The organism is Pseudomonas lactucae (assembly GCF_036688725.1).
GTDB lineage: Bacteria > Pseudomonadota > Gammaproteobacteria > Pseudomonadales > Pseudomonadaceae > Aquipseudomonas > Aquipseudomonas lactucae.
On record NZ_JAQQPT010000007.1, the window covers coordinates 1 to 53,101 of the forward strand.

Genomic DNA, 53,101 nt, shown 5'->3' on the forward strand with positions numbered 1-53,101 from the left:
GTGAGCACAAACGCAAACGCCCCGAACAAGTCGGGGCGTTTGCTGGAACCACCATCAGTGTGTTTTCACACAGCCTGATCAGGTCGGTTTTTTTGTGCATCCCCGTCAAGAAAATCAAGACGCGAAAGCGAAATGGAGTGGAGCGGGTAGAGGGAATCGAACCCTCAACTAAAGCTTGGGAAGCTTTCGTTTTGCCACTAAACTATACCCGCTCAGAGCGGCTGACTTTGTACCAGATGTTCGCCAGGATTTGAAGTTTTTCTTTGAAAATGTGCAGGTTGCGGCGAAGGCGCTCGCGCCGTTGCTCCCTCGCCACATCCCCTTTCACATCGCAAACGCATGCTGCGTCTGGCCTTGGCTGTAGCGCAATCGGCTGACCTGCCGCTCTGACTTCAAGAAGCCCACCACCGCGTCCCGACTGTCCCGACACGCCGCCTTGTGCTCCATATCCAGAAAATGCCCCGTCGCCGCTATGGTGCTGAAGCTGCTGTTGGCCACATGCTGGCCAAACAACTTGGCGTCCTGAGCGCTGGTGTATTCGTCCCATTCGCCGTTAAGGAACAGCACCGGAATGTCGATGGCCTTGGCCGCCTTCAGATAGCACAGCCGATCGCTGTTGAGCACTTGGCTGATATGGAAGTGCATCTGCCCGTATTCGTGCTCGGCCAGGCTGCTCACATGCTTGTAATTGAAGCGCTTGAACAGCGAAGGCAGGTGCTTGCCGATGGTGCTGTTGACCAAGTGGCCGACGCGGTCGCGGTCGAGGTTGCCGAGGTAATCGACGCCCCGCTCCAAGTAGTCGCGCATGGGCGCATTGATCACTGGCGAGAACGAGCTGATCACGGCCTTCTCTACACGTCGCGGGCGCTGGGCGAGTGCGATCAGGGTGGCGGCGCCGCCCCAGGAGAACGACAGCACGTGTTCGGCGGCGAAGTGGTCGATCAGCTCCAGGAGGACCTGGCCTTCGACTTCTTTCGTCAGCATGTGCTCGTGACGGTTGTGGATTTTGGAGCGACCGGCGTAGGGCTGGTCATACAAAACCACATTGAACTGCGGGTGCAGGCTTTTCACGGTTTGGGCGAAGGAGGCCGTGGTGGCCATCGAGCCGTTGACCAGGATGATGGTCTTGGCCGCTGCGTCCGCGCGATAGAACTCCGTGTAAACCCGATACTGACCCTGTATATCCAACACAGCGATTTCTGGCCTCATGTCGTAAGACTCCTGGCAAGCGGGTAGGGCGCGCAGAACACTCTGCACGAGCTTTGTGACAGGTAGGCATACGCCTGGAAGATGAGGGCCCATGTCGGTCCGATGAGGGCTGGCCGACGGGTGTTGTTATGGCGGGCTGTTTGCCTGGAAGGCCCGTGGATCAAGCGCGGGCGAGGGCAAGGTGTTTCTTGGAGGTTATAGGTGACTCGCCAGTCATGTCATGGCGGCTGATTGGGAGTCAAGCACAGGCTCGGGATGTCGCAAGTCGCACAAATGGTTTTTTTGCCATCGGCGGCCGAACGGTCGTCAGATCCGTCGGATTTCCTCAAGGCTCAACGCTCGATATTCACCCGGCGCAAGCGCACTGTCCAACTCAAGCGGCCCCATGCGCTCGCGATGCAGGCCGATCACTTTGTTGTTGAAGTGTCCGAACATGCGCTTTACCTGGTGATAGCGACCTTCGATGATGCTCAAGCGCGCGGTCGTCGGCCCCAGCAATGCCAGTTCGGCGGGTTGGGTGGTGAGGTCTTCAAACGCAAAGTACAGGCCGGCGGCAAACGTCGGCGCGTATTCGGGGCCGATAGTGTCCTCAGTGTGCACCCGGTAAACCTTGGGCAGTTTCGTCGTCGGTTGCGTGAGGCGCCGCGACCACTGGCCGTCGTTGGTGATCAGCATCAGGCCGGTGGTGTTGAAGTCCAGACGGCCGGCGATATGCAGCTCGTCTTTATCCGGCTCATCCAGCAAGTCCAACACGGTCGGGTGCTGCGGATCCGACGTCGCACTCACGCAACCCTGCGGCTTATGCAGCATGAAGTAACGCGCCGGTTTGCCCGCCTGAATGACCTCATCGTCCACGCACACACAACTGAAATCACGAACGTCATGGTGCGGGTCGCTGACCGCCACGCCATCGACGCTCACCCGCCGTTCAACCAACAGGAGGCGCACTTGCCGACGATTGAGCCGGGGCAAGTTGCTCAGGAAGCGATCAATCCGCATTGCGGCCACGCAGCTGTTCGTCCACCTGGGCGCAGCGCGGGCACAGGCAGGCGCTGTTGCGCAACTCATCGGGCAGCGCCTGGAGCACCGCCGGGTCGATAGTGACGCTGTAGCACCAGCAGGCCTGGTCGGCGGTGCGCGGGTCGGCCAGGGTGCAGTCGTTGCGGGCACCGCAGGCGGGGCAAAGGCTTGGCGTGGTCATGGGGCGGGCGGCATCGGGCAAGGTTCACTCGGACCTGCACGATACAGCGCCAACCCACGACAGGCTACTTACAGCTGGAACTTGCTGACCAGCACGTTGAACGAGGTGGCCAGGCGCGACAGGTCCTGGCTGGAGGCGTTGGTCTGGTGGGCGCCGGCGGCAGTCTGGGTGGACAGGTCCTGAATGTTCAGTAGGTTACGGTCCACTTCACGGGCGACCTGGGCCTGTTCCTCGGAGGCGGACGCGATCACCAGGTTACGCTCGTTGATCTTCGCCACGCTGGCGGTGATGCGCTGCAACGCCTCGCCGGCATTTTGCGCCAGGCTCTGGGTATTGTTGGCCCAGCTCAGGCTTTTGTTCATCGCCGCCACGGCGCCATCTGCACCGACCTGGACGGCACCGATCATTTTCTCGATGTCGACCGTAGACACCTGGGTGCGATGGGCCAATGCCCGCACTTCGTCGGCGACCACCGCAAAACCGCGACCTTGCTCACCGGCGCGGGCCGCTTCAATCGCCGCGTTGAGCGCCAGCAGGTTGGTCTGGTCGGCGATGGCGCGGATCACATCGATGACGTTGCCGATCTCGCGTACCTGGTTGGCGAGGCTCTCGACCGATTGCGTCGATTCATTGATCTCCACCACCATCGAACGCATGCCGGACACGGCCTGTGCCACTTGCTCGCGGCCGTCCTCGGCTTCGGTGGTGGCCTGACGCGAGGCTTCGGAAGTAGACACCGCGTTGCTCGCCACTTCGTCGACCGCCGCAGTCATCTGGTTCACCGCGGTCGCTGCTTGCTGAATTTCATCATTCTGGCGGGTCAGGCCACGGCTGCTCTCGTCGGTGACCGCGCTGAGTTCTTCGGCGGCCGATGCCAACTGGTCGGAGGCATTGGCGATTTCCATCAGGGTGCTTTTCAATCCGCTCTGCATGTCGGACAGCGCCATCAGCAGTTGCCCGGCTTCGTCGGTGCGCTCGGTGATGATCGCTTGGGTGAGATCGCCCTTGGCAATGCGCTGTGCGCTCTGCACCGCCTGAGCGATAGGGCGGGTGATCAGCCGCGTAATCAGCACACCAATGATGATCGCGATAATGAACGCCAGCACGATACCGCTGATCATCCAGGTCAATGCGCTGTTGCGCAGTTCATCGGCGGCGATGGCCCCTTCCTTGATCTGCCGGTTGTTGGACTCGATCATCACGCGGATCAGCTCGCGCGCCTGGCGGAACAGTTCATTGTTGGTGGTATTGAGCTGTGTGCGTGCCTGTTCGAGCTGACCGCTTTCCAGCATTGACATGATGCGATCCGAGCTGCTGATGTAGGCCGGCCAGATCTGGTCGAGCGTGTCGCCCGCTGCCCGTTCGTCAGCTTCCAGTGGGGTGGCGCGATAGGTGGCAAAGGCCGCCTGGCTGCGTTTGAGTTCGTTGGCGATGTCCTGGCGTACGCGGTCGCGGTCCTGCTGGGGCACATCGCCCTTGCTGGCATCCATCAATCGGTACAAACCACGGTTATGGGCGACCAGGCCGTTGAGGGTCGCGGCGGTATTGCTGACCGACAGTAAATTGTTCGAAAACGTCTTTTCCAGGGCGTTGGCGAGGCGCACGACGCCCTTGATACCCAAAAGACCGACCCCGAGGGTAACCAGGGCGCACAGCAGAAATGAAAGCAGCAGTTTGGTTGAGATTTTCATGAATCGAATCCGGCGAGGTTAGCGAAGGGCTTACGCTAGAGCCTCCCTGATCTTGCGTAGTGTCATAGTGACATCATCTCAATCCGAATAGTTTCGAGCCAGAAAAATTTACTTAATCGTTAAAGCAGCAGGTCAGTTGGGCGCTATATGCTGCGTACGCTTCATGCGGGGACATCAACGTTCTGCATTGATGTATCAAGTTGTTACCAGAACGCACCAGATTCGCTTTTTGATGTCAGATATTTCGTCATTCAGTGAAAGCTGAATGCCGCCCTCCCGCGTCGCTGGAGGTGCTCTTCCGCGGTCCAGGAGGCCGCCATGTATCGACGACTGCTGCTCAGCGCTTTACTCGGTCTAACCCTTTCGGCCTGTGTGCCCTATTACGATGGAGGTCGCAGTTACTACCGTTCCGAGGTCTACACGTCGCCGGCACCGGCCTATTACTACGGCGGTGGCTCAGCGTATCAATACCGCCGGGACTATTACCCGTCGCCGCGCTATTACGCACCCGCGCCACGTTACTATTCGGCGCCGCGTTATTACCAGCCGGCACCACGCTACTATCCGTCGGGACCCAGAGCCGGTTATCGGCCTTATCCGAACCAGGGCTGGGGGGATCGCTGGGGCAACGGCGGGCATGGACGCGGCGGGGATCGCGGGGATCGCGGTGATCATGGACATGGCCGGGGCGGCCATCGTTGACAGGTCTTGAATGCAAAGCGGCGCATGAAGCGCCGCTTTTTTATGCGCCAAGGTTTCAGTAGTCGGACAGATCCGCCAGCGGGTGCCGGCCCTCCCAGGCTTTGTTGAAGTGCGCCTGCACCACCGCATCCGGGAGCGTATGCACATCCGGCCAATGCCAACGGGGCGTCTGGTCCTTGTCGATCAACCGCGCACGCACCCCTTCGCTGAACTCCGGGTGACGGCAGCAATTGAGGCTCAGGGTGTATTCCATCTGGAATACCTGGGCCAGCGACAAATGACGGGCGCGCTGGATCTGTTCCCACACCAGGTGCGCGGTCAGCGGGCAGCCTTCGCTGAGTGTCTTGCCGGCGCGGCTGAACAGCGGGTCGGCGTGATCGCGCAATTGGCTCAAGGCGCGCCAGGCGGAGCGCACGTCACCCACGTCCAGCCACTCGTCGATCTGTGCCCGGCGCGGCAGCCATTGGGCCTCGGGTAGTTGATCGACAGCTTCCTGGGCCAGGGCCTTGAACAGGCTGTTGAGCTGCATCGCGGTCTGTTCCTGCCAGTTCAATTGCAGCAAGCCTTCGATCAGTTCGTCTTGTTGGTCGTCGCGCAGGAAGCGGTCGGCCAGGCCCAGGTCCAGGGCGTCACGGCCGTTGACATGGGCTCCGGTGAGGCCCAGGAACAAGCCGAGTTTGCCCGGCAGGCGTGAGAGGAACCAACTGGCACCCACGTCCGGGTAGAGGCCGATGCTGATCTCGGGCATGGCCAAGCGGCTGCTCGGCGTGACGATCCGCACCGCTGCGCTTTGCAGCAGGCCCATGCCGCCGCCCAATACGTAACCGTGGCCCCAGCAGATCAGCGGTTTGGGGAAGGTATGCAGGCGATAATCGAGACGGTATTCCGCCGCGAAGAACTGCGCGGCCAGGGCGGGCACCTCGCCGGGTTGTTCGCGGCAGGCCAGGGCCAGGCTGCGCACTTCGCCACCAGCGCAAAAGGCCTTGGGGCCGTTGCCGCGCAATAGCACGCAGACGATGTTCGGGTCTTTGGCCCAGGCATCCAGACGGTCGCCCAGCGCCAGGATCATCGGCAGGGACAGGGCATTGAGGGACTTTTCAGCGTCGAGGCTGGCGATGCCGATGCGGGCACCGTCGCTGCCGGTCAGCTCTTCGAAGTGCAGGTTCATCGTGACCTCAATCGGGAAGGTGAAGGATGAGTATGATCGCTCGGCAGGAAAGTGCCGGTGGTGTGTCAGATCAATTGACAACCGGGGCCGGCTTTCCTAGGGTTCGCCTCATTATTTTTTACAAGACAACTCGATCATGACCGAAGGCGACCGTATCAAACTCGAACCCAGCTGGAAACACGCCCTGCGCGATGAGTTCGACAAGCCCTACATGAGTGAGCTGCGCGAATTCCTGCGCCAGGAACATGCCGCCGGCAAAGAGATCTATCCGCCGGGCCCGCTGATCTTCAACGCGCTCAATTCCACCCCGCTGGACAAGGTCAAGGTGGTGATCCTCGGCCAGGACCCTTACCACGGTCCCGGCCAGGCCCATGGCCTGTGTTTCTCGGTACAACCGGGTGTGCCGGCGCCGCCGTCGCTGGTCAATATCTATAAAGAACTCAAGCGCGACCTGAATATCGACATTCCCAACCACGGCTACCTGCAAAGCTGGGCCGACCAGGGCGTGTTGATGCTCAACACCACCATGACCGTGGAACGCGCCAACGCCAATGCCCATGCGGGCAAGGGCTGGCAGTTCTTTACCGATCGGATTATCGAAGTGGTCAGCGCGCATCAGCCGCACCTGGTGTTCCTGCTCTGGGGTGCCCATGCGCAGAGCAAGCAGAAGCTGATCGATGCCACCAAGCACCTGGTACTGACGTCGGTGCACCCGTCGCCATTGTCGGCGTATCGCGGGTTTTTGGGCTGCGGGCATTTCAGCCGCACCAACAAGTTTCTTGAGCAGAATGGCGAGACGCCGATTGAGTGGCGGTTGCCGCCGCTCTAGGCCAAGCACATTCAAATGTGGGAAGGGCGGCTTGCCCCCGATAGCGATGAATCAGGCACGGATGCTTTAACTGAGCCACTGCTATCGGGGCGCAGGCATCTACACAACTCCCGGTGAGCGAAAAATCTACGGTGAATGGGCTGTTGTGGTGAGCGGGCGGATTTTCAGCTTTTAAAAATGGTGTAGATGCTCATGCTGCGATAGCCATTGGTATCTACAGAACTTGAGCGCCCCCTGCTACGCATCATTCTATTAAAGTTGTGTAGATACCTATGGCCATCGGGGGCAAGCCCTCCCACATTTGAACTGCCTTGAAGGTTTAGATTTTTTCCGGCTGACGGTTCCAATGCCTGAACAACGGCTCCGCCAGAAACAACACAAACAACAACCTCATCACCTGCATCGCCGTCACCAATGGCACCGACAGTTGCAGGGTCTCGGCCGTAAGGCTCATCTCGGCAATGCCGCCGGGCATCATGCCCAAGGTCAACGAGCGCAGGTCCAGGTGGGTGAGGGCGCTCAAGCCCACCGCCGCCAGCGTCGCCAGCGCCATGGTCAAGGCCGTGCCGATCAAGGTACGCCCCAGAAACGACGGCGCACTGCGAAAGAACTGACGATTGAAGTGGCAACCCAGGCCGCTGCCGATCAGCCATTGGCCGATCTGGCTGCCGCCGTCGGGCAGGCCGATGTGCAGGTCCCACACGACACTGGCGGTGGCGCTGACCAACAACGGTCCGAACAACCACGGGTTTGGCTGACGCAAACGCTGCCAGCCCCACGCCACCAGCGCGCCGACGGGAAACAGCAAGGCCAGCCACGCCCAGCTCACCGGCGCGGGATGAAACTGCGGCGCACCGCCCCCCAGCAAATACTTGAAGATCGCCGGCACACACAGCACCACCACCAGCACCCGCAAACTCTGGCCCGCCGCGACACGGCTGAGCACCGCGCCATTGCGGGCGCCGAGGTTGACCATCTCGCCGGAGCCGCCCGGCATGCTGGAGAAAAACGCGGTGGCGCGGTCTTCACCGCTGCGGCGCATCAGCCACACGCCGACCACGCTCGACAGGCTGGTGACCAGCGCGCCGAAGAAGATCAGGCCGAAGTGGCTCATCACCTGCTCGATCACCAACGGCGTGAAATGCAGGCCGATGCCGATGCCCACTACCCATTGGCCGCATTTGCGCCCGCCGGGGATCTCGGCCAACTGCCACGGCGTGAGGCAACGCACCAGGATGATCGCCAGCAGCGAGCCGACCATATACGGCAACGGCCAGCCGACGAGGCTGGCCAGGTAACCGCCGGCCAAGCCGACCAGCGGTGTTGCCCACCAATGTTTAAAGGTGACCTCAGACATCGGCCAAGGCACGACGCTGGAGCGCACGTTTACGCCAGATACGCAGCAGCGGTACAAGCAGCATGATCGCGGTCAGCACCCAGACGCCAAAGGTGATCGGGCTCGACCACAGAATTTCCAGTGCCCCGTTGGAAATCGACAGCGCCCGGCGCAGGTTCTGTTCCATCAGGCCGCCGAGGATAAAGCCCAGCAGGACCGGCGACAGTGGGAAGTCCAGCTTGCGCAGGATGTAGCCGAAGATACCGATGCCGACCATCAGGAACAGGTCGAAGGTGGTGGCGTGCACTGCGTACACACCGATCGCGGTGATGATGGCGATCACCGGCACCAGCGCCCAGTTTGGTACGGCGAGGATGCGTGTGAAGATGCGGATCATCGGAATGTTGAGGATCACCAGCATGATGTTGGCGATAAACAACGACGCGATCAGGCCCCAGACGATGTCCGGTTGCTGTTGGAACAGCAGCGGGCCGGGGGTGATGTTGTACAGCGACAGCGCGCCGATCATCACCGCCGTGGTACCCGAACCTGGAACACCCAGGGTCAGCATCGGCACCAGGGCGCCACAGGCCGAAGCACCGATGGCGGTTTCCGGTGCCGCCAGGCCACGCATATCGCCCTGGCCGAATTTGCCGCTGGCACCGGCCAGGCGTTTCTCGGTCATATAGGCAACGGCTGAAGCCAGCGTCGCGCCGGCACCCGGCAGTACGCCCATGATGAAGCCCAACACGCCGCAACGGATGTTAACCACGAATACCGAAGAAGCTTCCTTCAGGTTGAACATCATGCGTCCGGTGGCTTTTACCGCTTCCTGGCCACGGTGGGTTTTTTCCAACAGCAACAGAATCTCGCTGATGGAGAACAGGCCCAATACCAGCACGACAAACTGGATACCGTCGGTGAGGTGGATGTTGTCGCCGGTAAAACGGTACACACCGCTGTTGGCGTCGATGCCGACCGCCGAGAGGAACAGGCCGATCAGCGCTGCTACGAAGGTCTTCAGCGGCTTGTCACCGGCCATGCCACCGAGGCAGACAATCGCGAACACCATGAGTACGAAATATTCCGCCGGACCAAAGGCAATCGCCCATTTGGCCAGCAACGGGGCAAACAGCACCATGCCGCAGGTGGCGATAAACGCGCCGATGAACGAACTCCACGCCGATAACGACAACGCCACGCCGGCCAGGCCTTTACGGGCCATCGGGTAACCGTCGAGGGTGGTCATCACGGTGGACGCTTCGCCTGGGATGTTCAGCAGGATCGAGCTGATACGACCGCCGTATTCACAGCCCAGGTACACGGCCGCCAACAGAATCAGCGCCGACTCCGGCGGCAGGCCCAGGGCGAACGCGATGGGGATCAACAGCGCCACGCCGTTGATCGGGCCCAGCCCCGGCAACAGGCCGACCACGGTGCCGATCAGGGTGCCGCACAACGCGGTGATCAGGTTGTAAGGGGACAGCGCAACGCCGAAGCCCTGGCCCAAATAGCCGAAAGTATCCATATCAGTTCTCCAGAACGTCTAGCAGGCCGAGGGGCAGCGGAACATCCATGACCTTATCGAACAGCAGATAAAGACCGATGGCCATCAGGCTGATGATCACTACGCTGGGCACCCAGCGACCGCCATACAGGCGCGCCATGGGAATACCGATCAACATGCTGCTGAGGATGAAACCGAGCGGTTCGAAGCAGGCGGCAAACACGATCAGCAGGCCAACGCAGATGCCGATCTTGACCAGGGTGTCGCGGTCCAGCGCCGGTTCCTCTTCGGTGTGCCTGGTCGGTTGCGGGCGAATCAGCATGTAGATCAACGCCAGGCTCATCAGCCCGAGCATCAACAGCGGGTAGGCACGAGGCCCTACCGGCTCGTAGGAAAACGCCGCCTGATACGGCCAGGCCATCAGTGCCAGGCCGGCACAGGCCAGCAACAGCACAGCGGCAAAAATGCGTTGTAAGAGCATGTCGAAATCCTGGGCCACGCCTCTTGTGGAAGAGGACGTGGCCGCGCAAGAAAGGAGGGGCGTTTACTGGATCAGGCCGAACTCTTTGGCCAGCACTTTGTAGTCAGCCACCTGTTTCTTCACGTAGGTGTCCAGTTCCGGGCCGGTCATGGCGAACGGGAACAGCTCGCGCTGGTCACGCAGCTTGGCGAACTCGTCGGAGGCCAGCAGTTTGTCGAAGGTGTCCTTCCACCAGGCGTAGTCGGCATCGCTGACTTTTGGCCCCAGGTAGAAACCGCGCACCACCGGCCATACGATGTCGTAGCCTTGCTCTTTGGCGGTCGGGATGTCCTTCATTTCCGGCTCGTCCAGGCGCTTCTCGGAGAACACTGCCAGCAGGCGCATGTCACCGCTGAGAATGTGCGGCATGGAGTCGGAGATGTCGGTACTGCCGACCTGGATGTGACCACCGAGCAGGGCCGTGGCGATTTCGCCGCCGCCTTCAAGGGCCACGTAACGCAACTCGCGCGGGTTGATCCCGGCGGCCTTGGCGATCAGCGCGGTTTGCATCCAGTCCTGGCTGCCGACAGTGCCGCCGGAACCAATCACCACGCTGCCTGGATCTTTCTTCAAGGCTTTTACGAGATCGTCGAGGGTCTTGTAGGGCGAATCGCTTTTCACCGCGATGGCGCCGTAGCTGGTGCCGACCGCCGCCAACCAGCGCACGGCGCTTTCGTCGAAACGTCCGAATTTGCCCTGGGCCAGGTTCAACAGCGAACCGCTGGACCACGCCACCAGGGTGCCGCCATCCGCAGGGCGCTGCGCGACCACCGCGTTGTAGGCCACCGCACCCACGCCGCCGGGCATGTAGGTCACGCGCATCGGTTTGCTCAGCAACTTCTCGTTGACCAGCGCGCTTTGCGCCAGTTTGCAGGTCAGGTCAAAACCACCGCCGGGGGAGGCCGGGGCGATGCATTCCGGACGCTTGGGCTCATCGGCGGCCAGCAGTTGGCCAGCGAACAGCACGCAGCCGGCGGCGAGGGCCAATTTACGCAGTGAAGGGGTCATGGTGATCTCCATCGTTGTTGTTATGGGGTTCTACTTACCAGAGGGCGACGCTGTAGCTGACCAGCACACGCATTTCGTCCGCGTCACGGGCCGAATAGTTGGAGCGGTACGTGGCATTGCGCAGGCGCACGGCCACGTCCTTGAACGTACCGGTTTGCACCACGTACTTGATCTCGGTGTTGCGCTCCCACTCTTTGCCGGTGTCGCCGTTCTTGAGCTTGATGTTGTCACCCGACAGGTAACGGCTCATGAAGCTCAGGCCTGGAATGCCCAGCTTGGCGAAGTCGTAGTCGTAGCGCGCCTGCCAGGAACGCTCCTCGGCGCCGGCAAAGTCGTTGATCTGCACGAAGTTGACCAGGTACGGGTCGCTGCCATCCACATACGGGAAGGCGCTGTCGCCGGACATGTGCTGGTAGCCGGCGCTGAGCTTGTGGCCATTGAGGGCATAACTGAACAGGCCGTTGAGGGAGGTGTTGTCGATCTTGCCGCCACGGGCCGCGCCGGTGTCATCGCTGATGGCCAGGCGCAGGTCGGCGGCGAAGGTGCCGGGGCCCATCGGGCGCGCGGCGACCAGGCCGAGGAAGTGCTGGCGGTACACGTCGTCGAGCTGGGCGAAGTGGTAGCTGCCGGTAATCTTGTCGGCGAACTTGTAGTCCACGCCACCGAAGTTGAAGTGTTTGCCAGTGGCACCGCTGAGAAACCGGCTGTTCTTGTTATTGAGCGCGATGTCTTCGTAATTGCTGTCGTCGCGGTCCTTGGCCTTGTCCAGGCGGCCGCCGGTGAACGTCAGGTTCTTGAACTCCTTGGAGGTCAGCAGGCCACCATTGAACGTCTGCGGCAGAATGCGCCCGTCGTTGGGCTTGAGAATCGGCAGTTCAGGCATCAGCGAGCCGATTTTCAGCTCGGTGGCGGAAATTTTCACTTTGCCGGTCAACCCCAGCTTGGAATACTCGTCGGCGGCGCGGCCATCGTCGTGGGTGGGCAGCAGGCCGGTGCCGGTGCGGTCGGGGCTGGAGTCGAGCTTGACGCCGAGCATGCCCAGCGCATCCACGCCAAAACCGACGGTGCCGTCGGTGTAGCCCGATTGCAGGTTGAGCATGAAGCCCTGAGCCCATTCGTCGCGCTTGGATTGCTGGGCACTGGTGCCATCGCGAAAGTCGCGGTTGAAGTACATGTTGCGGGTTTCCAGGGTCGCGCTACTGTCTTCGAAGAAGGCAGCCTGGCTAAGCGGCGAAAAGCCGGCAAGGGCAGCGGCACTGGCGAAGGCGGTCTGGGTCAGGCGGGAAAAACGAACAGGCGGACAAGCCTGGGGCTGTGTCGACAGCATCGTGGTGCACTCCGTTATTGTTCTTATTTTGACGAAAACGCATCGAGGCGTTTTTCGGGCGCTACGGTTGAGGTAGCTGGGCAGGCAGGGCCTACCGTGTCTGGATGCTAAAGGGCGAAGCTTTCACTAACCTTTCAATCGCCTTTCAATGTTTTCGGGCTTCACAGGCCAGGCGGCGCCTGTAAACTGCCCGGCAAAGCGTGGCGCCGACCACCCCTGAACGAGGTAGAAATCCATGCGTGTCCTCTTGGTTGAAGACCACCTGCAGCTCGCCGAAAGTGTCGCCCAGGCGCTCAAGAGCACGGGTTTGACCGTTGACGTGCTGCACGATGGCGTGGCCGCGGACCTGGCCTTGAGCAGTGAGGATTACGCGGTCGCCATCCTCGACGTGGGCCTGCCGCGCATGGATGGTTTCGAGGTGCTGGCGCGCTTACGGGCGCGTGGGAAAAATCTGCCGGTGTTGATGCTGACCGCGCGCAGTGACGTGAAAGACCGCGTGCATGGCCTGAACCTGGGCGCCGATGACTACCTGGCCAAGCCGTTCGAGTTGACGGAACTGGAGGCGCGGGTCAAGGCGCTGCTGCGCCGCAGCGTACTGGGCGGCGAGCGCCAACAGACCTGCGGTGTGCTGGTATACGACCTCGACACGCGACGGTTCACCGTGGGCGGCGAGTTGATGACGCTGACCTCCCGCGAGCAAGCCGTGCTGGAAGCCTTGATTGCCCGCCCAGGCCGGGTGATGAGCAAGGAGCAGCTCGCCTCTCAGGTGTTCGGCCTGGACGAAGAGGCCAGCGCGGACGCCATCGAAATCTACGTGCACCGCCTGCGTAAGAAACTCGACGGCCAGCCCATCGCCATCGTGACCTTCCGCGGCCTCGGCTACCTGCTGGAAGCCCGCGATGCATAAGCCCAGCAGCCTGCGCTGGCGCCTGCTGTGGAACCTGGCGCTGCTGCTGGTGTTGTTGATGCTGGCCAGCGGCATGAGTGCCTATTGGAACGGGCGCGAAGCCGCCGACACCGCCTATGACCGCACCTTGCTGGCCTCGGCGCGGACCATCGCCGCGGGCCTGACCCAGGTGGACGGTACCCTCAGCGCCAACGTGCCCTATGTGGCCCTGGACACCTTCGCCTACGACAGTGCCGGGCGCATCTATTACCAGGTCAATGACATCCACCAGAAGCTGATCTCTGGCTACGAGAACCTGCCTGGGCCGCCGCCCGGCACGCCGCGAACCGATGACTATCCGGCGCTGGCGCGGTTTTACAACGCCAAGTATCAGGGTCAGCAAGTGCGGGTAGTAAGCTTGCTGAAGGCCGTTTCCGAACCGAACATGAACGGCATGGCGGAAATCCGCGTGGCCGAAACCGATGAAGCGCGGGTGAGCATGGCCCGCAGCCTGATGGCTGACACCTTGCTGCGCCTGGGCATGCTCGCCATCGGCGCGTTGCTGCTGGTGTGGTTTGCCGTGAGTGCTGCGCTGCGCCCGCTGGAGCGCCTGCGCACGGCGGTGGAAGAGCGTCAGCCCGACGACCTGCGGCCGTTGCCGCTGGTGGAGGTGCAGCATGAATTCGGGCCGTTGGTGCGCTCCCTCAATCACTTCACCGAACGCCTGCGCGGCCAGTTCGAACGCCAGGCGCAGTTTATTGCCGATGCCGCCCATGAGCTGCGCACGCCATTGGCCGCGCTCAAGGCTCGGCTGGAGCTGGGCTTGCGCGCTGAAGACCCCGTCACGTGGCGCAGCACTCTGGAAACTGCCGCCCAAGGCACTGATCGGCTGACCCACCTGGCCAACCAATTGCTGTCCCTGGCCCGCATCGAAAACGGCGCCCGGGCCATTGCCGAGGGTGGCGCGCAGTTGCTGGATTTGAGTCAATTGGCCCGCGAGCTGGGCATGGCCATGGCGCCCCTGGCGCATGCGCGCGGTGTGGCGTTGGCGCTGGAGGCTGACGAGCCGGTGTGGCTGCGCGGCGAGCCGACGCTGCTTAACGAGTTGCTGAGTAACCTGGTGGACAACGCTCTGGCGCACACGCCGCCCGGCGGCAACGTGATTCTGCGAGTAACGGCGCCGGCGGTGCTGGAAGTGGAGGATGACGGGCCGGGGATTCCGGCGGACGAACGCGACCGGGTGTTCGAGCGCTTCTATCGGCGCAGCCAGCAAGGCATGGGTACTGGCCTGGGGCTGGCGATTGTCGGTGAAATCTGTCGGGCGCACCTGGCGCAGATCAGCCTGCACGATGGCGAGCGGGCGGGGTTGAAGGTGCGGGTGAGTTTTATCGCCGGTTGATCAATAAAACATCGAGCGTGCTTCATCCAGCTCGATGCGCAGCTTCTCGCTGTAGGGATCAATTTTCAGTTTCTTCATCGCCGGCACGCTTGAGACATCCACTCTTGCCAGCGGGTGCTCTGTACCGCGATGGCAATACAGCATGGCGATCTGTACCAGGTCGATATAGTCGAGGCTGGCGGAGTCGCGCTCCAGGTTCAGGTACTGGCCCGGCAGTTTGGCCAGCATTTCCGGAAAGTCCCAGCCACTGAGCAGTTTGTCACCCAGCACCGGGTGGATGCTGTCGATCACATGGTTGAGGCTGACCGGGTCTGAAAGCAGTTCGTAATGGTCTTCGGCGTAGGTGAGGATCGGCAGCACGCCGATCTGGTGCACCAGGCCGCCCAACGCTGCCTGGTCCGGCTTGAGCTGGCTGTGGCTGCGGCACAGGGCGTAACTGACGCCCGCCACCTCCAGGCTGCGGCGCCACACATCGCGCATCTTTTGTTCAACGGTTTCGGAGCGGGCGTGGAAGATCTGTTCCATCACCAGGCCGATGGCCAGGTTGCTGCTGTAGTTGGTGCCCAGCCGCGTGATCGCGGTGTGCAGGTCGGTGACTTCCTGGGTCGCACGCAGCAGTGGGCTGTTGACCACTTTGATCAGGCGCGCCGACAGCGCGGTGTCGCGACCGATCACTTTGCTCAAATGGTTGATGCTGATTTCCGGGTCTTCGGCGGCCTGACGGATGTTCAGGGCCACTTCCGGCAATGTCGGCAGAACCAGGTCATCGTTGTCGATGGCCTTGATCAAAGCCTGTTGGACTCTTTCCTCCAGCTTGTTCATTCATGTTCTCTAGGGTGTTGCAAAAAAGGTACGGCGATTAACGCTGGATCTCTCGATCGCGGTCGAGTGTGTAAGGCAGTTCGAGCAGATGCAGGCCGGGACCTTCGAGTGTGCCTAGGTGCACATCGCCACTATCGGCTGCTTCGGCCTGCAAGACTGCCAGAAGTTCAATCGACAGGTCAGCTTTTGCGGCAATCACCACTTCGCCGATTGCACTGTTATGGCTGGGGGAAAACAACGGTGTACCTGGCTCGGGCATCTGGGCTGCATCGAGTTTCAAGCGATACAGGCGGCGCTTGAGTTTGCCCAGGTACTGCATGCGCGCGACGATTTCCTGGCCTGTGTAGCAGCCCTTCTTGAAGCTGACGCCGCCCACGGCTTGCAGGTTGAGCATCTGCGGGATGAACAGTTCGCGGGTCTGCGGCATGACCTGGCCGATGCCGGCGCGGATCTGGCCCAGCAGCCAGTCATTCAGAGGGGCTTCGTCCAAGTGTGCGGCCAACTGGCTGCGCACGGTGTCGGCGCTTTCGGCAGGCACCCAGAGTTCGGCGCGGTCGGGGGAAACACGAATGGCGATCAGGTGTTCGGCGCGGGCGACGCTGTCGGTCTCGGCGGGTAGCCCAAGGCCAAGCCCGGTGAGCAGGTGATCGCCGTTGGCTACACCGAAACGCACCCAGGCGGCGCTTTCGTCGGTGAGTTTGGATTTGGAGAACACGGCATACTTTTTCAGGTCAGCCAGTTGGGGTTCCAGCAGCTCGCTGGCCATGGCCAGCAACACACCATCACCTTGCAATACGATGCGAAAGCTCGACTGCATGCGACCTTTTTGCGTGCAGCGCGCACCGAGGCTGGCCTGGGTATCGCTCAGGTAATTGAGGTTGCAGGTCAGTTGGCCCTGCAGGAACTTGGCAGCGTCGGCGCCGCGGACGGCGAGAACGCCTTCGTGGGACAGGGGACAGAAGAAAGCAGAGTCGGCCATGGGTCATCGCAGGTCAAAAAGTCATGGGTGCATCATAGAGGGGCGCCCGGCAAATGGATAGTTTCCAGATGGGGCGACCAAAGCCGAGTGTTCCCTCGCAGTCGGGCCTGTATACTGGCGCGCTATTTGAGGAGCGTTCCATGGTCGAAGAAGTAGAAATCAATCGCCTCTACTGGCACAGCCGTCGTGGCATGCTGGAGCTGGACGTGTTGTTGGTGCCTTTCACCAAAGAGGTGTACGCGACGCTCAATGAGGTGGATCGCGACCTTTATGTTCGGCTGCTGGAATGTGAAGACCAGGACATGTTCGGCTGGTTCATGGAGCGTGCCGAGTCTGAAGACCCGGAGCTGCAGCGCATGGTTCGGATGATCCTGGATCGTGTCCAGCCCAAGTAATCATTTTGAATGCCGCTGGCAGGCCTCGCGGCTGCTGCTGGTGGCGTATCTGCTTGCCCAGTTGTTCGCGCTGGGTGCGTGGTTGTTTATCGATGTGCCGTTCTCAAGCCTGGGTGTGCTGGTGTGCCTGGCGCATGCCGCTTGGGTGTTGCCACGGCATGTCCTGCTGACGCATCGTTCATCGATTCGAGGCCTGCGCCGTGATGAGGCGGGCTGGCAACTGTTCAGCGCTGAGCGCGGCTGGCACGGCGTGCAGTTGCGCCCTGACAGCCTGGCGTTGCCGCTGATGGTGGTGCTGCGCTATCGAGTGCCGGGTGAATGGCGCGTGCGCTCGATCTGCGTACCTTGCGACGCACAGGTCGCCGATCTGCACCGGCGCCTGCGGATACGCCTGAAGTTCAGCCGGCGTAGGTGGTTGGCACCAGAATAGTGTCGCGTGCTTCGGGCAGCATCTGCGGGTAGTCGAGGGTGTAATGCAGACCCCGGCTTTCCTTGCGTTCCATGGCCGAACGGATCATCAGCTCGGCCACCTGGGCCAGGTTGCGCAGCTCGATCAGGTCGCGGCTGACTTTGTAGTTGCTGTAGAACTCGTCGATTTCATCCAGCAGCAAGCGTACCCGGTGCTGGGCGCGCTGCAGGCGCTTGTTGGTACGCACGATCCCGACGTAGTCCCACATGAAGCGTCGCAGCTCATCCCAGTTGTGGGCGATGATCACGTCTTCGTCCGAGTCGGTCACTTGGCTGGCGTCCCAGCGGGGCAGGGCGGCCGGCACCGGGATGTGCGGCAGTTGTTCGAGAATATCCGACGCGGCCGAGCGGGCGTAGACGAAACATTCAAGCAGCGAGTTGCTGGCCATGCGATTGGCACCGTGCAGACCGGTGAAGCTGGTTTCGCCAATTGCGTACAGGCCCGGCACATCGGTGCGGCCGTGCTGGTCGACCACCACGCCGCCGCAGGTGTAGTGCGCGGCCGGGACCACGGGGATCGGACCTTTGGTGATATCGATGTTGAAGGTCAGGCAGCGCTCGTAAACGGTGGGGAAGTGGGTCTTGATGAAGGCTTCGGGTTTGTGGCTGATGTCCAGGTACACGCAGTCGATACCCAGGCGCTTCATTTCATGGTCGATGGCGCGGGCGACGATATCGCGCGGAGCCAGTTCGGCGCGCGGGTCGAAGCGCTGCATGAAGCGTTCGCCATTCGGCAGTTTCAGGTGCGCACCTTCGCCGCGCAGCGCTTCAGTGATCAGGAAACTCTTGGCCTGCGGGTGATACAGGCAGGTGGGGTGGAACTGGTTGAACTCCAGGTTGGCCACCCGGCAGCCCGAGCGCCAGGCCATGGCGATGCCATCGCCGCAGGCGCCGTCGGGGTTGCTGGTATAGAGGTAGACCTTGGCCGCGCCACCCGAGGCCAGAATAGTGAAGCGTGCGCCGTAGGTGTCGACTTCGCCGCTGGTGCGGTTGAGCACGTAGGCGCCGAGGCAGCGTTCGCCCGGCAGGCCCAGGCGTTTTTCGGTGATCAGGTCGACTGCAACGCGCTGCTCCAGTAATTCGATGTTGGGGCGTTGGCGAGCCTGGTCGAGCAAGGTCTTGAAAATCGCCGCGCCGGTGGCGTCGGCGGCATGGATGATACGGCGATGGCTGTGGCCGCCCTCACGTGTCAGGTGGAATTCGAAACCGCCGTCGTCGGCGCTGGCGTGTTCATCGCGGGTGAATGGCACGCCTTGGTCGATCAGCCATTGGATCGCCTCGCGGCTATGCTCGACGGTAAAGCGCACCGCGTCCTCGTTGCACAGGCCACCGCCGGCGTTGAGCGTGTCTTCGACGTGGGATTGCACCGTGTCGGTGTCGTCCAGCACGGCGGCGACCCCGCCCTGGGCCCAGAAGGTCGAGCCATTGGCCAGGTCGCCTTTGCTCAATACGGCAATGCGCAGGTGGCCGGGCAGCGTCAGCGCAAGACTCAAGCCGGCTGCGCCGCTGCCGATCACCAAAACATCGTGTTGAAACTGTTGGCTCATTTGAAGGATTCCGCAAAAAGCGATCCGAAGGGGGTGGCGCAAACAGGAGGCCTGGATCGGCGAATCAAAGGGTCACACGGGCCACTAGTATATAGAGGGGGGGAGCGGCACAATAGCCGTGCATTCGTGGCAATGTGAGATTACGGTGCGCAGCTTGGGTAAATCGACTGGTGATTGACGCGGGAACTTTTTGCATAAGCCCCGACTCAATAGCAGGTTGCCTGAAAGCTGGGAAATGTTGAGTTTATTGGCCCGTCGGGAGCATTGGACGCGTCAGAAACCGGCGACAAGATTATTCGCGCAGCCGGCGTTGCCCGTGCTGCGTTTTTCGTGTGTGCCAAATCAGTGCATGCCGGAAACTTGCTTGAAGGGGGAGAACTTTTGCGAAAAGTCCGAGTCTATGTTTGCAAGCCTGATCGTTTAGTTATGCAAGCCTCCTTCAAGTACAACGAGGAGTGTTCATGCTAACCCAGGAAGAGGATCAGCAGCTGGTTGAGCGCGTACAACGCGGCGACAAGCGAGCATTTGATCTGCTAGTGCTGAAATACCAGCACAAAATTCTCGGGTTGATCGTGCGGTTCGTGCACGACACCCATGAAGCGCAGGACGTTGCACAGGAAGCCTTTATCAAGGCGTACCGTGCACTGGGCAATTTCCGCGGTGACAGTGCGTTTTACACGTGGCTGTACCGCATCGCCATCAACACGGCGAAGAACTATCTGGTGTCACGCGGGCGCCGCCCACCGGATAGCGATGTAAGTTCAGAAGACGCTGAATTTTACGATGGAGACCACGGCCTCAAAGATCTCGAGTCGCCGGAGCGTGCATTGCTGCGCGACGAGATCGAAGGCACCGTTCATCGCACGATTCAGCAACTGCCAGAAGATTTGCGTACGGCGTTAACTTTACGTGAATTCGATGGTCTGAGTTACGAAGACATTGCGAGCGTCATGCAGTGTCCGGTGGGGACTGTAAGGTCACGGATTTTCCGGGCCCGGGAAGCCATCGATAAAGCCTTGCAACCGTTGTTGCAGGAAAACTAGAGACAGCGGCGACAGCCAAGAGAGGAACCGCCATGAGTCGTGATGCCCTGCAGGAATCGCTGTCCGCAGTGATGGATAACGAAGCGGATGAACTGGAACTTCGTCGAGTGCTCAATGCATTTGATGATGCCGAAACCCGTGATACCTGGTCTCGTTACCAAGTCGCTCGGGCGGTGATGCACAAGGATCTTCTAATCCCTCGTCTGGATATTGCTGCGGCCGTTTCTGCTGCACTGGCTGATGAAGCCGTTCCGGCAAAAGCTGCTCGTGGTCCATGGCGTAGCCTGGGTCGTCTGGCGGTCGCTGCCTCGGTGACTGTTGCCGTACTGGCCGGTGTTCGCCTGTACAACCAGGATGAAATCGCCGGTGCCGAACTGGCCCAGCAGACTCAGCAACCGGTCATGGCCGGTCCGCAAGTCAAAGGCCCAGCGGTCTTGGCCGGCTACAAGGAAAGCTCCGATACCACCGGCCCTATGGCTAACGGTGTGTTGCAAGGGCAATCCGGGTGGCAGGACCAGCGTCTTCCGGGCTACCTGCGCCAACATGCACAGGAATCGGCTTTGAAAGGCACTGAAAGCGCTCTGCCATACGCACGTGCTGCAAGCCTGGAAAATCGTTGATCCGTTAAGGGGCTCTATGCGCGCCATACCGCTCCTTACGCTTTTGCTCAGTGGCTGGTTTGCACTCCCCGCCCATGCCGACGAGGCCCAAGACTGGCTGACACGGCTTGGGCGAGCAGAGCAACAACAAAGCTTTCAAGGTACGTTCGTCTACGAGCGTAATGGTAGTTTTTCTACCCATGACATCTGGCATCGCGTCCAGGATGGTCGAGTCCGCGAGCGGCTTTTGCAGCTTGATGGATCTGCCCAGGAAGTCGTGCGGGTAGATGGCCGAACCCAATGCGTCAGCGGCACCCTTGTGGCCGGCTTGGGCAATTCGCGTGACGACTCCTCACGTGTGCTTGACCCACAGAAACTCAATCAATTCTATGAACTGGCCGTCATCGGCAAGTCCCGCGTGGCCGGTCGTAATGCGGTCATTGTGTCGATCACGCCGCGTGATCAATACCGTTATGGTTTTGAGCTGCATCTGGATCGTGATACCGCACTGCCGCTCAAGTCCCTGTTGCTCAATGATCAGGGGCAGTTGCTGGAGCGTTTCCAGTTCACACGTTTGAACACGTCTACGGTGCCTGATGATCGCGACTTGCTGCCCAGCAAGGAATGCGTACCTATTTCCGTGGTCGACAGCCAGGCCCCAGCAGTTGAGCCCGCCGAGACCTGGCATCTGGAGTGGTTGCCGCCGGGGTTTCAGTTGACCAACAGCAGTGCCCGTAAAGACATCCATACCAAAGCGACAGTCGACAGCCTGATGTATGAAGATGGATTGGCTCGATTCTCGGTGTTTCTTGAGCCCATCAGTGATGTGAGCGTGACCGAAACTCGCACGCAACTGGGCCCGACGGTGGCGGTGTCCCGACGTTTGAATACGGTGGATGGCGAAATGATGGTGACGGTGGTGGGCGAAATTCCTATCGGTACCGCCGAACGCATCGCGCTGTCGGTGCGTGGTGAGAAAAAGGCACCCACCAAACCGTGAGGTGTTAATCCTATGTTCATCCTGCTCTTTCACCTTGGCTCTACGCCAACCAGGCTACCGAGAGCATGAAATGTCTGGATCAGCATTTTCACTTGCAAAAACCTCTCATGTTTTTTATAGGTCAGGGCTTGTCGGCTCTGGCCTTGTCTTGTTCGCGGAACAAAGACGTCGGTCGCAGTTTCCGGCGTTTCCTGAACCCTGTCGCTCAACCCTGCTCGTCGTAACGGGAGCTGTATGTCGATACCACGTTTGAAATACTACCTATCCATAGTCGCCACGGTACTGGTGCTGGGCCAGGCTGTGACCGCGCAAGCGGTCGAGTTGCCTGACTTTACCCAACTGGTTGAGCAAGCCTCGCCTGCCGTGGTGAACATCAGTACCACGCAAAAGCTGCCGGATCGCAAAGTCTCGAACCAGCAGATGCCAGACCTGGAAGGCCTGCCGCCGATGCTGCGCGAGTTCTTCGAACGAGGCATGCCTCAACCGCGTGCCCCTCGTGGCGGTGGTGGCGGTCAGCGTGAGGCGCAGTCCCTGGGCTCGGGCTTCATCATTTCACCGGATGGCTACATCCTCACCAACAATCACGTGATTGCCGACGCCGACGAGATCCTGGTGCGCCTGGCCGACCGCAGCGAGCTGAAAGCCAAGCTGGTGGGCACTGACCCGCGTTCCGACGTGGCGTTGTTGAAAATCGAAGGCAAGGACTTGCCGGTGCTGAAGCTGGGCAAGTCCCAGGATCTGAAGGCCGGGCAGTGGGTCGTCGCCATCGGTTCGCCGTTTGGTTTTGACCATACCGTGACCCAGGGCATTGTCAGCGCCATCGGCCGCAGCCTGCCCAATGAAAACTATGTGCCGTTCATCCAGACCGACGTGCCGATCAACCCGGGCAACTCCGGTGGTCCGTTGTTTAACCTGGCGGGCGAAGTGGTGGGTATCAACTCGCAGATCTACACCCGCTCCGGCGGTTTCATGGGCGTGTCGTTCGCTATCCCGATCGACGTGGCCATGGACGTTTCCAATCAGCTCAAAAGCGGTGGGAAAGTCAGCCGTGGCTGGTTGGGTGTAGTGATCCAGGAAGTGAACAAGGACCTCGCTGAGTCCTTCGGCCTCGACAAGCCCGCCGGCGCCTTGGTTGCGCAGATCCAGGATGGCGGTCCGGCTGCCAAGGGCGGCCTGCAGGTAGGTGACGTGATCCTGAGCATGAACGGCCAGCCGATCATCATGTCGGCAGACCTGCCACACCTGGTCGGTGCGCTCAAGGCGGGCAGCAAAGCCAAGCTGGAAGTGATCCGTGACGGCAAGCGCCAGAATGTGGAACTCACCGTCGGTGCCATTCCTGAAGAGGGCGCGACCCTGGACGCTTTGGGTAACACCAAGCCGGGCGCAGAGCGCAGCAGCAACCGCCTGGGCATCGCCGTGGCCGAGTTGACCGACGAGCAGAAGAAGACGTTCGACCTCAAGAGCGGCGTTGTGATCAAGGAAGTGCAGGACGGTCCTGCCGCCTTGATCGGCCTGCAGCCGGGCGACGTGATCACCCACCTGAACAATCAGGCGATTGAGACCACCAAGCAGTTCACCGACATCGCCAAGGCGTTGCCGAAGAACCGTTCGGTGTCGATGCGTGTGTTGCGTGAGGGGCGTGCCAGCTTCATCACCTTCAAACTGGCTGAGTAACCCTCCAGCCCAATAAAAAGCCCCGCCTTCGTTAAACGAGGGCGGGGCTTTTTTGTGAGTGATGGGTTTAGCCCATCATCCCTTTGACCAGGCGTTCCTGTTCGATCAGCTCGCGCTGACGTGCGTCGATGCGTGACGACAGCGGGAAGTTACTGCCGGCGCGGCGTTTGGCGAAGTCCAGTTGTTGGATAGCCTGCTGGAAATCACCCACCAGCGCGAAGTACTCGGCGCGGGCTTGATGCAAGCCGATGATATTGCCGGACAAACCGCGCGTTTCGGCAACCTGATACCACACATCCGGATCGTCCGGACGGGACTTGAGCAAGCCATCCAGTGCCTTTTCCGCGTCCGCGGTGCGATTTTGCTTGAGCAGCAGGTCTACTCGCATCTGATTCAGCGGATAGTTGCCTGGGTATTGGGTCAGCATCCGATCGGTGCGTTGCTGGGCATCGGGTAGATGGTTGTTATCGATATCCAGCTGAATCTGCGCCAGGTTGTAGGTGATGTCGTTGGGCGCCTTGGCCAGCAACGGTTGCAGGCTGTCCCGTGCCTGCTTGAACTGCGAGGCTTTGATCTGGGCGATGGCCAGGCCGTAGCGCGCCACATCGTTTTTCGGGTTCTCGTCCAGTTGCGCCTGGAATCGCTTGGCGGCAAGTCCTGACGTGTCCTCATATTGCAACTGCACCCGTGCGCGAATGAGTTGATAGCGCAGGCTGTCTTCCTTGCCGCCGGGCTTGGCCTGTTCGGCGCGGTTACGGGTGTCGGCGATCCGCGATTCGGTGACCGGGTGCGTCAGCAGGAACTCCGGTGGCTTGGCGTCGAAGCGGTATTGACGCCCCAGGCGCTCGAACATGGTGGGCATTGAGCGAGGGTCGTAGCCGGCCTTTTCCAGGTTGACGATGCCGATGCGGTCCGCCTCCTGTTCATTCTGCCGAGAGAAGCGGCGCTGTTCCTGGATCGCGGCGGCCTGAGTGCCGGCAATCGCCGCAATACCAGCATCGCCGGCACCTGCGGCCGCCGCAATGATGCCGCCGAGCAGGGCTGCCATCATCGGGATCTGCATGCGTTGTTGCGCTTCAACGCCACGGGCGAAGTGACGTTGGGACAAGTGCGCCAATTCATGGGCCAGTACCGAGGCGTATTCCCCTTCGGTCTGGGCATTGAGGAACAGGCCGCCGTTCACGCCCACGATACCGCCTGGCGCGGCAAAGGCGTTGAGTTGCGGGCTGTTGATCAGGATGAACTCCAGGCGCCGGTCATTGACCTGGCTGGTCTCCACCAGTTTGTACACGCTGGTTTCGACGTAGTCCTTGAGCTGCGGGTCGTTCAGCTGGGAAACCTGCCCGCGTAGGTAGGCCAGCCAGGCACGGCCCAGTTGATATTCCTGTTGCGGCGAGACAATGGCAGAACTGGCGTCGCCAAGCGACGGCAGGTCGTCAGCGAAGCCTGGGGAGGCCAGCAGGCAAGCCAGCGTCAGCAGGGTGGGGCGCAAAAAAGTCATGCACAGAGCCTTTCGACAAAGAGCTTACTGTAGCCGGACACTGAGCTTCGGACCAGATATTCTAAGCACCCCCGAACGCTTGCCCGGAGTAAAACCATGACCGACGCTGTAGCCTTTGATGCCGAACTCGATGCCAGCGGCCTCAACTGCCCGTTGCCCTTGCTCAAGGCCAAGCTGGAGCTCAATCGATTGGCCAGTGGCGCCGTGCTCAAGGTGATCGCCACGGACGCAGGGTCGCAGCGCGACTTCCGCACATTCGCCAAGCTGGCCGGCCATACCCTGTTGCACGAAGAAGATGTCGCCGGTGTGTACCGCTACTGGTTGCGCAAGGCCTGAGTCGTTCGCCCCTACCGCCCGAGGTTGATTGATGTTCAAAGTGTTACGAGACTGGATCCAGCGCTACTTCTCCGATGAAGAAGCCGTGGTGCTGGCCGTCCTGCTGTTTCTGGCCTTTACGGCTGTGCTCACCTTGGGTGGCATGCTCGCGCCGGTATTGGCGGGGATGGTGCTGGCGTACCTGATGCAGGGGCTGGTCACTACTCTGGAGCGTCTGCGCCTGCCGGGCGGGGCGGCGGTGGGGTTGGTGTTTGCCCTGTTCATGGGCTTGCTGGTGGTGTTTATCGTGGTGGTGCTGCCGCTGCTGTGGCATCAGTTGATCACACTGTTCAACGAGTTGCCGGGCATGCTCGCCAAATGGCAATCGCTGTTGCTGCTGCTGCCGGAGCGCTACCCGCATCTGGTGTCCGACGAGCAGGTGCTGCAGGCCATTGAAGTGGCGCGCGGTGAAATCGGAAAATTCGGGCAATGGGCTCTGACCTTTTCCCTGTCCAGCCTGCCGTTGCTGGTCAATATCATGATCTATCTGGTACTGGTGCCGATCCTGGTGTTTTTCTTCCTCAAGGACCGCGCGATGATCGGCCGCTGGGTGAGTGGCTACCTGCCGCGTGAACGGGCGCTGATTACTCGGGTGGCTGAGGAGATGAACCGCCAGATCGCCAATTACATCCGGGGCAAGGTCATCGAGATCATCATCTGCGGTGGCGTGACCTACATCGCCTTTATCGCCCTGGATCTGAACTACGCGGCGCTGCTGGCATTGCTGGTCGGCATTTCGGTGGTGGTGCCGTATGTCGGCGCGGTGGTGGTGACGGTGCCGGTAACCTTGATTGCCCTGTTCCAGTGGGGCTGGAGCGACCAGTTCATCTACCTGATGGCGGTATACGGCATCATCCAGACACTGGACGGCAACGTGCTGGTGCCGTTGCTGTTTTCGGAGGCGGTCAACCTGCACCCGGTGGCGATCATCTGTGCGGTGTTGTTGTTTGGCGGGTTGTGGGGATTCTGGGGCGTGTTCTTTGCGATTCCCCTGGCGACGCTGTTCAAGGCGGTGCTGGATGCGTGGCCGCGACGTGAGCCGGTGGTGGCGCCGCTGCTGTAACCCCTCACCCTTTGTAGTGAGCGGGCTTGCCCCGCGCTGGGGTGCGAAGCGACCCCGCCACAGCGGCCGCGTTCTTTCAGATAAAACGCGGTAGCAGGTTTCAGGGCTGCTTCGCACCCCAGCGTGGGGCAAGCCCGCTCACTACAATCAGGCCTTGTTCAGCGCCTGCGCTGCCGCCAAAACGGCATCCACATGCCCCGGCACTTTCACGCCGCGCCACTCCTGGCGCAGTACACCCTGGCTGTCGATCAGGAAGGTGCTGCGATCCACGCCCAGGTATTCCTTGCCGTACAGCTTCTTCAGCTTGATCACATCGAACAGCTGGCAGACCGCTTCATCCTTGTCGCTGATCAGCTCGAAGGGGAATGCCTGCTTGGCCTTGAAGTTCTCGTGGGACTTCACGCTGTCGCGCGATACGCCGAACAGCTCGGTGTTGGCCGCCTTGAACGCCGCGTACTGGTCACGGAAACCCTGGCCTTCGGTGGTGCAGCCGGGGGTGCTGTCCTTGGGGTAGAAGTAGATCACCACTTGCTTGCCTTTGAGGGCGTCGAGGCTGAAGGTCTGGCCACTGGTGGCCTGGGCTTCGAAATGGGTGACCGGTTTGTCGATGACTACCGCCATGAAAACTTCCTTACATTGGGTTTTGTGGGCGCCATGGTTCGATCAGTGCGTCGAGGTTCAGGGCATCGGCGAAATCCAGGAACTGGTCGCGCAACCAACTGATCTGCACGCCGGCCGGCAAGGTCACGGTAAACGTGGCGTTGAGCATGGTGCCGCCGGTTTGCGGGGCCTGGTAGGTATCGCAGGTCAGGTTTTCCAGTTCGACGTTATGGTCGATAAAGAACTGGCACAGCTCATTGACGATGTCCGAACGGTAGGCCGAGCTGACATAGGCCACGTAAGGCAGGGCCTGCGGGCGGTTCTCCAGGGCGGCGCTGCGTACCACGTTGACGGTGAAGTCATGCTTCTTGGCCAGACCCGGCAGGCCGGTCTCAAGGCGTGCCAGGGCATCCCAGGTGCCGGAGATCTGCAGGACCAGCGCGCTGCACTCGCCGTGGCGGGTCAGGCGGGACGTCACGACGGCGCAGCGGTTTTCATGGCTGGCGCGGCACAGGACGTTGGTCAGCTCCATGGGGTTGGCGCCGAGGGCACTGATAACAAGGAATTGTTCGCGAACTGTGGGGGTGGACATGCAGCCTTCCTAAACGATGAGCGGTCGATACTGTGAGGGCCGTATCGATCAAAGGATGAAGGGTAGCGAAAAGCGTCGTCAAGGGATAGGAGGTGGCGTTTTCATTGCGTGATCGGCTGGATTTCACCGCGTTGAAAGCCGTGCTCTAGCCCGATGATGGCATTGCCCATCGTTTAGTTGCGCCAGAACGCATCCTCAGGCGGTACTTCGCTTGTGCAAGCATCTTGGCGCCAGTACCATTACGGCTCTCTTTTTCCGGCAGGAGCGGTTGCATGATTGCGGGCAGTATGGTGGCACTGGTCACACCCATGGATGCACAAGGTAATCTCGACTGGGACAGCCTGGGCAAACTGGTGGACTTTCACCTGCAAGAAGGCACCAACGCCATTGTGGCCGTCGGCACCACAGGTGAATCGGCGACGCTCGATGTGGAAGAACACATCAAAGTGATCGAGTTCGTGGTCAAGCGTGTTGCGGGCCGTATCGCGGTCATCGCCGGCACCGGCGCCAACTCGACGCGTGAAGCCATCGAGCTGACCCGAAACGCCAAGAAAGCCGGCGCCGATGCCTGCCTGCTGGTCACTCCGTACTACAACAAGCCGACCCAGGAAGGCTTGTACCAGCACTTCAAGACCATCGCCGAAGCCGTCGATATCCCGCAGATCCTCTACAACGTGCCAGGCCGTACCGCGTGCGATATGCAGGCCGCGACCGTCATTCGCCTGTCCACCGTGCCGAACATCGTTGGCATCAAGGAAGCCACGGGCGACCTGCAGCGCGCCAAGGACATCCTGGCCGGTGTGGGCAGCGACTTCCTGCTGTATTCCGGTGACGACGCCACCGCTGTCGAGCTGATCCTGCTGGGCGGCAAGGGCAACATCTCCGTGACCGCCAACGTGGCGCCGCGAGCCATGAGCGACATGTGTGCCGCCGCCATCGCAGGTGATGCCGTGACCGCCCGGGCGATTCACGAGAAGCTGATGCCGCTCAACAAGACACTGTTTATCGAATCCAACCCTATCCCCGTGAAATGGGCATTGACTGAAATGGGCATGATGCCGGACGGTATCCGTCTGCCGCTCACCCGCCTCAGCGAAGCCTGTCACGAACCGCTGCGACAGGCCCTGCGCCAGTCCGGCGTCCTGGTTTAATTGAGGAAGTACTACGCATGAAGCGATTGGCCGGACTTTCCGCACTTGCCTTGATTATCTCCAGCACCAGTGGCTGCGGTTGGATCTGGGGCCCGGAAGGCTACTTCCGTGACCGCGGCAGCGATTACCTGGAAGCACAACCCACCAAACCGATGGAATTGCCGCCGGGTGTCAACGTCGCCAAGCGCCTTGACCCATTGCTGCCGATTCCGCGCAACGTCGCCGACGACACCGCCAAGGGTGAGTACATCGTGCCGCGTCCACAGCCGATCTCGGCCGTGGCCGATGCCAGCGACTACAGCCTGCAGAAGAGCGGCGACTCGCGCTGGATCGTAGCCCAGCGTCCACCCGCCGAAGTCTGGCCGGTGGCCGTGCAGTTCTTCCAGGACAACGGTTTCCGTATCGACGAACAGCGTCCGCAGACCGGTGAATTCACCACCGCCTGGCAGCAAGGCAGCGAGCTGTCCGCGACCGTGGCCAAGCGTCTGCAGGCCAGCGGTGTAGCCGCCGACAGCGAAGCCCGTGTACGCGTGCGCATTGAGCCTGGCGTGCAGCGCAATACCAGTGAAGTCTACGTGGTGAGCGCCGAGCGTCCTGCCGGCAGCACCGCCAACGTCGACTTCACCAACCGCTCGGTCAACACCGGCGTCGACGCGGCACTGGTCGACGAGATGCTGGCCAGCATGAGCCGTATCTCCGAGAAGGGCGGTTCCGTTTCCCTGCTCGCCGCGCGTGATTACGACACCCCGAGCCGCGTCAGCCTCACCGAGGACGGCAGCGGCAACGTGGTGCTGAGCCTGGGTGAAGACCTGGACCGTGCCTGGGCCAGCGTGGGGCGCGCCTTGGAGCAAGGCCCTTGGCGTGTTGAAGACATCAACCGCAGCCTGGGCCTTTACTACATCAACGTGGCTGAAAAGGCCGAGCGCAAAGACGACGAGCCTGGTTTCTTCGGCAAACTGTTCGGCAGCAAGCCGACCAAGGAAGAAGTCGAGACCCGCGCCGAGCGTTATCAGGTTCGTTTGAGCAAGGTTGGCGAAAGCGTGCAAGTCACCGTCGAGAAGAACATCAACACCGTTGCGCCAGCTGAAACAGCGCGCAAAGTGTTGGGCGTGATTCAGGACAACCTGGGCTGACCCGATGCGTTTTGCTGTTCTCGGTAGCGGTAGCCAAGGGAACGGCACGCTGGTTGCCCATGACGATACGTACGTCCTGGTGGATTGTGGTTTCTCTTTAAAGGAAACCGAGCGGCGCCTGCTGCGCCTGGGGGTTCACCCCGCGCAGTTGAGTGCGATTCTGGTGACCCACGAACATGCCGACCACGTGCATGGCGTGGGTTTGCTGTCTCGGCGCTACAATCTTCCGGTGTACTTGAGTCGCGGTACCTTGCGCGGGATGCGCAAACCCATTGAACCTGCGGGTTTCCTGGCCGGTGGCGAGCAGCTGCGGATTGGTGCGTTGAGCATCGATGTGATTGCCGTGGCGCACGATGCCCAGGAACCGACGCAGTATGTATTCAGTGACGGTGAACGACGCTTCGGCGTGCTTACCGATCTGGGCTCCTATTGCACCAAGGTGCTGGACGGTTACCGGAACCTCGATGCCTTGATGATCGAGTCCAACCACTGCCGAGACCTGCTGGCTCGCGGTCACTACCCGTACTTTCTCAAGCAACGGGTGGGCGGCGAACTGGGACATTTGAATAATCACCAGGCGGCGTACCTGGTGTATGAGTTGGGCTGGCAGGACCTGCAGCACCTGGTCCTGGCCCACCTGAGCAGCAAGAACAACCTGCCGACGCTTGCCCGGCAATGTTTTGTCGACACCCTCGGGTGCGACCCGGACTGGCTGCAACTGGCCGATCAAGATTCAGGGCTCGACTGGCGACACATCGCCTAGCCCACCTCACTCAAAGCGGAGCCCATCATGGAAAAACGTGAAGAACTCTACCGCGGCAAAGCCAAGTCGGTATACAAGACCGACGACGCCAACCGCCTGATCCTGCTGTTTCGCAACGACACCTCGGCGTTCGACGGCAAGCGCATCGAACAGCTGGACCGCAAAGGCATGGTGAACAACAAGTTCAACGCCTTCATCATGCAGAAACTCGAAGAGGCCGGCATTCCGACCCAATTCGACAAACTGCTGGGCGACAACGAGTGCCTGGTGAAGAAACTGGACATGATCCCGGTCGAGTGCGTCGTGCGTAACTACGCCGCCGGCAGCCTGGTCAAGCGCCTGGGTGTCGAAGAGGGCCTCAAGCTCAACCCTTACACCTTTGAACTGTTCCTGAAGGACGACGCCAAGGGCGACCCGTTCATCAACGAATCCCACGTCGTGGCATTCGGCTGGGGCACCGCTGAGCAACTGGCACGCATGAAGGAGCTGTCGCTCAAGGTCAACGACGTGCTGAGCAAGCTGTTCGACGACGCTGGCCTGCTGCTGGTGGACTTCAAGCTGGAATTCGGCGTGTTCCACGACGGCTCCATCGTCCTGGGCGACGAGTTCAGCCCGGACGGCTGCCGTCTGTGGGACAAGGACACCAAGAAGAAGATGGATAAAGACCGCTTCCGCCAGGGCCTCGGTGACGTTATCGAAGCTTACGAAGAAGTCGCCAATCGTCTAGGCGTACCGCTGTAATCGACGCAAGCATCTGATAGCACGGAAAAAAATCGCTTCGGCGCTTTGCATCCACCGATCTTGCTGTTATGATGCGCGCCGTTGGAGAGATGCCAGAGTGGCCGAATGGGACGGATTCGAAATCCGTTGTACCTTCACCGGTACCTAGGGTTCGAATCCCTATCTCTCCGCCATTATTGAATAAGACTAAGCCCCTGTAATCGTTAAAGATTGCGGGGGCTTTTTCGTTGTTGGCGGATATTTTAGGGCAAATTTAGGGCAAGGCGATGGGTTCGCGGTGGAACCTCAGTACGAATCAACAGGTCGCTACGAAAAAATATGGTGTAAGAGGATGGGTCATAGCTGATTGATTTCATTGAATTTTTTCTGGCGTATTTTGCATTGTAGGTGTCATTTTTCTGGCCTGAGAATACGATCAGTTTATTGATTATAAACCGATGCATGGCACGCGGAAATTGGCTAGACTCTGCCTCACGAAAGCGTAAAGGCACCTCCGAAAGCCTAGTAGCGCATGAGAAATGGATTCTCCTGCATCTCGGTCCAGAAAATTAACTAGTGAAATTCAATGACCCAGTCCCACACTTGGAAAACCGAATCGCTTCGTTTGTCCCTTCTTGGTATTGCCGATGGTAGCAAGCTATCCTGGAAGTCGATTGTTGGGCATGAGCCTGAATCGCAAACCAGCAGGCCTGCACAATCGGTCACCATTGAAGAGGGGCCATTCGAAGGGGGCAAGCTTACAGTTACGTCTCAACCAGGGCGTCTGGACGTCACGCTTTCGGCTATTCCTGTGGATCCAATGTCTTCTCCTACGCTGGGTAAATTTGAAGAAGTCAGTAAGAATTTTGAGTATCACGTAAGTCGTATCCGGCTTCCTGCAGCGACTCGATTAGCAATGGGTGCGACAATGCACGTATTTGTGGGAGACCTTCGGGAGAGTGCCGAGCTATTCAAGACTTTGGTTGGTATTGACTTCGGCCCAGACGCGAGTGATTTATCTGTCCAGGTTAATAGGCCAAAAAAGTTTCCTAAGATCGGTGGTTTAGTGATGAACCGTCTTTCAAAGTGGTCGCAGTTGGTCCATCAGAGTATTCAATATCAAGTTGGTGATGCAGTTACTGCAACACAGGAACACGTTATACAGTTGGAGCTTGATTTTAATACTCATCCACAGTCAAAGCTTCCACATCCGGATGGATACGCAAATATTATATCCCCGTTTTTTTCTGAAGCAAGGTTGTTAATAGGAGATGATGCAAATGGATAGTGCATCTTACATTGTTGAATCGGCAGTAACTCGTGCACCAATAGAAAGGAGTATTTCTGACTATTATAATGCAGGTTATTTCTTAACGGTCGGTTCTGCCGACATACGCGTTGCGGCAATGGCGCGGACCATTAAAGCTCGTTCAGCAACCGTGATGAGTACTTTCGAAAAGGAGCGAAAGTTTGATTCGGTTGGGGCAACAACAGATCAGAAAATCCAAGGTAAAAAAGGAGTGTTGGTTGCTTCTGCTTTGGTTAAGCCTACAGTTCCATCTGTTGTTAGTGAGCTGAAAATGGAAATATATAGAAAGCTTGACTCTATATGCTTGCTTGATTCCGCAGCTCTCATTGATGCTGATCAAAGTCGTGTAGCATTGCGAGCTGTTGTGGATACTGTCGAGGATTATATAAAGTCGGAAGACTTTTGGAGTCTTAATGAGTTGCTTGCGTTGGCTGACCCATCGTCCATGCGGAAAATAACTAGTGTTGCGGTTTTGAGGTCTTCGTATCGAATCCGCTCCAAGTTAACAAACTGGTCTGGGATGTATGCAAAGGTTGAGGCTTATCTCAATACTACTGGGCAGGACGCACAGAGAGCGCTGAGAGGTCTTAATCGCGCAAAGGGAACGCAGTTTGCCTGAATCTACTAGTACGCTGGCGGAGGATGACTCCGCCCACTCTCACGATGTCAATGGCATATATTCTTCCATTGACGCCGAGCTTGATGATGACGCTGTAGACGTCGCAGGTGTGAGGTTTTTGGGTGATGTCGAACTATTTGGTACGGCTATTTACCAGACTCAAGATGTCGATCAGCGGCATGCGGCTATTGTTTTCAAGGATCGTGATAACAAACATATGTCATTGCTTCATTTAGCATGGCACATGAGGCTGATGTGCGATCCGTTGAAACCTCAGTACCGCTGTGTTCCCATGCAAGGGTTTGATGAGGAAGAACTTCAGTATTTTGCAGAGCATGCATCGCGTGTTTATAGCGAGAACCAAGACGGTATTCCTTATGGTATCAATTATACTGGTGCAGCAGTTTTCGACGATAACTCAAAGTTTTTAGATAATCCTAAGGCCGGGTTAACTTGCGCTACTTTCATTTTGGGCTTTTTTGAAAATCTTGGTTTTCAGTTATTAGACTTCTCAAGTTGGGAGTCTCGTTTGGATGATGTTGTATGGCAAAATAAAATTTATGCTGCTTTGGAGCGAGAGTTGAAAGAAGCAGCATTGATTGAGCAGAAAGAATTAATTGGTACTGCTTTTAGGTTTCGCCCTGAGGAAGTCATCAGCTCTGCCGCGATCTATGACGTTAAACCAATAGGTTTTGATGACGCGGTCATCAATGGCCAAAAGCTTTTGGATGAGATTGCTATAAGTTAGTATTTAAATTTATTATTGTTTTATAGTTATGAAGGTTGCTATCAGTCTTGTTTTTCAAAACCAAGCATTTTAGACACTATACCTGCCATGCTCCTGGTGTCTCTGGGTATCCATCTCCCGTAGTGTTTACGAATCATCGTTGTGTCAGCGTGGCCGAGTTGTCTGGCTACCCACTCAATCGGGACATAGCTAGATAACATCTGACTGGCGAAGGTATGGCGACATTGGTTAGCGCCTCTGTGCCTGACTTTCGCTTTTTTTAGGTGCGCGGTGAACCAGTTGCTCAACGTCTTGCCGTTCCAGAGTAAACCGCTGGTCGAACTGCGGAAAAGGAACCTGACTTTCATTCTCTTGGACGTGATGTTGTCGCGTTGAATAACGTTGATCTCTTCGGCTACAGCTTCCTTGGCGTCGGCAACTATCTCTCGCATCAGTTCGAGGGCTGGGTCTATGAGTTCAATGACTCGAACCCTGGAGCGCTCTTTGGGGACTTTGTATTCGCCAACGACTGATGCCCGGCGAACGTGCACCAGGCCGGCCTCAAGATCTACGTCTTCAACGGCGAGCCCGATGAGTTCGGAAAGGGACAGTCCGGCCCAGCAGTTGAACTCAATCATTCGGGTATCATCGCGCCGACCGGGGTCTGTTTTGCTGATCAATTCAATTTCGGTCCGACTGAAGGGGTCAGCATGCTCAAGGTCGACGTCTGACCCGACGTTGCTGATCCGTTCGAGCGGGTTGGCCTTCAGTATTCCGTCCCCGAATGCGTCGGCCCACACTCCGCGAACGACGGTGAAAATGTCGTTCACTGTCTTCGGGGCCAGGCCTTGCATCAGCAACTGCGCTTGAAACAGCTCGATGTCGCTCTTGCTGATGTCAACGATTTTGCGTTTACCGAACTTCTTCTCAACGTGTCCTGCCTTGCTTACGTAGTTGATCACCGTACTTGAAGCTTTGAGGGCACGCTGAACCTCTAGCCATCGGTCAATTCCTTCCTTAACGGTGCGCTTGAGTGAAGGTCCGCCTTTGCCCGTAAACATGGCGGCCCTGGGTGAGTTTGGAAAGTGGGCCGCATAGTCGAAGCGGCCCTCTTTGATTTCCGCGAGAACGGTACGGCGCTTGTTGTCGGCATAGGCGATTGCGGCCTTGTTTACTTTCGAGATCCCCTCCAAGGGTTCCCGGCACCGTTGGCCGTTAAAGATGAACCAGATGCGTAGTTGCTTGCCGTTCATCTCAACGCCTGTTGGCATCTTGTCGATCATGGCTTCCCTTCCATCCAGCGTTCAATGGCCGCGCGGTTGTAGACAATCACGTTGGCTGGGTCGTAACGCCAGTGCTTGCCCTCAAGCCACAGACCTCGGGTGCGATATTTGCGAACCGCTTCGGTACTTAGGCCGAAGACTGGGTACAGCAGATCCTGGCGAAACCAGGCGCCTGGTGTGATGTGGAAGTCGAGTTTCTCTGCTGCGCTCATTGTGGTTTCTCCCCTGCGCGCCGGGCGATACCTTCGGCCTGGCGCTGCTTGCTGCATTTCTGGTGGTTGCCGTGTGCTCGCGACTTGTCGCATTTGTCGCAGATGACGTTGAGGTCGAGGGGAGGCATTTGTCCGTTACGTATTCGGACTGTTCGGCGACGGGCGATCATGCGGCACTTTCCTGTGCTTCCCGTTCCAGACTGCCTGCCATGGCGAGAGCTTGGTCACGGAGCGCAACGGTATCTTGTTCGAGTTTCTTGCCTGTGCGAAATGCGCTGAATGTCTCGGCCGCGATACGCAGTTGTTCGGCGATGGCCAGCAGAGTCTGACGTTCCGCTTCCCCAAGTTTTGAGGCGGCCAATGCGCGCTCGTAGTGGGAATACAGTTGCTTGTGGCGGTCCTGCGCCTGATCAAGCGATCGCTTTAGGTCCAGGATCGTATCTGAACTATCTAATTGTTGAATGGCCTTGCCTTCATCGATACCTTCGATGCAGCCATCGTTAAGGCCACCGCGATAGCCTGCCAAATAGGTAATCCCAACAAGTACGATCAGAACGATCAGTGCGCAAATCTGAATTGTTGTCATGTGCTGTGTACCTCGGTTGTGCCCGCCGCCGGACAGTTTTGGTGAGAGGACGGCGGCGGGGTGTTGCAGGGAGTTAGTTAGATCGTGGCTTCATAGAGCGGCACATCTTTGATGGCGGCTTCGATCTTGGCGCGCACGGCGTTGTAGGCCTCCTCAAGCACCTTGTCGGCGCGCACCAGTTCGTACCACATGACCAATCGACCTTCCTGGATGCGGTAGCGGAAGCGAGCGGGCACGCAGAAGGCGTCGCCACCGAGGAATGGTTTGAGCGCGATGAAGAACTCTTCGGGGATACGCAGTTGGCCAGCTTCTCCGGCGCGCCCGTCAATTTCTTCGTTGTAGGTCAGTTGCACCTGGCCGTTGTCGAGGCGAGTACCTTGGCGGAACGTGATGTTCTTCTTTGCTTCCAGAGTGCGGCTGATTTCGAGCATATCGGCAGCGCTTGGGGTGTTCTCATGCTCGGGGTGGTGGGTGATGTCCTTCACGTTGTCTTCGATGAATTCAGCGAAGGTGGCCTGGTCCATGCGCGTGCGGTCTTTTTCCTTCCAGTTGCCCCATTCCACTGTGGTCGGGCAGCGGTACGTCGCAACGTGTTCGCGCCAGGCGGGTGCCGCTGGATAGTGGTAGTCGATGACCGCGATGAAAGTGCGGCCCTCTGGGCCGTTGCAAAAAACTGCCGTGGCCTGGGTGGAAAAGCGATTCACATAGCTGATGAATGACTCGGCATCAATCACGGTGAGCTTCTGCTTGATGCGAGAAGGCGCGGGCAGCAGGTGCTCCAGGCTCTCGATGCTGACCCCGTTCGGTACGAGTGCCAGCGGCGCAGGGATGCCGGGGACCTCGATTGGTTTGCCGAGGGATTGAACCAGGGTGACCAGGTGCTGTAGGGCTTGTTGCATTGGATGTGCTCCAGTGGGTGACGATTTGGTGAGAGATTGGTGGTGCGAGTGTTACTGGCTGACCTGGCGCAAAGCTCCAGGCCCGGGTTCGTCCTCAACACTGCGCAGCGGGATTTCCTGCTGGCGTGGGTCGCGGCGGGTGATGTTGCCTTCGGGCGTGAGGAAGAACAGCGACGTCCCGCGCGCCAGTACAGGCTCTTTGGTCTTAACGTCGGCCTTCACGGTCATCTGTCCGCCGCCATCAGGCTTGTAGGTGAGCTTGATGGTCAGATCTCCGCCCTTGCCGGTCATGCGGATGGCGTCGATCAGGCTGTGCTGGGCCTCGGTGAGTTCGTCCAGCAGGCCCCCGGCCTCGATGTCGCGCAGGGTGTCCATGAAGGGACGTGCTTTGGTGTTCATGTGCTGTGCCTCATTGAATGTGTCGCCCCTGGTCGGCAGGGGCCACCGTTTGAATCAGGCCGCTTGCTTCGTCGCTTGGGCGTCGAGGTAGTCGGCCAGGTCGTGCAGGTAAACGACCGGCTTGGCGCGGGCCGAGCAGTGCAGCCGCTTTACCACCAGCGCGATGCGGCCTGCCTTGATTTCGCTCAGCAGGTAGCGGTCGGTGCGGATGTGCGTGAAGTACTGTTCGCGCACGGCGGTCAAGCTTGGGCACGGCGTGGCGAACTGGCGCCGGAGTTGTTCCAGGGTGGTGGTCACGCGGAGTCCTCCCCATGCCCCTCCTTTTGGGGCACCAGCTTGAGGCGGATGAGTTCGGCGAGACCTTCTTTGCTCTTGCCCTTGGCCGCTGCCAGCACGTTGCCCTGGGCGTCTGCGACGACGGCGCCGTATGGGTATTCCGGACACTTGACCGGTGTCACGTAGGCGACCTGGCCGTCAGCGATCACGGCGTCAACGCAGCGGAACACTTCGGCCAACTCGACCGAGACGCACGGCAACGCCTCCAGCAGCGCGACAGCTTCGGCAGAGGCGCCAATCAGGGTGGCGCGGCTGATCACCGTGGGGTGGTTGAGGTACATCGGCACCAGTTTCAGGGCACTTACAGCGGAATTGATGGCGTTCGGCTTCATGCTGCGGCGTCCTTATTGGTGATGGTGATGTTCAGCTTTTTGGCGATCCATTCAACGCCCGACTCTTTCACCATCACCACTGCATAGTGGGTGTAGTTGCTAAGAGTTGGATTCCAGCGGCTGCGAGGGTCTGAAAACAGATGGCCACGGTCGCGATGCGTGCTGGCCAGGTCACCTGTGGAAGTCAGTACGCCTAGTTCCCGCAACCTGGTGCGGAAGGCGCGGGGCTTGAGTCCGAGCAAAGCGGCTGTTTGATCCAGGGTGCGGTTCATGACGGCGAGCCTCAGGCAGAGATATGTTCGGAGTGTTGCTGCAGGCGGCGAACCGTCAGGAATACCTCGTCCAGCGAACGTAGGAAGCCCTCGACCGTGCCATAGTTGGGCAACGTCAAATCGGCGGGATTAGCTGCGATCCCCGCCTCGCTGATGTGTGGGTTCACCGCCAGGGCATTAGGTCGGAGGATATGGATGACCGTACCGCCCCGGCGGCGAATCAGGTCTGCTTCGTTTTCGAAGCGCACGTCGCTGACGACGAAACCGAGAACGGCACCCAGCGCATTACTCATGTAGTCGAGGTTCTGTTCCGCGAGTTTCACCCAGACATCCGGGTGCACGGTGTTGCGTGCCCACTCGGTGCCCATTGACTGCATCAGTTGGCGCGGCGAGCAGTCCAGCCAGCCGAGCGGCCGCTCTTTGCGGTCACCTTCAAAGTCGGTTGGGTCGAGGTTGAAGATTGCCATCAGGCCATCACGGAGCGGATCGGCGAAGGCGTATTGCTCAAGCAGGTAAGTCCGCGCCAAGTGTTCTGCGGCAGTTGTCTTGCCAGAGCGAGCGCGGCCGGTGAGACCAATAAGGATAGGTCTCATGCTGCATCACCTCCCCATGGGCCCCTGTCATCGGAGACGATAGCTGCGGGTGCGGGCGCCATGGTGGCGCGTCCCAGATTGACGATGACCAACAGGCCGGTGCTGCGCTGGATACGCTCTACTGCGCCCGGGCTGCTCGCCGCCGACGGGTGAAGGTAGACCGGGCATGGGGTACTGCTGTGCTGTGTTGTTTGCATGGTTCGTACTCTTTGGTGAGAGATAGATACGATGCAAAATTAGTATTACTGATTTAATAAGTCAACAGTAACGCTTATAAAATGATGGAAATAAAAACAGTAGACGAAAAAAAAGGCCCGCAAGGGCCTATCAGATTGAGTTACTCAAAGCATTACGGAGTACCAGAACACCTTTCCGATCACACGAATATGCTGCTGCACATAGTCCCCATCGTAGCGCTCGTCGGGATGCTCATCAGTGTTATAGCTTCGAAGGCGTAGGCCTGAGCCAGGCAGACGGTAGAGAAGCTTCACACGCAGTTGGCCATCATGGTCGATTGCGTACATCTTTCCATCCTGGATGGTTGTATTCGCAGTGTCGACGCCCACGGTACTGCCATCCGGGAGCACAGGTTCCATGCTGTTCCCGGTGACTGGCACGCATCCGGCCGAGGCTGGATCAATGCTCTTTCGTTTCAGGGTTCGTTTGCCGAAACGTAGCTTGCGCCCGTTGGTTTCAAGCATCACTTCAGATCCCTTCCCGGCAGACAATTCCACTTCCTTAAAAAATGGCAGCTCAACTTCATCTGGACCGAGTGGAGTCTCGTCGTCCCACACTTCAATTGGATGCATTTCCCAATCAGTGCTTGGTGGTGTTTTTCTGCTTTCTTGCGAACTCCGCAAGCGGGGCATTTCGGCTATGGCAGCTAATCGCGGGCTCACTTCGTCGAGCGAAAAACCCAATACGTTTGCGAATTTTATAAGCGCGCTAATGTTGAGAGGGATACGTCCATTGAGGTACTGGCTGACGACACTTTGTCCAGACCATTCGCACAGATCGGCGATTCTGTCTTGGGTAAGGGTTGGGTCATTCCGCTTGCGATCCTGAAAAATAGCTTTGAGCCGTATGGCCTCGGCTTTTCGGGTCTCGTCATCAGCGGCTAAAGGAATTGAGATAGTCATGTCGTCCAACTTATAAGGAAGACTTATATTTTCAAAACAGTGGAGCGACTTTTTTTCTTGCTGTTTAAAAGAAGTAACACTAATATCCATGCCGGAACGCCCATTCGAGGAAACGTGGATGGCTAACGAAATAGGTATCCCCTTGGAGGATTTCGCTGAGGGGAAGACTCAACCAGAGCTGGCTTTACTCATCGGAGTTTCGCAAAGCGCTGTGTCTCAAATGCTGAACTCGGCGCGGGATATTCGGGTGCGAGTTGATGAGAAAGGGGCATGTTCGGCGGTGGAGATTCGACCAATCGGTTCGCGCCGCAAGCCCAAAGCTGCTTAAAAAGGTGCCGGGCTGGGGCCTCTCACCAAAGAATCCCCCAGCCCAGCTACGACGACACACAGCACATGCACATCGGTCGTGGTCTTAGGATAGGGCGTGCCCCATTCTGTGGCTAGACCGTAAACGAGGAATTTACGGTTATGAGTCGAACAGAACAATCACCGGCCATTGGGCCGGTTCTTTCGCTTCGCAAGGCAATCTATCGAGTGGCGCATGACTACCACGGCGGTGTCACCGCGCTGGCGCTCGATATGGTGATGGATTACGACAGCCTGCAAAAGAAGGTCAAGCACGACTTCGAACAACGCTGGCTTGATCCTGATGAGTTGGAGGAAGTGATACGCCTGACGGCCAATCCCTTGTTGCTGGATGCTCTGATGCGTCCAGCAGGGATGGTCTGGTACAAGCCAGAAGCGGCGGCGCCGACCAAAGAAGCCTTACTGGCTGTGAGCAAGGTGCTGCACCAGACGGGTCTGTTTGTATCCAGCATGCACGAAGGTGCGGCCGACAACATCTGGGAGCAGCGCGAAGTTGAATGCTTGGAGAAGCACGGCGCCGACGTGATACGCGCCGTGCTGGGCATCATGGCGGGAGCCAGGGAAGCGATGGAGGCCCGCCAGCATGGTTGATATCGTAGATACCGCAAACGACCAGGTCGAGTACTTCCTACAGGTCGCGCTGGATCGTCGTCAGCGCCCAACGTGCGCCGTCAGCGCACCGTTCTGCGAGGATTGCGACGAGCCTATCCCGTTACTTCGTCAGAAAACGATCCAGGGTTGCGCAACCTGCGTCAGTTGTCAGCAGTTGCGGGAGGCTCGTCATGTCTAGTCAGGCCTCCCGTGACCCGTCACTCCTTAAGCTTCAGCTTCAGCAGTTTTCCGATGCGCACCAGATAGGCATCCATGCTCTTTTTGTCGGAGGTGGGTACACAACCATCGTTGTACAGGTAAATGCGCTCCAGATCTTCGTCACCACGGGCGCTCAAAGCTGCCGCCATTTTCTTTGTCAGGCCTTTCGCCTGGAAGCTGACAGGGAAATCTTCGTATTTAACGTATTCACCTGTCATGAATCCCACCGGCTTGTAATTGCGGTTGAGCATGACGTAGCTGCCGTCGCTGTTCCTCATCAAACAGTATGGGAAATGTGTATGGCGCAACTCTTCCTTCAACATTACTTTTTCTCCATTGGGGTTGGTTATGAGCAAGCCATTGATCATCGTTGGACCGCAGGAATCCGGCAAGACCAAAAATGCAGCATCGTTTCTGCAGGTGTTTGGCTGCTCTCGACTCGTGGACGATTGGGACGGAAAGGCTCCGCTAAAACCCGGAGACCTTGCGCTGACCAACGTGGAAGACGTATCGATACCGTATGGGTGCAAAGTGCTCTCGTTTGTGGAGGCAATGCAGTACGTCAGGCCGGCTTAATACAGCCTCACCCTGTCGGGAGTTTTGAGGATGAATGAGGCTTCTACCAGCTCTACAGTATCTTCCTGGGCTCGCCGCTACATCGAAACCTTTAACCTGGCCCTGGTCCCGATTGACCCAGGTGAAAAGGCGCCGAAGGGCATGGGCTGGAACAAACCAGGCGGCTACATCACTGATCCGGCTGTCGCCGAAGCATTCTGGCAACGAAACCCCAACCACAACCTGGGCGTAGTGCTCGGGCCCAGCCGTGTTTGCTCGTTGGACGTGGACGATGTGCAGTGGACGCGGTTTGTGTTGTTCGATCAGATGGGGCTCGACCTTGATGCTATGGCGCTGGTCTATCCGACCATCGTTGGCAACCCATTGCGATTCCGCGTGCTGTTCAAGTTGCCCGAGGAAATGGAGCTGGCGCGCCACTCACTTTCCTGGCCCAACGAAAAGGACCCGGATGGTTCCATTCATAAGGCGTTGACGTTTCGTATCAAGGCCGCGAAAGAAGCGGGCGATGTTGCAGGTGAGGCTGCGTTGCGCGCCGAGGCCGATGAGTACAAGCGCTTCACGGTATTCGAGCTGCGCGCGGGGTTGGTGCAGGACGTGTTCCCACCGTCGATCCATCCCGGCACCGGCAAACCGTATACCTGGCGCACCCCACCGAGCGCGGCTGGCGGCCTTCCGATCCTCACCAATGAGCTGCTGAACATTTGGCAGAATTGGGACGTCTTCAAGCGAAACGCCGAGGCCGCGTGTCCATGGGCACCAAAGCCCAAGAAGCCCGCCGCGAAACCCGTCAAGCGTGCACCGCCGGCTGGCGACAAGCCTTCAGTGATTGACGAGTTCAACCGCTGCCACAATGTGGAAGAGCTGCTGCGGGCCCACGGCTATATCAAGCGTGGTAACAAGTGGTTGTATCCCCAGAGCAGTACCGGTCTGCCAGGCGTTACGGTCACCGACGATAAGGTCTACTCCCACCATGGTGCCGATCCGTTGGCCAACGGTCACCAGAATGATGCTTTTGAGGTGTTCTGTCTGCTGGACCACGATGGCGACCAGTCGAAAGCCGTGAAGGATGCCGCCCGCATGTTGGGCATGCAGCATTCGTCACGCCTGGACCCAAAAGAACTTCCCCCAGCCCCGTCTGCGGATGCAGGCCAGCAGGACTTAGGCGCGCCGCCCTGCGAGGCCGCTCCCGCTACTGACGGGGGGGCGGGGGAGGAGCTGACGTATGAGCAAGTGCTCCGGCGTTACGTGCTGGTCGAGGGCACCACCCAGGTGTGGGATCTCGACAAGTCTCGGGTGATGAAGAAAACCGCGTTTGAGGTCAGGGTTGGGAAGCCGCTGGCGAAACAGTGGATGGACGACACCCTCAAGAAGCTGATCTCGGATGACAAGGTTAAGGAGATCGAGCAGGCACGCAAGTTGGCCGGCAAGAAGGGCGGTGCGCTGAACCTGGAGCCGATTGAACGGTACGTGTACATCGACGGTACCAAGGACGTATGGGACCGCGAAAAGAAACGGCGTATTGCCGAAGGCGCGGTCAAGATGGCACTCGGCGATATGTATGGCATGTGGTTGAACAGCCCGGAGCGCCGAGTGGTCGATGTGGAGAACATCGTGTTCGACCCGACGATGACCAAGGATCCCAACGTCTATATCAACACCTTCGACGGGCTGCCCATGGAGCCGAAGCGCGATGACGCGGCGTGTGAAAACCTACGGTGGCTGATCTCTTTCCTATGCAACCATGACAAGTCGTCGAACGATTGGTTGGTGCGGTGGTTGGCGTACCCGTTGCAGCACCTGGGCGCGAAAATGGATACGGCGGTGCTGGCTCACTCGACCATGGAGGGTTCGGGCAAAAGTCTGCTGTTTGCTGACGCCTTCGGGCTGCTATACGGGCAATACGCGGCTACGGTCGGGCAGACACAGCTGGAAAGCAACTTCAACGCTTGGCAAAGCCGCAAGTTGTGGGCCGTGTTCGAAGAGGTGGTGAGCCGCGATCAGCGTTACAACCAGGTAGGCAAGATCAAGCACCTGGTGACCGGCAAGACGGTGCGTATGGAGTCGAAGTTCATCAACGGTTGGGAGGAAGCCAACCACATGAATGCCGCGTTCCTCAGCAATGAGATTATGCCCTGGCCGATCTCGCCCAGTGACCGGCGAATGTTGGTGCTGTGGCCCATGGAGACGCTTCCGGTGGAGCGCCAAAAGGCTGTGGGCAGGGAACTGGAGAATGGTGGTGTCGCGGCGCTGTACGCGTGGTTGTTGTCTGTTGACCTGGGCGGCTTTGACCAGCGTACCAGGCCGCCTAGTACTGATGCGCGGGAGCGGTTGGTGGCACTGAGTCGGTCCAGTTGGCAGACTTTTCTGTTCCTCTGGCAATACGGCGAGCTGGGGCGCGATATGTGGGGAGCCTGTTTGTCGAGCGATCTGTACGCGATGTTCCTGGAGTGGTGCCACCGAAACAAAGAGCATGTGATGAGCCAGACGAAGTTCTCGTTGTTCATTAGCTCTGAGGTGGACAAGACCCGCGCCATCCCCTGGACCGACGGCAGCAATCGCAAGTTCGGGGCGTTCTTTTTCCCTCGGGGTGAAGGCGCTTCCCAGCCCCCATCAGTCAGTTCGGCCGATCTGGGCAAGGCGGTGGTTGCCTGGCGGGCGGCGGCGCGTCTGGCGGGCTGGAACGTCGACAGTTGGGACCATATCAAGGCGGCTGCAGCATGAGTCCGACTAAATGTGTGTTGGGTGTGTTGGGTGTGTGTTGGGTTGGTTTTCGATACCCCACACAATTTCGAGCCTTCTATTTCGAGACTTTGCGCCTGCTGTGTTGGGTGTGTTGGGTTTGTCGTCGCGCACACGCATGGGCGACGTTATTTGAATCCATGGAAGCTAGATTTTTTTCTTATGCGAGAACCGTTAAACCCAACACACCCAACACACTCTACACATTTGATTTAAAGCTATTGAATTTAAATGGTTTTAGTTGTGTTGGGTTTGTGTTGGGTATGGCGTTTTTTGTGTCGGGTTTGATTTTGGGTGGGGGAGCAGGGCGATGATCGAGGAAGTCGAAGAACTCATGCAGCATTGGGGTAACCAGTTCAACCAGGTAGGTGATGGTGGTGGGTTGGGTAGCCCGATGGCGACGATTATGGAGTGGGGCGGCTCTGCCCCTCGCAGCACCCCGGGATCTCGAGATCTTATGATGGCCTCCGGCGGTGGTATGGATCACGCTGCAATGGAAGTCGCCGCAGCCCTTGCGCAGTTGGAGCGGCAGTCTGATAAAGGTGCGTTGCTGGCGAAGCTCGCACGGAATCGGTATCTGCCGAGACCTGCGTGGTCGGTTCGATCTCAGTTGCCATTTCTCGGCCTGGGTGATGACGCCGACCGCACCTATCGGAATTGGGTCCATACGTTGCATCAACAGGTGCTGGTGATCCTGACCGTGCGCAGTGCGCCAGGTCGCGCGCGGAACCTGCGCGTAAAGTCACCAGCAACCAATCTAACGCGGGCGTCCAGCGTGCCGCGCGTCAGAACTTTTTGACTGCCGTTCGTCTGGAGGAACTGCCTCAAAGCTGCGTCAAAGTGCGTCAAAGGTGCGCCGAGCGGATCAACCGAAAAACACCCCTTTTCGGTTTTTCCGGAGAGGGGTAAAAAGTCCCCACGATATGGAATTTGCGCCTCGGCGCTGACTTCGCACGTGCTGTGCAGCTTCACCCGGCTTCCCTAAGCCGGTCACCTGACCCCGCTTCGGCGGGGTTTTTAATTTCTGCCCAATGGGTGTCTGCAATGGAGTATCAGCATGGGCGAGCCAGCAAGCACGGCTGCAACAGTTGTCGTGGCCGGTGGAGCCGGTGCTGCTGTAACGGGGTTGCTCACTGGCATTGATGGGCTTGCCGTGATCGGCGCTCTCGCTGGTGCCCTGGTGTTCTTTACCACCACCGAAGAGTTGCCAGTGTGGAAGCGGGTTGTCTTCCTGCTGGTCTCCTTTGTGATGGGTTACCTGTTTGCCCCGGGTGTGGCTGAGTTAGAACTGTGGGGCATTCGCCCGTTCAAGTACTCCGGCCCGGCGGCGTTCGGGGCCTCGGTGCTGGTGGTGACGGTTGCGCTCGCCATTATCAAACGTCGTGGTCTCGATGCTGAACAGCAGGGGAGGCAGGATGGATAGTCACCTGATGCAGGAAGTGCTCACCCAGATCACGTTCTGGTTGTGTGTAGCGCTCTTCGTTCGCCTGTTCACCTTCCGCCGCCGTGGTGCGCGGTTCCGCCGTGATATGAGTTGCCTTGCCTGGTTGGTGATGGTGGCGTCCGGTGCGGTGATCGTCTACATCGGCAAGGGCCAGTTGATTATGCCGCGCAACTCTTGGCCGCTGGTGCTGCTGCTGGCGGTGTTCGTCGGGTCGGTGTGTCAGAGTTCGGGCAACCTGGCCAGGGTGTGGAAAGTTGGTTGATGTCTTGGGTCCAGGTGAATGGGTTTTCAGCTAATACACAGGGGCTTTGCCCTTCAGACTTCAGAAAGTGGATCTGTAGCGTCATGCGTCAAAATGGTGCGCCGAAAAGTTGCCGGGGACCCTGGCGGTATTCGAGGGGTACGGGGCATGAAACCCGCGGGAAAGCGTTAGCGGGTGGGCTGCCAGCTTACTGAAATTCAATCCATTGAAATTGAAAGGTTTCCATTGAAAAGCCGTTGAAAAGGAGGGCTTATGACGGATCCACTGTTCCTGTCTAAAAGCGCTTTCGCGGCTCGCATCGGCAGGACGCCGAGCTACATCACTTGGCTCAAAGGCAACAACCGCTTGGTGTTGTCGCCTGACGGCAAGATGGTGGACGTGCTGGCAACCGAAGCGCTGATCCTCGAAACCGCCGACCCCAGCAAGGCCGCCGTCGCTGCTCGACACCAGCAGGACCGGATCCAGCGCGACGTTTACAGCCAACTGTCCCCCCAGGTCGAGCCGACTAACACGGCTGCGCCGCAGCAGCTTACTACTGTCGGCGCCAAGGGCCACGACTTCCATAAGGCTCGCGCCATGCGCGAACACAACCTGGCGCAGCTGGCCGAGATCGAGCTGCACAAGGCGCAGGGCTCCCTGGTCGCAAGGGATGCAATCGAACTGGGCGCTTACAACGCCGGACGCCATCTGCGCGACCAGTTGTTCGGCCAGCTGCCTCAGCTGTCGCACAAGCTGTCAGCCATGACCGACCCTTGGGACATCGAAAAACACCTGGCGGCGACGCTGCGTAAAACACTGGAAGAGGCTGAACGCATGTCCTCATCCGACCTTGAACGTGCAATGACTTCGAGTTGACCTATGCACCCGGAAATCCCTGACGGTGAGAAGGTCTTCCGTGAGGCGTATTTCCGTGGGCTACGACCCGACCCCGACCTGTGGATCGACGAGTGGGCCGACGAGTACATGCGCATCCCGCGAGACACGGGCGCACCTGAGCCCGGCCAGTACCGCACCGAGCGCACGCCGTACGCTCGTGAGCCCATGCGCTGCCTGTCGCCGGCTCACCCGTGCCGGCGCGTGATCACCATGGTGGCTTCGCAACTGATGAAAACGCAGATCGCCTTGAACTGGATGGGCGGCCTGATCCATATGGCACCGTCCAACATCCTCGCGCTGCTGCCAAGCCTGGGCCTCTCGAAGCGGGTGTCCGGGCGGATCAGCAAAACCATCAAGGCGACCCCAGAGCTGGCGAAACGTGTAGCCGCCAGTCGCTCGCGGGACGCCCGCAACACCATGGACACCAAGGAGTTCGAAGGCGGCTCCCTGTACGTCACTACGGCGGGCTCAGCGGCCAACTTATCCGAGCTGTCGGCGCGGTACATCTACGGCGACGAGGTCGACCGGTGGGAAAACGACGTCGGCCAGGAAGGTGACCCCATCGTTCTGGCGGAAACGCGGGCGACCAACTTTGGCCGCAACGCGAAGATCTACTTTTCCAGCTCGCCGACGATCAAGGGCGCTTCGCGGATCTCGGACCTGTTCGAGTCCAGCGACCAGCGTTACTACTACGTGCCATGCCCCACCTGCGGGCATATGCAGGTGCTGGAGTGGGAGCGGCTGCTCTACAACAAGGATTACAGCGCTGTTCACTACCAATGCGCCGCGCCTGAGTGTGACGTCCTGATCGAGGAGCATCACAAAACCGATATGCTCGCCCGTGGCGAGTGGCGCGCCCATGGCAACGGCGACGGCAAGACGGTGGGCTTCCACCTCAACGCGCTTTACTCGCCAATTGGCTGGAAGGACTGGCCCTCGCTGGCCGAGGAGTTCGAAGACGCCAAGAAGGCCCAGGCCAAAGGTGACATGGGCCTGATGCAGGTGTTCTACAACACACGTCTCGCCAAGGTCTGGGACAGCGCGCAAGAGCAGACCAAGGCCGAAGTGCTGGTTGCTCGGGCGCGGCTGGAGACCTACACGCTCGGCAGCATGCCGGTGGGCGTGCTGATGCTGACCGGCGCCGTCGACGTCCAGGCCAATCGCCTGGAGCTGATGGTGATGGGCTTCGGTGTCGGCATGGAACGCTGGGTGGTCGACCACCAGGTGATCTGGGGCGACCCTGCCGATGAACGCACCTGGGCGGTGTTGGACGAAAAGCTAAAGGTTCGGTATCGGCATCCTTGCGGTGTAGGTTTGGCGATCCTGGCGACAGGCGTCGACTCCGGCGGTCACCACACCGACGAGGTGTACCAGTTCTGCCGCGTGCGGCGCTGGCGCAACATTTTCGCCATCAAGGGCGCAAGCAAGCCCGGTAAACCGGTGATTGCTCAGCGGCCGTCCATGGTTGACGTGACCTGGAAGGGCCAGACCGAACGCGGCGGCGCCGAGCTGTGGTTCGTCGGTACCGACACTGCAAAGGACTGGATCTACAACCGCTACGCCTTCGAGGACGGCCCGGGTTCGCTGCACTTTGCCAACGACCTGCCGGACGAGTTCTTCGCCCAGTGCGTGGCCGAGCGCAAGGTCGCCCGGTACGTCAAAGGCTACAAGCGTATCGAGTGGGTCAAGGGCAAGGCCGAGCGCAACGAAGCGCTCGACCTGATGGTGTATTGCCTGGCGATGGCGCATTACCTGGGTATCAATCGCTACCAGGAACACGACTGGGAGCGGGTACGCCAAGCGCTGGCGCAGTCCGGTTTGTTCGACGATGTGTTGGGCGTCAAGCCCGTACAAGGCGAGCGTGACGACGAAGACGAAACGCCGGCACCGGTTGCGGCGCGTCAATCGCTACCACCACCGCCACCTGCTGCCCCGGCCGTCCAGCCACGACCCGCTACACCCCCACAACGCCGCAGCTCCACCAGCGGCTACCTGAAGAGACGCTGATATGTCGTTTACCCCCAAGCACCTCGAAGCCATCGAGCGCGCCATTGCACGCGGTGAAAAGACCGTGCGCTACAGCGACCGCACGGTGGAGTACCGCTCTATCGACGAACTGCTCAAGGCTCGCGACGAGATCCGCACGTCGCTGAGCCAAGCCGCCGGGCCGCGCTCTCGCGTGATCCGGCTTACCCACGGAGGCAAGGGAGTCTAATGGCCCGACATTATCCGACGCTTGCCCGTAACGGATTCTTGCTGCCGTCGAACATCAAGGCCAGTTACGAAGGCGCCGGTGAGGGCCGACGTTCGGCCAGTTGGGAAGCCACCGACGACGGCATCAACAGCATCAACACGCCGGCCCTGCGCAACCTGCGGGCACGCTCGCGGGCGGCGGTGCGCAATGACCCGTATGCATTCAACGTCATCGACAAGCGCGTCAGTAACCTGATCGGCACCGGCATCACGCCCAGGCCGACCACGGAAGACGCAGAGCTGCGCAAACTTCAGCAGCAGCTGTGGGATGACTGGGCGGACGAGGCGGATGCCGATGAGCTGACCGACTTTTACGGCATGCAGGCCCTGGTGGCGCGTACTGTTGAAACCGCCGGAGAGTGCTTCGTGCGGTTGCGACCACGCAGCCCCAGTGAGGGCTTGGCGGTGCCGCTGCAGCTGCAGGCGCTGGCTCCTGAGTTTGTTCCTCACGACAAGTTCGAGACGGCCAAAAACGGCAACGTGATCCGCGCCGGGATCGAATTCAACCCGGCCGGTAAGCGTGTGGCGTACTGGATGTATCTCTCGCATCCGCGCGACTCGTCATCGCTGAACGCCGGTTACAACCAGTTGGTGCGTGTACCGGCCACGCAGGTGCTGCACATCTTCGAACCCATGGAGCCCGGGCAGCTGCGCGGCGTGCCGCGCTTGGCACCAGTGTTGAAGCGCTTGCGCAGCCTGGACAACTACGACGACGCGGTGCTGTTTCGCCAGGAGGTGGCGAACCTGTTCGCCGGCTTCATCAAACGGCCGGCCCCGGACAGTGGGCAGCAGCCACGCGATCCTGTCACGGGGCAATTGCTTACCACCGACCGCGACGGCTTCACGCCGATGGTCGCGCTGGAACCCGGCACCATGCAAGAGCTGGGGCCAGGTGAAGAGGTGGAGTTCTCCAAACCCCCGGACGCCGGCAACAACTACCCGGACTTCATGCGGCAGCAGCTGATGGCTGCGGCGGCGGGTTCGGGCACGCCTTACGAGATCCTCACCGGCGACATGCGCGAGGTCAACGATCGGGCGCTGCGGGTGGTGCTCAACGAGTTCCGGCGCCGCCTGGAGCAACTGCAATTCGGCGTGTATGTGCATCAGCTGTGCCGCCCGGTGCGTGCTGCCTGGCTGGACATGGCTGTGCTTTCCGGCGCCCTGGTGCTGGAGAACTATGCGCAACGTCGGCGGGAATACCTGCGAACGCGTTGGGTGCCGCAAGGCTGGGCCTACATCCAGCCGGTACAGGACGTGCAGGCGCGGCGGATGGAAGTGCAGGCGGGCTTTGGTTCGCGCAGCGAGATGTGTCTGCGCAACGGCTACGACGCGGAGACCATTGACGCGGAAAACGCCGCCGACCTCGCCCGGTCCACGGAACTCGGCCTCAACTACACCACGCTTGATGCCATCGAGCCGAATGACGACAAGGAACAATCATGAGTAAAAAAGCCAAGCCCCGCGTCTTTGACAAGGCGGGCAAGCAGGTCAAGGTCGCCGACAAAAGCTGGTACACCCTCCAGGCCAGCGGCGAAGCCGAGCAACGCAGCATCGAAATCTTCGTGTACGGCGAGATCGGCGCCTGGGGCGTCACTGCCAATCAGTTCGTGCAGGATCTGCGCGCCATGGATGACGGCGCGTCACCGGTGATTGTTGCCTTCAACAGCATCGGTGGGGACTTGTTCGACGGCCTGGCGATCCACAACGCATTGTCGCGCCTGGGCGAGCGCTGCACCGGTCGTATTGACGCCCTGGCGGCGAGTGCGGCCAGTGTCGCGGTATGCGGCGCTCACCGAGTGGTGATCGCGGCCAATGCCATGTTGATGATCCACAACCCCTACACCTTTACCGGTGGTGATGCCGAAGACTTCCGCCGTGTCGCGGATGTGCTGGACCAGACTCTGGAAGCGATCATCGCGGCGTACAAGGCCAAGGCGCCGGACATCGACGAAGCCGAGCTGCGGCGCATGGTCAATGCTGAAACTTGGCTCACGGCCAACGAGGCGGTGGCGCTGGGCCTGGCCGATGAGGTTGGCGATGGTTTGAAGGTCAGCGCCTGCCTCGGCCAAGGCAGTGTGCTGCAGCGTTTCCAGAATGCCCCGGCCGAACTGCTCGCCCAGTTGGACGAAGAGCCGGAAGTCGAATCGCCGGAACCAGATCCAGCGCCCGTATTGGACGCGGCCAAGTTGGCGCTGATGGTCACGCAGGGTTGTGCAGCGGCAGGCATCAGCAACCTGGTGGACCCGATTCTCGCTGTGACGAAGTTGGAAAGCGAAGCTGTGATCCAGGCCGCGCTGACCAAGGCCAAAACCCTGCACGGCCTGTGCGTTGCAGCACGATTGCCAGAGCTGACCGGCGAGTTCATCAGCGCTGGACTCGACGAAGCTGCAGTCCGCGCACGGTTGTTCGACAAGCTGGTCGGCAGCGGCGGCGGCTTTGAAATCAACAACAGCCTGCCACTTGACGATGACCCAGCCGCGACGATCAAGGCCAAACAGGTCGACACTCACTCAATCTGGGCCAGCCGTCAGGCGGCACAGAACGGAACCTCGAAAGGAGCAAGAGCATGAAAACTGAATCGATGCACGCGGGCGAGTTCCTGCTGTCTGAAGGCGCTGGCAACATTTCCCGCGAAGCGATCAACGTCGCCGCTGGTGCCGCCTTGGAGCCTGGTCAGATTCTTGGCCTGGTCACACTCACCGGCGAGTTCGCCCCGTATAAGCCGACCGCCGAAGACGGCACCGAAAACGCCATCGCGATCCTCTACGGGCCGCTGGGCGAATCGGATGTGCCACGTCGCGGTCGCGCGGTCGTGCGGCTGGCCGAGGTCAGCGAAGCGCATTTGACCGGCCTCGATCCCGCCGCTGAAAAGGCCCTGGCTACCCATTTCGTGATCGTCCGCTAATACGTTCACCCTCTTTTATCCATCCCGCCGCGTGCGGGATTTTTCATTTCTGGAGAGTACCCATGGCCGATATCGCCATTTTTGAAGACGATGCGTTCAGCGTCTCCTCGCTGACCGCTGCAATCAATGAGCAGCAATACCTGCCAGGGCGCATCAGCAGCCTGGGACTGTTTCGCGAAGAAGGCATCAGCACGCTGACCGTGCAGATCGAGAAGGACGGCGACACCCTGGCCCTGGTGCCAGCAGGTGAACGTGGTACCTCGGGACTGGTGGTCGGCGCGACTAAGCGTATGTTGATTCCGTTCAACACCGTGCACCTGCCGGAGCGCTTCACGATCAAGGCAGATGAGATCCAGGGTATCCGCGCCTTCGGCTCTCTCACTGAGTTGCAGGCCGTGCAGGACGTAGTCAACAAGCGTCTTGGTAAGGCACGTCGCCAGTTGGATGCCACCCACGAATTTCAACGCATGGGTGCATTGAACGGGACGGTGCTGGACGCGGACGGCAAGACTGTACTGTTGGATATCTATGACCGTTTCGGTGTCGAGCGACAGAAGCTCCCTATGGAATTGGGTAACCCTGCCACTGAGATCCGTGTGAAGTGTGGTGAAGCCTTGGATATGCAGGAGGAAGCGCTGGGCAGCGTCACTACTACTGGCTCTCGTGCCTTCTGCGGAAAAAACTTCTGGAACAAGCTGCTCGTCCACAAGTCGGTCAAAGAAACCTACCTCAATACCATGCAGGCCGCGTCCCTGCGTGGCGATGCCCGTGAAAGCTTCGAGTTCGGCGGGATCGTCTGGGAGCGGTATCGTGGCAAGATTGCCGGCGTTGCGTTTGTCCACGACGACAAGGCACTGCTGGTCCCTGAGGGCGTCCCTGATTTGTACATCTCGTCCTTCGCGCCGGCCGACTACATGGAAACGGTCAACACCCAGGGCATCCCGTACTACAGCAAG

Annotated in this window: 62 protein-coding genes and 2 tRNA genes (1 of these 64 cut by a window edge); 35 read left to right on the forward strand and 29 right to left on the reverse strand. The window is 59.4% G+C overall.

The features are described from left to right. Positions 1-138: 138 nt before the first annotated feature. The 5 genes from V6M90_RS09315 to V6M90_RS09335 all read right to left on the reverse strand — a co-directional run bounded on the left by V6M90_RS09315 (position 139) and on the right by V6M90_RS09335 (position 4,101). Positions 139-212, reverse strand: a tRNA-Gly gene (locus V6M90_RS09315). 112 nt (positions 213-324) lie between these two features. After that, positions 325-1,209 carry an alpha/beta fold hydrolase gene (locus V6M90_RS09320; RefSeq protein ID WP_078823598.1) on the reverse strand — a complete coding sequence of 295 codons (885 nt, stop codon included), beginning with the start codon at positions 1,207-1,209 and terminating at the stop codon, positions 325-327. Between the two features lie 306 nt (positions 1,210-1,515). Continuing rightward, positions 1,516-2,208, reverse strand: coding sequence for a pseudouridine synthase (locus V6M90_RS09325; RefSeq protein ID WP_003172458.1), 693 nt, complete (start codon positions 2,206-2,208; stop codon positions 1,516-1,518). After that, positions 2,198-2,410: a cysteine-rich CWC family protein gene (locus V6M90_RS09330; RefSeq protein ID WP_042944323.1), complete on the reverse strand. Its 213-nt coding sequence runs from the start codon at positions 2,408-2,410 to the stop codon at positions 2,198-2,200. The genes V6M90_RS09325 and V6M90_RS09330 overlap by 11 nt, the downstream gene beginning before the upstream one ends. Before the next feature lie 68 nt (positions 2,411-2,478). Continuing rightward, positions 2,479-4,101, reverse strand: coding sequence for a methyl-accepting chemotaxis protein (locus tag V6M90_RS09335; RefSeq protein WP_003172460.1), 1,623 nt, complete (start codon positions 4,099-4,101; stop codon positions 2,479-2,481). Between the two features lie 318 nt (positions 4,102-4,419). Between V6M90_RS09335 and V6M90_RS09340 the strand changes: the two genes are divergently transcribed. After that, positions 4,420-4,803 (forward strand): hypothetical protein, encoded by a 384-nt coding sequence (locus V6M90_RS09340; protein ID WP_080547072.1) that lies wholly within the window; start codon positions 4,420-4,422, stop codon positions 4,801-4,803. A gap of 55 nt (positions 4,804-4,858) precedes the next feature. Here V6M90_RS09340 and V6M90_RS09345 read toward each other — a convergent pair whose 3' ends face one another. Continuing rightward, positions 4,859-5,971: an enoyl-CoA hydratase/isomerase family protein gene (locus tag V6M90_RS09345; RefSeq protein WP_003172461.1), complete on the reverse strand. Its 1,113-nt coding sequence runs from the start codon at positions 5,969-5,971 to the stop codon at positions 4,859-4,861. A 136-nt stretch (positions 5,972-6,107) separates the two neighbouring features. Here V6M90_RS09345 and ung point away from each other — a divergent pair, with 136 nt between their 5' ends. After that, positions 6,108-6,800, forward strand: a complete 693-nt coding sequence (gene ung / locus V6M90_RS09350) for a uracil-DNA glycosylase (protein WP_141065057.1) — start codon at positions 6,108-6,110, stop codon at positions 6,798-6,800. Positions 6,801-7,119: 319 nt separating this feature from the next. Here ung and V6M90_RS09355 read toward each other — a convergent pair whose 3' ends face one another. The 5 genes from V6M90_RS09355 to V6M90_RS09375 form a co-directional block, all read right to left on the reverse strand. Then, positions 7,120-8,157 (reverse strand): AbrB family transcriptional regulator, encoded by a 1,038-nt coding sequence (locus tag V6M90_RS09355; protein WP_003172463.1) that lies wholly within the window; start codon positions 8,155-8,157, stop codon positions 7,120-7,122. Then, entirely contained in the window at positions 8,150-9,664 is a 1,515-nt protein-coding gene (locus tag V6M90_RS09360; RefSeq protein ID WP_003172464.1) for a tripartite tricarboxylate transporter permease, read from the reverse strand. The genes V6M90_RS09355 and V6M90_RS09360 overlap by 8 nt, the downstream gene beginning before the upstream one ends. A 1-nt stretch (position 9,665) precedes the next feature. After that, complete coding sequence (locus V6M90_RS09365; RefSeq protein ID WP_003172465.1) at positions 9,666-10,124, reverse strand: tripartite tricarboxylate transporter TctB family protein; 459 nt, start codon at positions 10,122-10,124, stop codon at positions 9,666-9,668. A gap of 63 nt (positions 10,125-10,187) precedes the next feature. After that, on the reverse strand, positions 10,188-11,171 hold the full coding sequence (locus V6M90_RS09370; RefSeq protein ID WP_408637291.1) for a Bug family tripartite tricarboxylate transporter substrate binding protein: 984 nt from the start codon (positions 11,169-11,171) through the stop codon (positions 10,188-10,190). A 34-nt stretch (positions 11,172-11,205) separates the two neighbouring features. Beyond that, entirely contained in the window at positions 11,206-12,498 is a 1,293-nt protein-coding gene (locus tag V6M90_RS09375) for an OprD family porin (RefSeq protein WP_003172467.1), read from the reverse strand. Between the two features lie 235 nt (positions 12,499-12,733). Between V6M90_RS09375 and V6M90_RS09380 the strand changes: the two genes are divergently transcribed. Together V6M90_RS09380 and V6M90_RS09385 are read left to right on the forward strand one after the other, a co-directional pair. Further along, positions 12,734-13,405, forward strand: coding sequence for a response regulator (locus V6M90_RS09380; RefSeq protein ID WP_332846353.1), 672 nt, complete (start codon positions 12,734-12,736; stop codon positions 13,403-13,405). Continuing rightward, complete coding sequence (locus V6M90_RS09385; RefSeq protein ID WP_003172470.1) at positions 13,398-14,783, forward strand: sensor histidine kinase; 1,386 nt, start codon at positions 13,398-13,400, stop codon at positions 14,781-14,783. The genes V6M90_RS09380 and V6M90_RS09385 overlap by 8 nt, the downstream gene beginning before the upstream one ends. Here V6M90_RS09385 and V6M90_RS09390 read toward each other — a convergent pair whose 3' ends face one another. Together V6M90_RS09390 and ygfZ are read right to left on the reverse strand one after the other, a co-directional pair. After that, a complete protein-coding gene (locus tag V6M90_RS09390) occupies positions 14,784-15,605 on the reverse strand; it encodes an HDOD domain-containing protein (protein WP_332846354.1) in 822 nt (273 codons plus the stop codon). It lies immediately after the preceding gene. A gap of 37 nt (positions 15,606-15,642) precedes the next feature. Beyond that, positions 15,643-16,584 carry a CAF17-like 4Fe-4S cluster assembly/insertion protein YgfZ gene (ygfZ, locus tag V6M90_RS09395; RefSeq protein WP_332846355.1) on the reverse strand — a complete coding sequence of 314 codons (942 nt, stop codon included), beginning with the start codon at positions 16,582-16,584 and terminating at the stop codon, positions 15,643-15,645. Between the two features lie 140 nt (positions 16,585-16,724). Between ygfZ and V6M90_RS09400 the strand changes: the two genes are divergently transcribed. Next, on the forward strand, positions 16,725-16,979 hold the full coding sequence (locus tag V6M90_RS09400) for an FAD assembly factor SdhE (RefSeq protein WP_003172473.1): 255 nt from the start codon (positions 16,725-16,727) through the stop codon (positions 16,977-16,979). Further along, complete coding sequence (locus tag V6M90_RS09405) at positions 16,963-17,409, forward strand: hypothetical protein (RefSeq protein ID WP_042944327.1); 447 nt, start codon at positions 16,963-16,965, stop codon at positions 17,407-17,409. Before V6M90_RS09400 ends, V6M90_RS09405 begins: the two co-directional genes overlap by 17 nt. Here the strand turns inward: V6M90_RS09405 and nadB are convergent. Continuing rightward, the gene (gene nadB / locus V6M90_RS09410; protein ID WP_003172474.1) at positions 17,378-18,994 is read right to left on the reverse strand and encodes an L-aspartate oxidase; all 1,617 of its coding nucleotides are present in this window, start codon (positions 18,992-18,994) and stop codon (positions 17,378-17,380) included. The two genes, V6M90_RS09405 and nadB, sit on opposite strands and share 32 nt — an antisense overlap. Positions 18,995-19,455: 461 nt before the next feature. On the opposite strand from nadB, the gene rpoE reads away from it, so the two are divergent. The 4 genes from rpoE to V6M90_RS09430 all read left to right on the forward strand — a co-directional run bounded on the left by rpoE (position 19,456) and on the right by V6M90_RS09430 (position 23,310). After that, positions 19,456-20,037 carry an RNA polymerase sigma factor RpoE gene (rpoE, locus tag V6M90_RS09415; protein WP_003172477.1) on the forward strand — a complete coding sequence of 194 codons (582 nt, stop codon included), beginning with the start codon at positions 19,456-19,458 and terminating at the stop codon, positions 20,035-20,037. A gap of 32 nt (positions 20,038-20,069) precedes the next feature. After that, the gene (locus V6M90_RS09420; protein ID WP_003172479.1) at positions 20,070-20,657 is read left to right on the forward strand and encodes a sigma-E factor negative regulatory protein; all 588 of its coding nucleotides are present in this window, start codon (positions 20,070-20,072) and stop codon (positions 20,655-20,657) included. A 16-nt stretch (positions 20,658-20,673) separates the two neighbouring features. Then, positions 20,674-21,636, forward strand: a complete 963-nt coding sequence (locus tag V6M90_RS09425) for a MucB/RseB C-terminal domain-containing protein (protein ID WP_003172480.1) — start codon at positions 20,674-20,676, stop codon at positions 21,634-21,636. Positions 21,637-21,870: 234 nt separating this feature from the next. Then, a complete protein-coding gene (locus V6M90_RS09430; protein WP_003172481.1) occupies positions 21,871-23,310 on the forward strand; it encodes a DegQ family serine endoprotease in 1,440 nt (479 codons plus the stop codon). Positions 23,311-23,377: 67 nt separating this feature from the next. Here V6M90_RS09430 and V6M90_RS09435 read toward each other — a convergent pair whose 3' ends face one another. Continuing rightward, positions 23,378-24,811 carry a M48 family metalloprotease gene (locus V6M90_RS09435; RefSeq protein ID WP_003172482.1) on the reverse strand — a complete coding sequence of 478 codons (1,434 nt, stop codon included), beginning with the start codon at positions 24,809-24,811 and terminating at the stop codon, positions 23,378-23,380. Between the two features lie 96 nt (positions 24,812-24,907). Between V6M90_RS09435 and V6M90_RS09440 the strand changes: the two genes are divergently transcribed. After that, complete coding sequence (locus V6M90_RS09440) at positions 24,908-25,147, forward strand: sulfurtransferase TusA family protein (RefSeq protein WP_003172483.1); 240 nt, start codon at positions 24,908-24,910, stop codon at positions 25,145-25,147. A gap of 31 nt (positions 25,148-25,178) precedes the next feature. Beyond that, complete coding sequence (locus V6M90_RS09445; RefSeq protein ID WP_003172484.1) at positions 25,179-26,249, forward strand: AI-2E family transporter; 1,071 nt, start codon at positions 25,179-25,181, stop codon at positions 26,247-26,249. A 147-nt stretch (positions 26,250-26,396) separates the two neighbouring features. Here the strand turns inward: V6M90_RS09445 and V6M90_RS09450 are convergent, their stop codons facing one another. Together V6M90_RS09450 and V6M90_RS09455 are read right to left on the reverse strand one after the other, a co-directional pair. After that, entirely contained in the window at positions 26,397-26,870 is a 474-nt protein-coding gene (locus V6M90_RS09450; protein ID WP_003172485.1) for a peroxiredoxin, read from the reverse strand. Positions 26,871-26,880: 10 nt separating this feature from the next. Beyond that, entirely contained in the window at positions 26,881-27,441 is a 561-nt protein-coding gene (locus V6M90_RS09455; RefSeq protein WP_003172487.1) for a glycine cleavage system protein R, read from the reverse strand. Between the two features lie 272 nt (positions 27,442-27,713). Here V6M90_RS09455 and dapA point away from each other — a divergent pair, with 272 nt between their 5' ends. The 8 genes from dapA (at position 27,714) to V6M90_RS09495 (ending at position 33,884) form a co-directional block, all read left to right on the forward strand. Next, complete coding sequence (gene dapA / locus V6M90_RS09460; protein ID WP_003172489.1) at positions 27,714-28,592, forward strand: 4-hydroxy-tetrahydrodipicolinate synthase; 879 nt, start codon at positions 27,714-27,716, stop codon at positions 28,590-28,592. A 17-nt stretch (positions 28,593-28,609) separates the two neighbouring features. Next, on the forward strand, positions 28,610-29,725 hold the full coding sequence (gene bamC, locus V6M90_RS09465) for an outer membrane protein assembly factor BamC (protein WP_003172490.1): 1,116 nt from the start codon (positions 28,610-28,612) through the stop codon (positions 29,723-29,725). A 4-nt stretch (positions 29,726-29,729) separates the two neighbouring features. Next, complete coding sequence (locus V6M90_RS09470; RefSeq protein WP_141065062.1) at positions 29,730-30,488, forward strand: MBL fold metallo-hydrolase; 759 nt, start codon at positions 29,730-29,732, stop codon at positions 30,486-30,488. 27 nt (positions 30,489-30,515) lie between these two features. Beyond that, positions 30,516-31,229, forward strand: a complete 714-nt coding sequence (purC, locus tag V6M90_RS09475; protein ID WP_003172493.1) for a phosphoribosylaminoimidazolesuccinocarboxamide synthase — start codon at positions 30,516-30,518, stop codon at positions 31,227-31,229. A gap of 83 nt (positions 31,230-31,312) precedes the next feature. Then, positions 31,313-31,402, forward strand: a tRNA-Ser gene (locus tag V6M90_RS09480). 392 nt (positions 31,403-31,794) lie between these two features. Further along, positions 31,795-32,496: a hypothetical protein gene (locus V6M90_RS09485; protein WP_332846356.1), complete on the forward strand. Its 702-nt coding sequence runs from the start codon at positions 31,795-31,797 to the stop codon at positions 32,494-32,496. After that, positions 32,489-33,136 (forward strand): hypothetical protein, encoded by a 648-nt coding sequence (locus V6M90_RS09490; protein WP_332846357.1) that lies wholly within the window; start codon positions 32,489-32,491, stop codon positions 33,134-33,136. Before V6M90_RS09485 ends, V6M90_RS09490 begins: the two co-directional genes overlap by 8 nt. After that, a complete protein-coding gene (locus tag V6M90_RS09495; RefSeq protein ID WP_332846358.1) occupies positions 33,129-33,884 on the forward strand; it encodes a hypothetical protein in 756 nt (251 codons plus the stop codon). The genes V6M90_RS09490 and V6M90_RS09495 overlap by 8 nt, the downstream gene beginning before the upstream one ends. 41 nt (positions 33,885-33,925) lie before the next feature. Here V6M90_RS09495 and V6M90_RS09500 read toward each other — a convergent pair whose 3' ends face one another. The 11 genes from V6M90_RS09500 to V6M90_RS09550 all read right to left on the reverse strand — a co-directional run bounded on the left by V6M90_RS09500 (position 33,926) and on the right by V6M90_RS09550 (position 39,914). Continuing rightward, the gene (locus V6M90_RS09500; protein ID WP_332846359.1) at positions 33,926-35,146 is read right to left on the reverse strand and encodes an Arm DNA-binding domain-containing protein; all 1,221 of its coding nucleotides are present in this window, start codon (positions 35,144-35,146) and stop codon (positions 33,926-33,928) included. Then, on the reverse strand, positions 35,143-35,358 hold the full coding sequence (xisR, locus tag V6M90_RS09505) for an excisionase family protein (RefSeq protein WP_008036021.1): 216 nt from the start codon (positions 35,356-35,358) through the stop codon (positions 35,143-35,145). The genes V6M90_RS09500 and xisR overlap by 4 nt, the downstream gene beginning before the upstream one ends. 166 nt (positions 35,359-35,524) lie before the next feature. Beyond that, positions 35,525-35,944: a hypothetical protein gene (locus V6M90_RS09510; protein WP_332846360.1), complete on the reverse strand. Its 420-nt coding sequence runs from the start codon at positions 35,942-35,944 to the stop codon at positions 35,525-35,527. A 77-nt stretch (positions 35,945-36,021) separates the two neighbouring features. After that, the gene (locus V6M90_RS09515; protein ID WP_332846361.1) at positions 36,022-36,843 is read right to left on the reverse strand and encodes a YfdQ family protein; all 822 of its coding nucleotides are present in this window, start codon (positions 36,841-36,843) and stop codon (positions 36,022-36,024) included. A gap of 51 nt (positions 36,844-36,894) precedes the next feature. Continuing rightward, positions 36,895-37,242 (reverse strand): hypothetical protein, encoded by a 348-nt coding sequence (locus V6M90_RS09520; RefSeq protein WP_047541804.1) that lies wholly within the window; start codon positions 37,240-37,242, stop codon positions 36,895-36,897. A 54-nt stretch (positions 37,243-37,296) separates the two neighbouring features. Then, positions 37,297-37,539, reverse strand: a complete 243-nt coding sequence (locus tag V6M90_RS09525; protein ID WP_025856656.1) for a pyocin activator PrtN family protein — start codon at positions 37,537-37,539, stop codon at positions 37,297-37,299. After that, positions 37,536-37,910, reverse strand: coding sequence for a hypothetical protein (locus V6M90_RS09530; RefSeq protein ID WP_332846362.1), 375 nt, complete (start codon positions 37,908-37,910; stop codon positions 37,536-37,538). The genes V6M90_RS09525 and V6M90_RS09530 overlap by 4 nt, the downstream gene beginning before the upstream one ends. Further along, positions 37,907-38,182, reverse strand: coding sequence for a hypothetical protein (locus V6M90_RS09535; RefSeq protein WP_332846363.1), 276 nt, complete (start codon positions 38,180-38,182; stop codon positions 37,907-37,909). Before V6M90_RS09535 ends, V6M90_RS09530 begins: the two co-directional genes overlap by 4 nt. Positions 38,183-38,193: 11 nt before the next feature. Further along, positions 38,194-38,775 carry a deoxynucleotide monophosphate kinase family protein gene (locus V6M90_RS09540; protein WP_332846364.1) on the reverse strand — a complete coding sequence of 194 codons (582 nt, stop codon included), beginning with the start codon at positions 38,773-38,775 and terminating at the stop codon, positions 38,194-38,196. Then, a complete protein-coding gene (locus V6M90_RS09545) occupies positions 38,772-38,972 on the reverse strand; it encodes a hypothetical protein (protein ID WP_332846365.1) in 201 nt (66 codons plus the stop codon). The genes V6M90_RS09540 and V6M90_RS09545 overlap by 4 nt, the downstream gene beginning before the upstream one ends. A 144-nt stretch (positions 38,973-39,116) precedes the next feature. Beyond that, a complete protein-coding gene (locus V6M90_RS09550; RefSeq protein WP_332846445.1) occupies positions 39,117-39,914 on the reverse strand; it encodes a LexA family transcriptional regulator in 798 nt (265 codons plus the stop codon). 118 nt (positions 39,915-40,032) lie between these two features. Here V6M90_RS09550 and V6M90_RS09555 point away from each other — a divergent pair, with 118 nt between their 5' ends. From V6M90_RS09555 to V6M90_RS09565, 3 genes are all read left to right on the forward strand, one after another. After that, positions 40,033-40,242 (forward strand): Cro/CI family transcriptional regulator, encoded by a 210-nt coding sequence (locus V6M90_RS09555; RefSeq protein ID WP_223554850.1) that lies wholly within the window; start codon positions 40,033-40,035, stop codon positions 40,240-40,242. A gap of 140 nt (positions 40,243-40,382) precedes the next feature. Further along, on the forward strand, positions 40,383-40,871 hold the full coding sequence (locus tag V6M90_RS09560) for a phage regulatory CII family protein (protein ID WP_332846366.1): 489 nt from the start codon (positions 40,383-40,385) through the stop codon (positions 40,869-40,871). Next, positions 40,864-41,070 (forward strand): TraR/DksA C4-type zinc finger protein, encoded by a 207-nt coding sequence (locus tag V6M90_RS09565; RefSeq protein WP_332846367.1) that lies wholly within the window; start codon positions 40,864-40,866, stop codon positions 41,068-41,070. Before V6M90_RS09560 ends, V6M90_RS09565 begins: the two co-directional genes overlap by 8 nt. 19 nt (positions 41,071-41,089) lie before the next feature. Here the strand turns inward: V6M90_RS09565 and V6M90_RS09570 are convergent, their stop codons facing one another. Beyond that, positions 41,090-41,413, reverse strand: a complete 324-nt coding sequence (locus V6M90_RS09570) for a hypothetical protein (RefSeq protein ID WP_332846368.1) — start codon at positions 41,411-41,413, stop codon at positions 41,090-41,092. A 25-nt stretch (positions 41,414-41,438) separates the two neighbouring features. Between V6M90_RS09570 and V6M90_RS09575 the strand changes: the two genes are divergently transcribed. The 12 genes from V6M90_RS09575 to V6M90_RS09630 form a co-directional block, all read left to right on the forward strand. Continuing rightward, on the forward strand, positions 41,439-41,666 hold the full coding sequence (locus tag V6M90_RS09575) for a hypothetical protein (protein WP_332846369.1): 228 nt from the start codon (positions 41,439-41,441) through the stop codon (positions 41,664-41,666). A gap of 30 nt (positions 41,667-41,696) precedes the next feature. After that, on the forward strand, positions 41,697-44,387 hold the full coding sequence (locus V6M90_RS09580) for a bifunctional DNA primase/polymerase (RefSeq protein WP_332846370.1): 2,691 nt from the start codon (positions 41,697-41,699) through the stop codon (positions 44,385-44,387). Positions 44,388-44,715: 328 nt separating this feature from the next. Then, the gene (locus V6M90_RS09585; RefSeq protein ID WP_332846371.1) at positions 44,716-45,204 is read left to right on the forward strand and encodes a hypothetical protein; all 489 of its coding nucleotides are present in this window, start codon (positions 44,716-44,718) and stop codon (positions 45,202-45,204) included. Between the two features lie 258 nt (positions 45,205-45,462). Beyond that, a complete protein-coding gene (locus V6M90_RS09590; RefSeq protein WP_332846372.1) occupies positions 45,463-45,828 on the forward strand; it encodes a putative holin in 366 nt (121 codons plus the stop codon). Continuing rightward, complete coding sequence (locus V6M90_RS09595) at positions 45,821-46,111, forward strand: phage holin family protein (protein ID WP_054917674.1); 291 nt, start codon at positions 45,821-45,823, stop codon at positions 46,109-46,111. Before V6M90_RS09590 ends, V6M90_RS09595 begins: the two co-directional genes overlap by 8 nt. A 252-nt stretch (positions 46,112-46,363) precedes the next feature. After that, complete coding sequence (locus tag V6M90_RS09600; RefSeq protein ID WP_332846373.1) at positions 46,364-46,966, forward strand: terminase small subunit; 603 nt, start codon at positions 46,364-46,366, stop codon at positions 46,964-46,966. Positions 46,967-46,969: 3 nt separating this feature from the next. Then, the gene (locus V6M90_RS09605; protein ID WP_332846374.1) at positions 46,970-48,994 is read left to right on the forward strand and encodes a phage terminase large subunit family protein; all 2,025 of its coding nucleotides are present in this window, start codon (positions 46,970-46,972) and stop codon (positions 48,992-48,994) included. A gap of 1 nt (position 48,995) precedes the next feature. Beyond that, complete coding sequence (locus V6M90_RS09610) at positions 48,996-49,202, forward strand: phage head-tail joining protein (RefSeq protein ID WP_332846375.1); 207 nt, start codon at positions 48,996-48,998, stop codon at positions 49,200-49,202. Beyond that, positions 49,202-50,683, forward strand: a complete 1,482-nt coding sequence (locus V6M90_RS09615) for a phage portal protein (RefSeq protein WP_332846376.1) — start codon at positions 49,202-49,204, stop codon at positions 50,681-50,683. The genes V6M90_RS09610 and V6M90_RS09615 overlap by 1 nt, the downstream gene beginning before the upstream one ends. Next, positions 50,680-51,810, forward strand: coding sequence for a head maturation protease, ClpP-related (locus tag V6M90_RS09620; RefSeq protein WP_332846377.1), 1,131 nt, complete (start codon positions 50,680-50,682; stop codon positions 51,808-51,810). The genes V6M90_RS09615 and V6M90_RS09620 overlap by 4 nt, the downstream gene beginning before the upstream one ends. After that, complete coding sequence (locus V6M90_RS09625; RefSeq protein WP_177035021.1) at positions 51,807-52,145, forward strand: head decoration protein; 339 nt, start codon at positions 51,807-51,809, stop codon at positions 52,143-52,145. The genes V6M90_RS09620 and V6M90_RS09625 overlap by 4 nt, the downstream gene beginning before the upstream one ends. 62 nt (positions 52,146-52,207) lie before the next feature. Further along, positions 52,208-53,101, forward strand: the 5' portion of a protein-coding gene (locus tag V6M90_RS09630) for a major capsid protein (RefSeq protein ID WP_332846378.1). 102 nt of this gene lie beyond the right edge of the window; the window shows 894 of its 996 coding nt (coding positions 1-894); the start codon lies at positions 52,208-52,210; the stop codon falls past the right edge of the window.

Excerpts from the sequence above, each read along its gene's own strand:
- V6M90_RS09320 (WP_078823598.1), bottom strand. The coding sequence starts at position 1,209 with ATGAGGCCAGAAATCGCTGTGTTGGATATACAGGGTCAGTATCGGGTT.
- V6M90_RS09325 (WP_003172458.1), bottom strand. The coding sequence starts at position 2,208 with ATGCGGATTGATCGCTTCCTGAGCAACTTGCCCCGGCTCAATCGTCGG.
- V6M90_RS09330 (WP_042944323.1), bottom strand. The coding sequence starts at position 2,410 with ATGACCACGCCAAGCCTTTGCCCCGCCTGCGGTGCCCGCAACGACTGC.
- V6M90_RS09335 (WP_003172460.1), bottom strand. The coding sequence starts at position 4,101 with ATGAAAATCTCAACCAAACTGCTGCTTTCATTTCTGCTGTGCGCCCTG.
- V6M90_RS09340 (WP_080547072.1), top strand. The coding sequence starts at position 4,420 with ATGTATCGACGACTGCTGCTCAGCGCTTTACTCGGTCTAACCCTTTCG.
- V6M90_RS09345 (WP_003172461.1), bottom strand. The coding sequence starts at position 5,971 with ATGAACCTGCACTTCGAAGAGCTGACCGGCAGCGACGGTGCCCGCATC.
- ung (WP_141065057.1), top strand. The coding sequence starts at position 6,108 with ATGACCGAAGGCGACCGTATCAAACTCGAACCCAGCTGGAAACACGCC.
- V6M90_RS09355 (WP_003172463.1), bottom strand. The coding sequence starts at position 8,157 with ATGTCTGAGGTCACCTTTAAACATTGGTGGGCAACACCGCTGGTCGGC.
- V6M90_RS09360 (WP_003172464.1), bottom strand. The coding sequence starts at position 9,664 with ATGGATACTTTCGGCTATTTGGGCCAGGGCTTCGGCGTTGCGCTGTCC.
- V6M90_RS09365 (WP_003172465.1), bottom strand. The coding sequence starts at position 10,124 with ATGCTCTTACAACGCATTTTTGCCGCTGTGCTGTTGCTGGCCTGTGCC.
- V6M90_RS09370 (WP_408637291.1), bottom strand. The coding sequence starts at position 11,171 with ATGACCCCTTCACTGCGTAAATTGGCCCTCGCCGCCGGCTGCGTGCTG.
- V6M90_RS09375 (WP_003172467.1), bottom strand. The coding sequence starts at position 12,498 with ATGCTGTCGACACAGCCCCAGGCTTGTCCGCCTGTTCGTTTTTCCCGC.
- V6M90_RS09380 (WP_332846353.1), top strand. The coding sequence starts at position 12,734 with ATGCGTGTCCTCTTGGTTGAAGACCACCTGCAGCTCGCCGAAAGTGTC.
- V6M90_RS09385 (WP_003172470.1), top strand. The coding sequence starts at position 13,398 with ATGCATAAGCCCAGCAGCCTGCGCTGGCGCCTGCTGTGGAACCTGGCG.
- V6M90_RS09390 (WP_332846354.1), bottom strand. The coding sequence starts at position 15,605 with ATGAACAAGCTGGAGGAAAGAGTCCAACAGGCTTTGATCAAGGCCATC.
- ygfZ (WP_332846355.1), bottom strand. The coding sequence starts at position 16,584 with ATGGCCGACTCTGCTTTCTTCTGTCCCCTGTCCCACGAAGGCGTTCTC.
- V6M90_RS09400 (WP_003172473.1), top strand. The coding sequence starts at position 16,725 with ATGGTCGAAGAAGTAGAAATCAATCGCCTCTACTGGCACAGCCGTCGT.
- nadB (WP_003172474.1), bottom strand. The coding sequence starts at position 18,994 with ATGAGCCAACAGTTTCAACACGATGTTTTGGTGATCGGCAGCGGCGCA.
- rpoE (WP_003172477.1), top strand. The coding sequence starts at position 19,456 with ATGCTAACCCAGGAAGAGGATCAGCAGCTGGTTGAGCGCGTACAACGC.
- V6M90_RS09420 (WP_003172479.1), top strand. The coding sequence starts at position 20,070 with ATGAGTCGTGATGCCCTGCAGGAATCGCTGTCCGCAGTGATGGATAAC.
- V6M90_RS09425 (WP_003172480.1), top strand. The coding sequence starts at position 20,674 with ATGCGCGCCATACCGCTCCTTACGCTTTTGCTCAGTGGCTGGTTTGCA.
- V6M90_RS09430 (WP_003172481.1), top strand. The coding sequence starts at position 21,871 with ATGTCGATACCACGTTTGAAATACTACCTATCCATAGTCGCCACGGTA.
- V6M90_RS09435 (WP_003172482.1), bottom strand. The coding sequence starts at position 24,811 with ATGACTTTTTTGCGCCCCACCCTGCTGACGCTGGCTTGCCTGCTGGCC.
- V6M90_RS09440 (WP_003172483.1), top strand. The coding sequence starts at position 24,908 with ATGACCGACGCTGTAGCCTTTGATGCCGAACTCGATGCCAGCGGCCTC.
- V6M90_RS09445 (WP_003172484.1), top strand. The coding sequence starts at position 25,179 with ATGTTCAAAGTGTTACGAGACTGGATCCAGCGCTACTTCTCCGATGAA.
- V6M90_RS09450 (WP_003172485.1), bottom strand. The coding sequence starts at position 26,870 with ATGGCGGTAGTCATCGACAAACCGGTCACCCATTTCGAAGCCCAGGCC.
- V6M90_RS09455 (WP_003172487.1), bottom strand. The coding sequence starts at position 27,441 with ATGTCCACCCCCACAGTTCGCGAACAATTCCTTGTTATCAGTGCCCTC.
- dapA (WP_003172489.1), top strand. The coding sequence starts at position 27,714 with ATGATTGCGGGCAGTATGGTGGCACTGGTCACACCCATGGATGCACAA.
- bamC (WP_003172490.1), top strand. The coding sequence starts at position 28,610 with ATGAAGCGATTGGCCGGACTTTCCGCACTTGCCTTGATTATCTCCAGC.
- V6M90_RS09470 (WP_141065062.1), top strand. The coding sequence starts at position 29,730 with ATGCGTTTTGCTGTTCTCGGTAGCGGTAGCCAAGGGAACGGCACGCTG.
- purC (WP_003172493.1), top strand. The coding sequence starts at position 30,516 with ATGGAAAAACGTGAAGAACTCTACCGCGGCAAAGCCAAGTCGGTATAC.
- V6M90_RS09485 (WP_332846356.1), top strand. The coding sequence starts at position 31,795 with ATGACCCAGTCCCACACTTGGAAAACCGAATCGCTTCGTTTGTCCCTT.
- V6M90_RS09490 (WP_332846357.1), top strand. The coding sequence starts at position 32,489 with ATGGATAGTGCATCTTACATTGTTGAATCGGCAGTAACTCGTGCACCA.
- V6M90_RS09500 (WP_332846359.1), bottom strand. The coding sequence starts at position 35,146 with ATGATCGACAAGATGCCAACAGGCGTTGAGATGAACGGCAAGCAACTA.
- xisR (WP_008036021.1), bottom strand. The coding sequence starts at position 35,358 with ATGAGCGCAGCAGAGAAACTCGACTTCCACATCACACCAGGCGCCTGG.
- V6M90_RS09510 (WP_332846360.1), bottom strand. The coding sequence starts at position 35,944 with ATGACAACAATTCAGATTTGCGCACTGATCGTTCTGATCGTACTTGTT.
- V6M90_RS09515 (WP_332846361.1), bottom strand. The coding sequence starts at position 36,843 with ATGCAACAAGCCCTACAGCACCTGGTCACCCTGGTTCAATCCCTCGGC.
- V6M90_RS09520 (WP_047541804.1), bottom strand. The coding sequence starts at position 37,242 with ATGAACACCAAAGCACGTCCCTTCATGGACACCCTGCGCGACATCGAG.
- V6M90_RS09530 (WP_332846362.1), bottom strand. The coding sequence starts at position 37,910 with ATGAAGCCGAACGCCATCAATTCCGCTGTAAGTGCCCTGAAACTGGTG.
- V6M90_RS09535 (WP_332846363.1), bottom strand. The coding sequence starts at position 38,182 with ATGAACCGCACCCTGGATCAAACAGCCGCTTTGCTCGGACTCAAGCCC.
- V6M90_RS09540 (WP_332846364.1), bottom strand. The coding sequence starts at position 38,775 with ATGAGACCTATCCTTATTGGTCTCACCGGCCGCGCTCGCTCTGGCAAG.
- V6M90_RS09545 (WP_332846365.1), bottom strand. The coding sequence starts at position 38,972 with ATGCAAACAACACAGCACAGCAGTACCCCATGCCCGGTCTACCTTCAC.
- V6M90_RS09550 (WP_332846445.1), bottom strand. The coding sequence starts at position 39,914 with ATGACTATCTCAATTCCTTTAGCCGCTGATGACGAGACCCGAAAAGCC.
- V6M90_RS09555 (WP_223554850.1), top strand. The coding sequence starts at position 40,033 with ATGGCTAACGAAATAGGTATCCCCTTGGAGGATTTCGCTGAGGGGAAG.
- V6M90_RS09560 (WP_332846366.1), top strand. The coding sequence starts at position 40,383 with ATGAGTCGAACAGAACAATCACCGGCCATTGGGCCGGTTCTTTCGCTT.
- V6M90_RS09565 (WP_332846367.1), top strand. The coding sequence starts at position 40,864 with ATGGTTGATATCGTAGATACCGCAAACGACCAGGTCGAGTACTTCCTA.
- V6M90_RS09570 (WP_332846368.1), bottom strand. The coding sequence starts at position 41,413 with ATGTTGAAGGAAGAGTTGCGCCATACACATTTCCCATACTGTTTGATG.
- V6M90_RS09575 (WP_332846369.1), top strand. The coding sequence starts at position 41,439 with ATGAGCAAGCCATTGATCATCGTTGGACCGCAGGAATCCGGCAAGACC.
- V6M90_RS09580 (WP_332846370.1), top strand. The coding sequence starts at position 41,697 with ATGAATGAGGCTTCTACCAGCTCTACAGTATCTTCCTGGGCTCGCCGC.
- V6M90_RS09585 (WP_332846371.1), top strand. The coding sequence starts at position 44,716 with ATGATCGAGGAAGTCGAAGAACTCATGCAGCATTGGGGTAACCAGTTC.
- V6M90_RS09590 (WP_332846372.1), top strand. The coding sequence starts at position 45,463 with ATGGGCGAGCCAGCAAGCACGGCTGCAACAGTTGTCGTGGCCGGTGGA.
- V6M90_RS09595 (WP_054917674.1), top strand. The coding sequence starts at position 45,821 with ATGGATAGTCACCTGATGCAGGAAGTGCTCACCCAGATCACGTTCTGG.
- V6M90_RS09600 (WP_332846373.1), top strand. The coding sequence starts at position 46,364 with ATGACGGATCCACTGTTCCTGTCTAAAAGCGCTTTCGCGGCTCGCATC.
- V6M90_RS09605 (WP_332846374.1), top strand. The coding sequence starts at position 46,970 with ATGCACCCGGAAATCCCTGACGGTGAGAAGGTCTTCCGTGAGGCGTAT.
- V6M90_RS09610 (WP_332846375.1), top strand. The coding sequence starts at position 48,996 with ATGTCGTTTACCCCCAAGCACCTCGAAGCCATCGAGCGCGCCATTGCA.
- V6M90_RS09615 (WP_332846376.1), top strand. The coding sequence starts at position 49,202 with ATGGCCCGACATTATCCGACGCTTGCCCGTAACGGATTCTTGCTGCCG.
- V6M90_RS09620 (WP_332846377.1), top strand. The coding sequence starts at position 50,680 with ATGAGTAAAAAAGCCAAGCCCCGCGTCTTTGACAAGGCGGGCAAGCAG.
- V6M90_RS09625 (WP_177035021.1), top strand. The coding sequence starts at position 51,807 with ATGAAAACTGAATCGATGCACGCGGGCGAGTTCCTGCTGTCTGAAGGC.